Source organism: Tsukamurella sp. 8F (genome assembly GCF_029167375.1).
In the GTDB taxonomy this organism is placed as follows: Bacteria; Actinomycetota; Actinomycetes; order Mycobacteriales; family Mycobacteriaceae; genus Tsukamurella.
Window position 1 is genome coordinate 1 of sequence record NZ_JARFTP010000007.1, and the last position, 57,671, is coordinate 57,671.

Here is a 57,671-nt window from a genome sequence, read left to right on the forward strand (position 1 = left end):
CCCCCCCCCCCCCCTTCGATGAAGCTGTTTCTGTGCTGCGGGGCTCAGGCCTCCACAGCCGCCGGCACGATGTTCACGGTCTTCTTGCCGCGCTTCGTGCCGAACTGCACCGCGCCCGCCTCGAGGGCGAACAAGGTGTCGTCGCCGCCGCGACCCACGCCCACTCCGGGGTGGAAGTGCGTGCCGCGCTGGCGGACGAGGATCTCGCCGGCGTTCACGGCCTGGCCGCCGAAGCGCTTCACACCCAGTCGCTGGGCGTTGGAATCACGACCGTTGCGCGAGCTGGACGCGCCCTTCTTGTGTGCCATCTGTCTCTACTCCTAGGGGATGTGAATTCCAGTGAACCGACGTGAGGTCAGGCGATGGCCGTGACCTTGAGCACGGTCAGCTTCTGCCTGTGCCCCTGGCGCTTGTGGTAACCGGTCTTGTTCTTGAACTTGTGGATGCGGATCTTCGGGCCCTTGACGTGCTCGACGACCTCACCCGTCACGGACACCTTCTGGAGAGCGGCGGCGTCGGTGGTCAGGTTCGCACCGTCGACCACGAGGGCCACGGGGAGCTGCACGGTGGCGCCGGGCTCGCCGTCGATCTTCTCGACCTTGACCAGGTCGCCGACGGCGACCTTGTACTGCTTGCCGCCGGTCTTGACGATCGCGTACGTTGCCATCGCGGGCTTACCTCTTCTTACATCTCGTAGTTCGGCGCGCGCCGGTGGGCGCAGGCCTTGTTTCACGCGGGGTTCCGGCGGTCGCGCCCCGCTGCCGGTCCGTCCCCCGCTCATGCGGCACCCGGACGCGCGGCACGCGCGACTGCATCGCCGAAAAGCGACCGTCCCAGGCTACGGGAACCCCGGGGCCAGGGTCAAACCGACTGCCCGGCCTCGTCGCCGGCCGCCGACTCCGCCCCCGCGGGACCAGCGGGACGGGCCGCTGCACGCCGCCGCGCGCGGCGCTTGGCCGGCTCGACGGCCACCTGCGGTGCGACCGGCGCCGCCTCTGGAGATGCCGGGCTGGCGGTACCCACGGGCACGACGATCGTCTGTGCCGACGCCGACGTGGTGGTCGGCGCCTTGCGCGCCACCCTCCGCCGACGATGCGGCTGTGCTGCCGCCTCCGTCACGTCGTCCTGTTCGGGCGCATCGGTCTTCGCGGTGTCGGTCTTCGCGGTGTCGGTCTTCGCGGTGTCGTCACCCGCTCGTGAGCTCTCCGGCTCCTCGGGTTGCCGAGCGTCGGGTGCCGTCTCAGCCTCAGCCTTCGCGGACTGCGCGCCGACCGACCCCTGTGCACCTGCACCACGGCGTGCCCGCCGACGCTCGCGACGCGGCGGCCCGTCGGACGACTCCTCCTGCGCGGCATCGGATCCTGCGGTGTCGACGCTTGCGGCCTCGTGCTCGGACTTCTCATCGTCCTCGTGGGAACTCGCTGCCATGGCGGCGAACATCGGGTGCGGGCCCTTGTGCGGCGGGGGCGTCGGCTCCTTCGAGCCGCCGCCGTTACCGTTGCCGCCGCCCCCCGCGGTGCCACCGTTGTCCTTGGAGCGCTTGCGCTTCCGCCGGCCACCGTCGGATCCGCCGCCCCGCTGACCGTCGTCTGATCCCCCGGTCTCGACCGGATCCTCGTGGATGATCAGGCCACGCCCCGCGCAGGTGGGGCACGTCGTGCTGAAAGCCTCGACCAGCCCCGTGCCGATCCGCTTGCGCGTCATCTGCACCAGGCCGAGCGACGTCACTTCCGACACCTGATGCCGGGTGCGGTCCCGGCCGAGCGACTCGGTGAGCCGTCGCAGGACCAGATCCCGGTTCGATTCGAGCACCATGTCGATGAAGTCGACGACGATCATGCCGCCGATGTCGCGTAGCCGCATCTGGCGCACGATCTCCTCGGCGGCCTCGAGGTTGTTACGGGTGACCGTCTCCTCGAGGTTTCCGCCGGAGCCCGTGAACTTGCCGGTGTTGACGTCGATGACCGTCATGGCCTCGGTGCGGTCGATCACCAGGGTTCCGCCGGACGGAAGCCAGACCTTGCGATCCAGTGCCTTCGCCAACTGCTCGTCTATGCGGTGCACTGCGAACACGTCGGGCGCGTCGGCATGCGCCTTCTCGAACCGCTCGACGCGCGGCATGAGATCGGATGCGACCCGCGACACGTATTTCTCGACGGTCTGCCAGGCGCGGTCGCCCTCGATGACCAGCTTGGAGAAGTCCTCGTTGAACAGATCGCGGACCACCTTGACCAGGAGGTCGGGCTCCTCGTAGAGGGCCCGCACACCCGAATGGCGGTCCTTCGAGGCCGCCTCGATCTCGGCCCACTGCTGCTGCAACCGGTCGACGTCGCGCGCCAGCTCATCGGCGCTCACGCCCTCGGACGCGGTCCGGATGATGACGCCCGCGTCCGACGGGACGATCTCCTTGAGGATGTCCTTCAGGCGCTTGCGCTCGGTGTCGGGAAGCTTGCGCGAGATGCCCGCCGACCCTCCGCCCGGCACGTACACCAGGAAGCGACCGGCCAGCGAGATCTGCGTGGTCAGCCGCGCGCCCTTGTGCCCGACGGGATCCTTCGACACCTGCACGAGCACCTGGTCGCCGGGCTTGAGCGCCTGCTCGATGCGTCGGGCGTTACCGTCCAGGCCGGCAGCGTCCCAGTTGACCTCACCCGCGTACAGCACGCCGTTCCGGCCGCGGCCGATGTCGACGAACGCCGCCTCCATCGAGGGCAACACGTTCTGCACGCGACCGAGGTAGATGTTGCCGACCATCGACGCCGACCCCGACGAGGTCACGAAGTGCTCGACCAGCACACCGTCCTCCAGCACGGCGACCTGCGTGTACTCGGTCGGGTGGTCGACGGGCTTGCCCTCACCGTCCACGACGACGCGCCCCGCGGAAGTGCGCTCCCGCACGACCATCACGCGGTCGACCGCCTCGCGACGCGCCAGGAACTCGGACTCCGTGAGGATCGGCGGTCGGCGGCGCACGGATTCGCGGCCGTCGCGACGGCGCTGGCGCTTCGCCTCGAGGCGCGTCGATCCGGAGATCCCGCGGACCTCGTCGCGTCGCGGCTTGGGCCGCGGCTCGCGCTCGTGCACGACCGTGTTCGGCGGATCGTCCGACGATCCCTCGCCGTCGCCGGCGCGACGACCCTTCGGTCACGTCCTCGACGTCACCATCGGAACTCGACTCCGAACCGGTGTCGCTCTCGTTCTCCGTCTTGTCGTCGTTCTCGTTCTTGTCGGTCTTGTCGCCCTTGTCGGCCTCAGACGCGGCGACTTCCGGCGACTCGCCCTTGCTGGACGATCCGTCCTCCTTGGACGGGCCGTCCTTCGTCGCCCGCGCGGAGCGATGCTCGCCGCCGGACTCGTCCTTCGAATCGTCGCTGTCGCTCTGCTCGCCTTCTCCGCGTCCGCGACCACGACCGCGGCGCCCGCGCCTTCGACGGCGACCCGAGCCGGCATCGTCGTCGTCCTGCCCCGAAGGCGACCCCTCTTCGCCCTCGCTCGGGGCCGCGGACTTCTCGGCGTCGCCCGCGCCCTTGTCGTCGTCCCGGTCATCGGCCTTCTTGCCGCCGGCCTTCTTCCGATCCTTCTCGGCCTCGGCAGGGCGCTCCTTACGGGGCGCCCGCTCGTCGGGGGACGGAGGCAGGAACAGCGGGGCCGAGGCGGCCGGAGCCGCGTCGGCCCGCGACGCAACGGGAGCGGGCACGTCGAGCGCGGAGAACAACGACGGCGCGGACTCTGCGGCTACGCCGTCCGCCGGCGCGTCCTTGGCGGTGTCGGCGGCGGCCGCCTCTTCCGTCTCGGGCTCCGCGGGCGGTACGTCGCCACCGGAGCGGACGATGTCGCGCACGCGCTCGGCGGCGCTTCGATCGATGCTGGAATGCGCGCTGCGCGCAACGAAGCCGAGCGATTCGAGGTGGGCGAGCACCTCTTTGCTGGTGATACCCAGCAGACGCGCGGCGGCGTGCACTCGCAGCTTCGGCGGGAACTCCTCCTGAGCGGGCTCCGCCTCCGGCTGTGAGCCGGTGCTGCTGTTCAGTTCTTCCTCAGGCGACTGGTTGTCGGCCACTCAAATCTCCTACCGACCCCCGGGCGCGACGTCTCACTCGTCGCGGCCGCGCGGGGGTCGCTTCTCCAGTTATGCGGTGGAACGGTCGCCCGCTCACCCTTGTCAAGGTCTCTCGCCTGACGTCCGCTCGCTGCCTTCTTCAGTGCGCCACTGGGGCGCGCCGGAGGTGGCATCGCGCGTGCGAACACGGCGGTCACCACGGGCCGTGAGTTACCGGCCGCGGGGGTTGCACCGGCGTACGGCGCAACGGGCCCAGTATCCCACACCCGTCCGGCGACGAGGTGCCGTGCCGCACACTCATCGGATCCCCCGCAGGTCCGCACGGTAGAACCGGGCGCGTCGTGGTCGCGAAAAGCGAAGGCCCGCACCAGGCTCGCGACGAGCCGGGCGCGGGCCTCGGGTTGGTTTCAGGGAATCAGACGGAGAGCTCGGGGAACCACAGCGCGATCTCGCGCGCGGCCGACTCGGGCGAGTCCGAGCCGTGTACCAGATTCTCCTGCGTCTCCAGGCCGAAGTCGCCCCGGATGCTCCCCGGCGCGGCCTTCTCGACGGGGTCGGTGCCACCCGCGAGCTGGCGCCAGGCGGCGACTGCTCGCGGCCCCTCGACCACGGCCGCGAGCACCGGCCCGGAGGTGATGAACTCCAGCAGCGAGCCGAAGAACGGCTTCCCCTCGTGCTCCGCATAGTGGCCCTTGGCCAGCTCGACGTCGACGTTCTTCAGCTCGACGGCGACCAGGCCGAGGCCCTTGCCCTCGATGCGCTTGACGATCTCTCCGACCAGGCCGCGGCGCACGCCGTCGGGCTTGATGAGAACCAGTGTCCGCTCAGTCACGCCGTACAGGGTAACCGGTCAGTCCAGCGGTTCCTGCCCCGGCAGGCGACCCGCGTCCATCCGCTTCTGGACGTCCCGGCGCAGATAGAAGAGGTAACCCCACACGACGGCGAACACGACCCCGACCATCCCGATACCGGGGTGGATGAACCAGCCTGCGATGAGCACGAGCTGCAGCAGGCAGAACGCGGTCAGCGCCCACGGCCTCCTGACCACCATGCAGCCCAGGAACAGCACTACCGCGAAGACCAGGACGTAGGCGACCTTGGCCGCCGTCAGGCCGTTCGAGAGCTTGAACACCACCGGAAGGGCGAGGAGGACGACGATGAGTTCGAGGATCAGGGTCGCGGACATGATGCCGCGGAAGCTCTTCCACGGGTCCTTGGCAGGCGGGCTGAACCGCGTCGGCGAGCTCACAGAGGTTCCTTTCCGAACAGGGTCCGTGCTACGCCGGCCGTCACCACCGAACCGGTGATCACGACGCCGGTTCCCGAGGTCGCCGCCGGGTCGCCGGATTCCGCATCCTCGTCCGCGAGGGCGACCGCGGTCTCGACGGCGTCCAGCATCGTCGGCGCTTCGACGACCCGGTCCTCGCCGAAGTACTCGCGTGCAAGATCCGCGAGTGCCTCGACCTCGAGCGCGCGGGGCGACCCGTTCTGGGTGACGACGACCGTGTCCATCACGGGTTCGAGTTCCGCCAGGATCCCGGCCGCATCCTTGTCACCTAGGACCGACAGCACTCCGACGAGGCGACGGAAGTCGAACTCGGACGTCAGCGTCTCGGCCAAGGCGCGCGCGCCGTGCGGATTGTGCGCGGCGTCGAGCAGCACCGTCGGGGCGCTGCGCACCCGTTCGAGGCGACCCGGCGACTCGGTCTTCGCGAAGCCCTCGCGGACGGTGTCCAGGTCGATCCGCCGGTCCGCGCCGGCGCCGAAGAACGCCTCGACCGCGGCCAGCGCCACGGCGGCGTTGTGCGCCTGGTGCGCGCCGTGCAGCGGCAGGAAGACCTCGTCGTACACGCCGCCGAGGCCCTGCAGGGTCAGGAGCTGGCCGCCCACGGCGACCCGCCGGTCGAGCACCGCGAACTCCGCGCCCTCGCGAGCCACAGCGGCGTCGGCCTCGACGGCCTGCCGCAACAAGACGTCCATCGCGGCGGGGTCCTGCTCGGCCAGGACGGCGACCGTGTCCTGTGGCACCAGCCGCTCGCGTGCCGGCTTGATGATCCCGGCCTTCTCCCCCGCGATCGTCGCGATATCCGTGCCGAGCATGTCCGTGTGGTCCAACCCGACCGGCATGACGACGGCGACCTCGCCCGTGATCACGTTGGTCGCGTCCCACCGCCCACCGAGCCCCACCTCGACGACGGCCACGTCGACCGGGGCCTCCGCGAACGCCACATAGGCCATCGCGGTGAGCACCTCGAACTTGCTCATCGCGGGGCCGCCCGCGGCGGCCGACTGCTGGTCCACGAGGTCGACGAACGGTTCGAGTTCGCGGTACGTGTCGATGTACGTGCGCGGGCTGATGGGTTTGCCGTCGATCGCTATCCGCTCGGTCGCAAGCTGCAGATGCGGGCTCGTGATGCGCCCGGTCCGCCGCGAGAACGCGGTGAGCAGCGAGTCGATCATCCGGGTCGTCGATGACTTGCCATTGGTCCCCGCTACGTGGATCGACGGATAGGCATCCTGCGGCGAGCCCAGGAGCTGCATGAGCGCGGAGATGCGCGTGAGCGACGGCTCGATCCTGGTCTCGGGCCAGCGCTCGTCCAGCGCGGCCTCGACGGCCCGCAGCTCGGCGAGATCGTCGGGGTCCGCGGCGTAGGCGGGGACGGCCGTCACCGCGTCGGGGCCGGACGCTCCCGCATCTGCCGAGTCGCTCATCACGCCCCGCCCAGGCCGGCGATACGCCCCGTGATCCGCTCGACCTCTGCCTCTGCGAGCTCGCGGCGTGCGCGGATCTTCGCGACGACGGGCTCCGGCGCCTTGGCGAGGAACGCCTCGTTACCGAGCTTGGCGCCGGTCTGGTCGAGTTCCTTCTGTGCGGCCTTGAGGTCCTTCTCCAGACGCGCTCGCTCCGCCACCAGATCGACCGTGCCGGACGTGTCGATCTCGACGTGGACGGTGCCGCCATCGAGTCGGATCTCCAGCGCCGCGGTCGCGGCGAAGTCGTCTTCGTCGGGGGTGAGGCGCGCGAGGCTGCGGACCGCGCCGGTCAGTGGCTCGAGCCCGGCACCGTCGACGCCCACCAGACGTGCGGCGACCCGCTGGCCCGGCTTGAGCTGCTGGTCGCTGCGGAATCGGCGGATCTCGGTGACGAGCCGCTGGAAGTCGGCGAACCGCGCAGCGACGTCCTCGTCCGACCCGATGCCCGCTGCCCACTCGGCCGACGGCCAGTTCGCCACGACCAGCGATTCGCCGCCGGTGAGTGCCTTCCACAGCACCTCGGTGACGAACGGCATCGCCGGATGCAGCATGCGCAGAACGATGTCGAGGCAATGCCCCAGCACGAGGCGGGTACGGTCGGCCTCGTCGGAACCCGCGTCGGCGAGCTGCAGCTTGGCGACCTCGAGGTACCAGTCGCACAGCTCGTCCCACGCGAAGTGGTACAGGGCCTCGCACGCCTTGCCCAGTTCGTGCGCCTCGAACGCGGCGTCGGCCTCGCCTTGTACCTGCGCCAGGCGACCCAGGATCCAGCGGTCGGCGACGGTGAGCGTCGTCGGGTCCGGCAGGTCGCCGACGCGCGCATTGCTCATCAGCGCGAGCTTCGTCGCGTTGAACAGCTTGGTCGCGAACTTCTTACTGCTCGCGGCGGCGTCCGCGCCCACGTTGAGGTCGGCGCCCGGGATGGTGCCACGAGCCAGGGTGAATCGCAGGGCGTCGGCGCCGTACTCGTCGACCCAATCGAGCGGGTCGATTCCGTTGCCTTTGGACTTGCTCATCTTGCGCCCGAACTCGTCCCGGACCAGACCGTGCAGCAGCAGCTCACGGAACGGCACCTGGCCGGGCGAGTTCTCGCCGCCGGCTACGTACGTGCCGAACATCATCATCCGGGCGACCCAGAAGAAGATGATGTCGTAGCCCGTGATCAGGGTGGTCGTCGGATAGAACGCGTCGAGGTCTTGGGTCTTGTCCGGCCAACCCATCGTCGAGAACGGAAAGAGTCCCGAGCTGAACCATGTGTCCAGGACGTCGGGATCCTGCTCGTAACCGTCCGGCGGCGCTTCGTCGGGGCCGCAGCAGATCATGTCCCGCTCCCCATCGGCACCGGCCGGGCCGTACCAGACGGGGATCCTGTGTCCCCACCACAGCTGACGCGAGATGCACCAGTCGTGCATGTCATCGACCCACGCGAAGTAGCGCGCGTCCATCTGTTCGGGGACGATCCGGGTGTCGCCGGACCGCACGGCCTGCGCGGCGGACTTCGCGATGGAATCGACCTTGACCCACCACTGCATGGACAGCCTCGGCTCGATCGGCTCGCCGCTGCGCTCGCTGTGGCCGACGCTGTGCCGGTAGGGACGGACCTCACTCACGATGCGCCCCTGCTCGGCGAGCGCGTCTCGGATCGCCTTGCGGGCCGCGAAGCGATCCATGCCGTCGAACTGCGTGCCGGTCCCGGCGATGTGGGCGGTCTCGTCCATGATCGTCGGCATGGGCAGGTCGTGCCGCTGGCCGATGGCGAAGTCGTTGGGATCGTGCGCCGGCGTGATCTTCACTGCGCCGGAACCGAATTCGGGATCGACGTAGTCATCGGCCACGACAGGGATGCGGCGCCCTGTGAACGGATGCTCCAGCGTCGTGCCGACCAGGTCGCGGTAGCGCGCGTCGTCGGGGTGCACCGCGATCGCGGTGTCTCCCAGCATCGTTTCCAAACGGGTTGTGGCACAAACGATGTGGGGCTCATCGTCGTTCATCGACCCGTACCGGAAGCTGACCAGCTCGCCGTCGACCTCCTTGTGGTCGACCTCGATGTCGCTGATCGCCGTCTGCAGCACGGGCGACCAGTTGACCAGGCGCTCCGCGCGGTAGATCAGGCCCTCGTCGTACATGCGCTTGAACACGGTCTGCACCGCGCGGGAGAGGCCCTCGTCCATGGTGAACCGCTCGCGAGACCAGTCGACTCCCGCGCCGATGCGCCGCATCTGGCCGGTGATGTTGCCATGCGATGCGTCCTTGAAGGCCCACGCGCGCTTCAGGAACTCTTCGCGCCCGATCTCTTTGCGGGTGGTGCCCTCGGCCGCGAGTTGCTTCTCGACGAGGCTCTGCGTGGCGATCCCGGCGTGGTCGGTGCCGGGCAGCCACAGCACCTCGTAGCCCTGCATCCGCTTGCGGCGGCACAGCGCATCGGAGATGGTCTGGTCCAGCGCGTGCCCGAGGTGCAGGCTGCCGGTCACGTTGGGTGGCGGGAGCACGATGGAGAACGCCGGCTTACTCGACGTGTTGTCCGCAGTGAAGTAGCCCGCATCGACCCAGCCCTGATAGATGGTCGCCTCCACCGCCGCCGGGTCCCAGGACTTGGGCAGGCGATCGGCGGGGCTGTTCGGGGTCGCAGAAGTCACCCGACGATTCTACTGGCCGGTGTCTCGGCGCCCCGTCCCCGGTGACGTCTTACTACGCGACATCCGCGGAGGATGCGGACCAGGTGTTGCACGATGCGACCCGCTGGTCCTTCCCACCGCGCTGCCACCAGCCCTGTGCGTGCGCGGAGGTACCGTGATCGCGGGGCGAACCCGGGTAGTCGCCGCGTTCCTGGTCGTCGTACGCGGTCGTGTAGTCCCCCTGCCCGAACCTGCCGCCGGTACCGACGATCGAGCCCACGAACAGACCCGAGAAGCACTGCGCCTGAAGCTCGGCGCGCCGCGAGAACTCGAGTCCCGCGGCGGTCCTGGCACCTACGGCACGCGCCTTGAGCTTCTCCGCCCGCAGGGTGCCCGTCACGTTCTGGACGTGGTGACCGAACTCGTGCGCGAACACCGCGATGTAGATGATCGGTTTGTCCCCGTAGTGGTCTACGTCGAGCCCCTTGGGCGGCATGTACAGCGTCTCGTTGCCCGAGCAGTAGAAGGCGGCGACGTTGCCCGACGCCAGGTTCTCGACGCCGCAGGGGGTGACCACCAGGTTGCCGGAAGGCACCACGACCTGCGGATCGTGGTAACCGAGGCCCACCGTAGCGAGCACCTCCTTCCACGCCTTGGCGAGACACGGGGTGATGCTGGCGAAGAACTTCTCCCCGGCCGCGGTATCGCTGGGCCAGCCGACCGGATCGCAACGCTGCCTCGGCAGCCCCAGTGTCGGCTGCGAGTACAGCGGATTCGCCGCAAGCGCGGCGTCACCCGTCGGCGTCGCACCGGGCACGGCCGTGGCCGCGGCGGTCGCGCTGCCGGGCCCGGGTAGGGGCGTCGACGGTGCTGAGATGGTCTCCTGACCCGCGCGTCCCAGTGCCACGACGACCGCCGCGACGAGCACGATGGAGATCACCGTCACGGCCGCGATGACGACGATGACCGGCGTCGCCACGCCGGCGCGGCGCGGCGCCGCCCACCCCATCGCGGCCTGCGGCGGCGGGTACGGCGCGATAGTGCGGGGCGCAGGCAGCACATAGCGGCCGTGATAGCCGCGCTGCGCCTGCCAGGCATGGGATTGCGGCTGCGGCACTCGCCACGGGCCCGGGGGTGCCGCGGAGTCGGGAGGTTGCATCTGCCGAGCGGGACCAGGCTGCGGGGCCCGCGACGGCCCGTGCTGCCAGGGCGCCTGCCGGTGGGGCCCCTGTAGCCGGGGCTGCGGCACCTGTCGCGGGCTCTGCCGACCGGGCTGCGGTGCCTGCCACTGCTGCGGGCGCGACTGTCGCGGTACAGGATTCGGCGGCACGGGATTCGACGGCACGGGATTCGACGGTGCGGGCCCCGGCGGCTGGGGATTCGGCGGCTGGCCGACCGGCGCGGAGTCGCGAGGCGCGGGGCGCCGGAAACCCGCGGCGATCCGGTAGCTTCCGGTCTCGCCACGCGCGGGGGCCGGCGCCGCCGCCCGGGGCGGGGGCACGCGGAAACCGCTCCCCTGGTGCCTGCCCTGCGGGCGATCCATCGCTCCCCCTCCCGTGAGCCCCCCGACGTCGAGCCCAGGATACGGACGCCGACCTCGAGCTACTGTACCGATCATGCGGGGTGGGACAGTCGGCCGTAATCATGGCCGCGTGATCGGGCTTCTGGCAGCGCTGACGCTCGTCTCGCTGCTCGCGCCTCCCGCCGCCACGGCCGCCGACGACGGAGTGACCCTCGACGTCGCTATGGAACTGAAGACGGACGGCTCCATGGGCATCACATCGACGATCACGGTCCCCGCAGGCGGCAGCGCAGTCGACGCCCTACCGTTGGATGTCCCGGTCGAAGGCAACCGGACGCAGCACTTCACGGTCGGAGACCTGCACACGCATGGCGGAGCTGAGGCCACCGTCGACGGCCGGACGCTGGCGGTGTCCGCGCCGGCCGGCCGCTCGACGGTGCGGTACAGCGTTCGCGGCAGCGTCGCCGACGGGACCGATCGGCAGCAGCTGACGTGGCCCCTCGTCGCCGGGTGGAACAGGCCCGTCAGCAGGCTGACGGCATCGTTCGCGTCGACGGGCACCCCCGACTCCCCCATCTGCGCGTACGGCCGCGTCGGCGAGCGGCGGTTGTGCACGCTGACGCAGACCAACGCGTCTGGCCAGGTCACTATGCAGAACGGGCGGCTCGACGCGGGCGCCGTCGCGGTCTTCACCACGCTGCTACCGGCCGGCACCGTGACGCCGACCGCCGAGTTCTCCACGGAGGTGCCGCCCGCCGCGCGGCCGGTCGTGCCCGCGTGGATCCTCGCCGCATGCGTCGTCGTCGGGGCGCTGCTCGCATCGACCGCGTACCTACGCCGCCGGGCGGACGAGGCGGTAGCGTCATCGAGTTCCCCGGCCGAGCTCGTGGTCCGGCAGGACGACCAGCTGGTGTTCGCCTCCCCCGACGGGGTACTGCCCGGCCACGTGGGCGTTGTGTCGGGCGGTGCCGTGCGCCCCTCCGACATCGGCGCGACGGTGCTCGACCTCGCTGTCCGCAACCACCTCTGGGTCGCCGAGCTTCCCGGCGACTTCCAGATCTCGCGGCGCGCGCCGCTCAGCGACGTGAGCCGCTATGAGCGGGCCGTCGTCGACGCCCTGCTGCCCGACGGGGCCGAGACGGTGCTCGCCTCCGAACTCGCGGGCGGTGCGCGGTCGATCCCGCTGCACGGCGCTGCCGACGAGATCCGGGCCGACGCCGTGACGCACGGGTGGGTGCGGAAACGGCGGCCTCTCGAACTCGCCGGCGGCGTCCTGGTCGCCTGCGGTCTGGTCGCCGCCGCCGTCCTCGCGCTGGTCGGGCCGCTGGGCGGCGCGTTCTACGCTGCAGCGGTCGCGGCCGTCGGCGCGGGTGTATGGGGCCACGGACGGCTGTTGCCCGCGCGGACGTCATCGGGCTCGCGGCTGGCGTCCGCGCTCACCGGCATGCGCGGGTACCTCGAATCCGGTGGCCTACTGCGCCTCGACGATGCGGACCGCGCGATGCTCATCGGCCGCGCCCTCCCGTACGCGCACGCGTCCGGCATCCTGCGCGGGTGGCTCACTACATGGGCACCCACCCAGCACGCGGTCGACTGGTACCGACCCTTGTCGCCGGAGGCTGGGCTAGCAGGTGTCGCGACGCTCGCGGCGCTACTCGACGGCATCGCAGCCACGACCGTCCGCGCGGACTGAGCAGGCGTGCACGATCGCATGTATCCGCACTCCCACCGAAGAGTCGGCAGCGCGTGACGTTCCCGTCTCCCGACGTGGCGATCCCGCCCACCGTCGCCGCCTGCGCCGGCGGCCGCACGGTGACACCGGTATGGCGAAACGAGCTGGGCGGCACAACATTCCGAATCGGTAACGACGAGTACCTGAAATGGCAGCCGATCCGGGCTCCGGGCGGGGCACAGCCGCACACCGACGCGGACCTACGCACCGAGGCCGAAAAGCTGCGCTGGGCGCGTTCCCACGGAGCCAGCGTGCCAGCGGTAGTGGGCTTCGGATCCACCGCGGACGCGGAGTGGCTACGAACCGCTGCGATTCGTGCCTCGTCCGCGGTGGACCCGCGCTGGGCCGCCGAACCGGTGACGGCTGCGCGATCGATCGGGCTCGGCCTGCGCCTGCTGCACGAGTTGACGCCCGTCGCCGATTGCCCGTTCTCATGGTCCGCCGACGAGCGGCTCGCACGCGCGACATCCCGCGATCTACCTGCTCCGCCTCCGATCGACCGACTCGTGGTGTGCCACGGGGACGCCTGCGCCCCCAACACCCTGCTCAGCGACGACGGCGGGTTCGCGGGCCACGTCGATCTGGGCGCGCTCGGAGTCGGTGACCGCTGGGCGGACATCGCGGTCGCCACGATGTCCCTGGCGTGGAACTATCCGACGGTGCACGAGGAGGCCCTACTCGACGCATACGGAGTCGATCCCGACCCGGAGCGCACAGCCTTCTACCGCGCGCTGTGGAACGCGACGTGAGCAGCAGGCCACGACCCGCCGTGATGCCTCGATTCCGGTCATCGCGGAGATTGCGGGCGAATCCGCGCATTGATACCTGATCCGGGCGATTCGCGCGTGAAATCCCTTACTGGACAATCCTTTACGAGACGCTGAGCTAGTTTGACATCCAGATGTCCTGCGTCGATATCCCTTACCCGGAGGAGCGCCCATGACGGCCGCCCAGAGCCTGTCCCTCATCTTGCTGGTCCTCGTCCTGGTGCTCGCGATCTGGCGGCGGATGAACATCGGCGTCCTCGCGCTGGCCGCAGCTCTACCCGTGCTGGCGGTGTCGGGGCTCGATCCGAAGACGATGTACGGGACGTTCCCCGGAGACATCTTCGTCCTGATCGCGGGCGTGTCCTTGATGTTCGCTCACCTCGAAAGGAGCGGCGCTCTAGCGCTTTTCGTCGACAAGGTGTACGCCGCGGTCGGTGATCGTCACGGGCTACTGCCATGGGCCGGATTCCTCATCGGTGCCGCGCTGTCCACGGCGGGCGCGTTCTCGACGGCGCCTATAGCCTTCCTAGTGCCGATCATCGCGCATGTCGGGGTGCGCTCCCGCCCGACCTTCCTGCTGTGCGAGCTCGCGGTCATCATCGGCGCCAACAGCGCGGGGCTGTCGCCGCTGAACCCGACCGGCGCGGTCGTCCGATCGGCCGCGACGAAGCTGGGGGTCACCTACTCGGGCTGGGGCCTGTGGGCGGTGTCGATGGTGGTCGCGGTCGTCGTGGTGGCCCTGCTCCAGGCCTTCACCGCCATGGCTCGCAGACGCGGCCGCCCGTTCGAGGCGACACCGGCTCCGGCCGCGGCGGAACATCACGACACGGGCGTGAACCCGTGGTACGCGGGCTGTTCGGGAATCGCCCTGCTCGCGTTCCTCCTGCTCGTGGTGCTCGCGAAGACGGACGTCGGCGTGACCTCCATGTGCCTCGCCGCGCTGCTCCAGATCGCGTTCCGCCCCGGCGAGCGCGCATTGCTGTCGCGGATACCGTGGCAGTCGATCCTGCTGCTCTGCGGCCTCCTCACGTACCTCGGGCTGATGCAGAAGATCGGGACCATGGACTCGATCGCCCACATCCTGCGGCACCTCGGCACGGGGGCGCTGCTGATCCTGGTGATCGCCTACCTGACCGCGCTGCTGTGCAACATCGAGAGCTCGACGCTCGGCGTGCTCGGGCTGATCATGCCGATCGCGTTCGGCACCTACGGCCATACCGGCATCGCGTTCTGGGTGGCCGCGGCGGTCGCGGTACCCGCGGCGCTCATGGTGATGAACCCCATCCACGTCGCCGGCACGCTGATCATCGGTAACAGTGCGATACAGGACCAGGACCGGCTCTTCAGGTGGTTGCTCACCCTAGCGGGCTGCCTCGCCCTCGTGACCCCGGGCCTACTCGCATTGGTCCCCATCGTGCTCGAGTAGCCGACGACTCGGTCGGGGCGGTGGCCGCCCGTACACGCCCATTCACACAAGCGAACGGCCCCCGACCCGGTCGGGGTCGGGGGCCGTTCGCCGGTCTCGGAACGGTGCGTATCAGGCGCTCTTCTCGCGGCGCTCATCGCGGGAGCGCTTGCGCGGTACCACCGTGGGGAGCACGTTGTCGCGCACCGTCTCGCCTGTGACGACGACCTTCGCTACGTCGTCGCGTGAGGGGATGTCGAACATGACGGGGTTCAGGACCTCTTCCATGATCGCGCGCAGACCGCGGGCACCGGTGCCGCGCAGAATCGCCTGATCCGCGATCGCCTCGAGCGCATCGTCGGCGAACTCCAGCTCCACGCCGTCCATCTCGAACAGGCGCGAGTACTGCTTGACGAGCGCGTTCTTCGGCTCCGACAGGATGGAGACCAGCGACTCCTTGTCCAGGTTGGACACCGAGGCGATGACGGGCAGGCGGCCGATGAACTCGGGGATCAGGCCGAACTTGATCAGGTCCTCGGGCAGCACCTCGGCGAAGTGATCGATGGTGTCGACCTCCTTCTTGGAGCGCACCTCGGTGCCGAAGCCGATGCCGCGCTTGCCTACGCGGTCGGAGATGATCTTCTCCAGACCGGCGAACGCGCCGGCCACGATGAACAGAACGTTCGTCGTGTCGATCTGGATGAACTCCTGATGCGGGTGCTTGCGGCCACCCTGCGGGGGCACCGAGGCCTGGGTCCCCTCGAGGATCTTCAGCAGCGCCTGCTGCACGCCCTCCCCGGAGACGTCACGCGTGATCGACGGGTTCTCGCTCTTGCGAGCGATCTTGTCGACCTCGTCGATGTAGATGATGCCGGTCTCGGCGCGCTTGACGTCATAGTCCGCGGCCTGGATCAACTTGAGAAGGATGTTCTCGACGTCCTCACCGACGTACCCCGCCTCGGTGAGCGCCGTGGCGTCGGCGATCGCGAACGGCACGTTGAGCATCTTCGCGAGCGTCTGCGCCAAGTACGTCTTGCCGCAACCTGTCGGGCCCAGCATGAGGATGTTGGACTTCGCCAGCTCGACGGTCTCGCCGGTGCGCGCGTCCTTGCGCTCGCCGGCCTGGATCCGCTTGTAGTGGTTGTAGACGGCCACCGCGAGATTGCGCTTCGCGGAATCCTGCCCGATGACGTAGTTCTCCAGGAAGTCCCGGATCTCCATCGGCTTCGGCAACTCGTCGAGCTTGACCTCGCTGGATTCCGCGAGCTCCTCCTCGATGATCTCGTTGCAGAGGTCGATGCACTCGTCGCAGATGTACACGCCAGGACCAGCGATCAGCTTCTTGACCTGCTTCTGGCTCTTGCCGCAGAACGAGCATTTCAGCAGGTCTGCGCCGTCACCGATCCGTGCCATGTCCTGGTGTCCCTACTTCCTAACGTCAGGCGGGCCACGTGGGGATTCGCGGTGCCTGTTTACGACGGTACCCGCCGCTCCCTGCTGCGGCGACCGATATGAATAGCTTGCCGTCGGCCGTGCGGGCCGTCGCGCAACCCGCTCACGCGGCGTGTCGCGACGGCCCCATCGGCGTCAGTTCGTCGAGGCCTTCCGGTACGGGAAGACGGTGTCGACGATGCCGTACTCCTTAGCGGCCTCCGCAGTGAGGATGCGGTCGCGGTCGGTGTCCCGGGTGATCGTCTCCACCGACTGGCCGGTGTGCGAAGCCAGGATCTCGTCGAGTCGCTTACGGGCCCGCTCCATCTCGGCGGCCTGGATCTCGAGGTCGGAGACCTGGCCACGGTAGCTACCGCCCGTGCGCGGCTGGTGGATCAGCACCGTCGAGTTCGGCAGCGCGGCGCGCTTGCCCTTGGTGCCACCTGCCAGCAGGATCGCGGCCGCCGACGCCGCCGTGCCGAGCACGACGGTAGCGACGTCACAGTGGACGTACTGCATCGTGTCGTAGATGCCGAGCGCGTCGTACAGGCTGCCACCGGGCGAGTTGATGTAGATGGTGATGTCGCGGTCCGGATCCTGGGATTCGAGCACCAGGAGCTGGGCCATGACATCGTTCGCGGAGATCTCGTCGATCTGGTTCTTGAGGAAGATGATCCGCTCGTCGAACAGCTTCGCGTACGGGTTGGACACCCGCTCCCCGTTGGGCGTGCGCTCGATGAACTGCGGCAGGTCGTACCGGTTCTGTCCCGGCAGGCGGTCGTATGACTCGAACATGAGGGGTAAGTCCTTTCCTGCCGCTACTTGACGGCGCTCGCGCGACTGATGACGTGGTCCACGAAGCCGTACTCCTGGGCCTCCTCCGCGGTGAACCAGTTGTCGCGATCCGCGTCCTCCTCGATGCGCTCGAGGGGTTGCCCCGTGAACTGGGCGTTGAGCCTGTTCATCTCCTTCTTGGTCTTCGCGAACAGCTCCGCCTGGATCGCGATATCCGACGCCGTGCCGCCGATGCCGGCCGACGGCTGGTGCATCATGATCCGCGCGTGCGGCAGCGCGTAGCGCTTCCCGTTGGCGCCCGCGGCCAGAAGGAACTGCCCCATCGACGCCGCCAGGCCCATCGCGAAGGTCGCGATGTCGCACTCGACGAGCTGCATGGTGTCGAAGATCGCCATGCCCGCCGTGATGCTGCCACCCGGCGAGTTGATGTACATGTGGATGTCCTTGGTGGGATCCTCCGCCGACAACAGCAGGATCTGCGCGCACAGCTGGTTGGCGATATCGTCGTCCACCTGACTGCCGAGGAAGATGATGCGCTCCTGCAGCAGCCGGTTGTATACCGAGTCGTTGAGGTTCAGCCCTGCGGTCGTCGACCGCATCTGGGGGGTGTGCTTGGTCACAGCTTCCTGCCCTTCCTACCTGACAGCTCGTTCACGTCATCGACATTAACGAATGGGGCACGCCGGGAACTCCAGCCGGGCCCGACATCCACTGACAGCAGAAGCGGGCCGGTACCGACAGCACCGGGTGCGGATATGCCCGCGCCCCGCAACCGTCGTTCGGCTGCGGGGCGCGGCGTGCGTACTACTTGGACTCGGCGTCGGCGTCCGACTCGGCGGCGGCGTCCGCCTCGGCGTCGTCCGCCTCATCGCCCTCCGGCTCGAAGATCGCCTTGGTATCGACGGCGTTGCCGTCGGAATCCGTGACCTCGGCCTCGAGGACCACGTTCGCGAGGCCCTTACCGCGGCGGACCTCCTGGAACAGGCTAGGCAACTGGTTGGCCTGTTGGACCTGCTGGATGAACTCGCCCGGGTTCATTCCGTAGCGCTGGGCCTGGAACAGGATGTGCTCCTGCAGCTCGCCCTGATCGACCGACACATCCTCGGCGTCCGCGATCGCGTCGAGCAGTAGCTGTACGCGGACCTGCTTCTCGGCGGACTCGCGGGCCTGCGACTCGAACTCCTCGCGAGTGGTTCCCTGTGCCTCGAGCGCCTTCGCGAGCAGGTCGTCGTCGTGGTTCAGCTGGTGCACCACCTCGTGGATCTGCTCATCGGCCTGTGCCTGGACGACCTTCTCGGGCACGGGGATCTCGGTGAGCTCGAGCAGCTTCTCCAGCACGTTGTCGCGGATCTCCGACGCCTGGTTCATCTTCTTCGACTGCTCGACCCGCTCACGCAGATCGGCCTTCAGCTCGTCGACGGTGTCGAACTCGCTTGCGAGCTGGGCGAACTCGTCGTCGACCTCAGGCAGCTCGCGCTCCTTCACCGAGCCGACGGTTACCGAGACCACCGCCTCCTGGCCGGCGTCGGCGCCGGCCAGGAGGGTGGTGGTGAACTCCTTGGTCTCGCCCGACTTCACCCCGACGAGGGCCTCGTCCAGTCCGTCGATGAGCTGGCCGTTGCCCACCTCGTGCGACAGGCCCGTGGTCTTCGCGTCTTCGACGTCCTCGCCGTTCACCGTCGCCGAGAGGTCGATGGTGACGAAGTCGCCGTTCTCGACTGCGCGCTCGACGCCCTTGAGAGTGCCGAAGCGCTCGCGCAGGCCCTTGAGCTGCTCCTCGACGTCCTCGTCGGTGACCGTCAGCGCATCGACCGTGACCGCCACGTCGCCGTATGCGGGCAGCGCGATCTCAGGGCGCACGTCGACCTCGGCGGTGAACTCGAAGGTCTCACCGTACTCGAGCTTGGTCACATCGATCTCGGGCTGGCCCAGGGCCTTCACGCCGCCCTCGGTCACCGCCTCCGAGTACTTACCCGGCAGGGCGTCGTTGACGACCTGCGACAGCACCGCGTCACGCCCCACGCGAGCCTCGATCAGCTTCGCCGGGGCCTTCCCGCGACGGAAGCCCGGAATGTTGATCTGCTGCGCCAGCTGCTTGTACGCGCGGTCGAAATCCGGCTCGAGCTCGTCGAAGGGAACCTCGACGCTCAGACGGACGCGTGTCGGGCTCAGCTGCTCGACGGTGCTCTTCACTCACAACTCCTCGGGTAGACAGGGTGGATCACATCTGATCTGCGGCGGGATCCATCTGCAGGCACGGGACCGGTAGGCCCACGAGCGTCTGAGCCAGCCTACCGAACCCGGCAACCGCCGAGCCCCGCCGGGTCGGGGGCCGACTCGGCGCTCCGATACTCGGGTCGTTGTACGCCGTCGACGCGGATGTGCGCGTACCCACCGCGTAGTCCGGCTGGCGGCGCGCAGATGTGCGACCGATCGGTGGATTCGCGGACTCGCTGGATTCGCGGGGTCCGGACGGGAGAGGATCGACTGCATGATCGCTGTCGGGCTCGTGTTCGCCGCTGTTGCGGGACTGATCCACTGCTACATCTTCTATCTCGAAGCGCTGGTGTGGACGGCCGCCAAGGCGCGGGCGACGTTCGGCACCACGGAGCAGGAAGCGGACATCACGAGGCCCCTAGCGTTCAACCAGGGCTTCTACAACCTGTTCCTCGCGATCGTGGTCGCGGTAGGGATCGTGCTGGTTGCCGCGGGCCAACGAACGGCCGGGCTGACGGCACTCTTCGTGGCCACCGGCTCGATGGTGGCCGCCGGACTGGTCCTACTGCTGTCGGATCGGAGCAAGACCCGCCCGGCGCTGATCCAGCTGATGCCCCCGCTGGTCGGGCTCGTCGCGCTCGCCTCAGCCGCGTAGTCCGGCGGCTACAGCACCTGCGACAGGAACGTCCGTAGGCGCTCGGACTCGGCCGACTCGAACAGTGCCTCGGGCTTACCCGTCTCGACGACGGCGCCGCGGTCCATGAAGAGGACGTTATCGGACACGGTGCGCGCGAAGCCCATCTCGTGCGTCACGACGACCATCGTCATTCCCTGCGATGCCAGCTCGGTCATGAGCGCGAGCACCCCCTTGACCAGTTCGGGGTCGAGCGCAGACGTCGCCTCGTCGAAGAACATGACCTGCGGACGCATCGCAAGCGCCCGTGCGATCGCGACGCGCTGCTGCTGCCCACCCGACAGACTGCCGGGACGGGCATCGGCCTTGTGCACGAGCCCGACGACCTCGAGCTCCTCCAGGGCCAGGGCGCGCGCGGCATCCTTGTCCAGGCCGCGCAGCTTCTGCGGGCCGAGCGCGATGTTCTCGGCAACGGTCTTGTGCGGGAACAGGTTGAACTGCTGGAACACCATCCCGATGCGACGGCGCAGCTGATCCGGGTTGTCCTTCAACACCGAGCGGCCATCGAGCAGGATGTCGCCCTGGTCCGGCTCGTGCAGACGGTTGAGTACGCGCAGCAGAGTCGACTTGCCCGAACCGGACGGTCCGATCACGGTCGTCGTGGTCCCGGCGTCCACCTGGATGTCGACCCCGCGCAGCACGTGATGGTTGCCGAACGACAGATGCAGGTCGGTGCCCGTGAGCGAGACCGCCTCGCGGGTGTCGGCGATGGGTGCGGACATTGGCGTCATCCCTTCTTCACGCCGACGGCGGCGGCCGCAGGCGGCTCGGCCTCCGGTTCGACGGGACGTCCGGTGCGCAGGCGCCGGTCGATGTAGTTCACGAGGTGTGTCAGCGGGACCGTCAGTATCAGGTAGACGATGCCGGCCGCGACGAGCGGCGACAGGTTACCGGTCTGGGCATTGAGATCGCGGCCGACAGCGAACAGCTCACGCTGCGTGGCCAGCAGGCCCAGGAAGTAGATCAGTGAGCTGTCCTTGATCAGCACGATGAACTGGTTCATCAGGGCGGGCAGCACGCGCCTGACCCCTTGTGGCACAACGACCAACGACATCGACTGCCGGTAGCTGAAGCCGATGGCGCGAGACGCCTCGAGCTGTCCTGCCTCGACACTCTGGATACCCGAGCGGAAGATCTCGCCGATGTAGGCGGCGGCCAGCAGCCCGAGAGCTACCGCACCGAGCCAGTACGGGTTGTTCCCCGTGAGGCCCTTGACGACGGGGCCGACACCCAGGCCGATGATCAGGATCACGACGACGGCGGGCAGTCCACGGAAGATATCGGTGTAGACGCGCGCGGGCCAGCGCAGCCAGCGAGAGCGGGAGATGCCCGCGACGGCCAGCAGCAGCCCCAGGATCGTCCCGATGACCCCGGACACGACCGCGAGGATCAGCGTGTTCGGGAGGCCCGTCGCGAGCAGGTCCGGGAACGCGCGCTTGTAGAGGTCCCAGTTGAAGAACGTATCCGCGAGCTGACCGAGCGTGCCCTTGCGCGCCGTGGGCTCCTCCGTTCCGCCCTGCTGCTGCTTCTTCGCCGCGTTCTCCTTGGCGATAGCCGCGAAGTCGGGCAGCTTCGGCAGCGGCGCCGCTTTGCTGCCGGGCTTCCAGCCGTCGGGCAGCTGCCGCGGCTCCCAATCGGTGTAGAGCTTGGCGTACGTACCATCGGCGATGACCGCGTCGAGGCCCGAGTTCAGGGCCTCGATGAGCTTCGGGTTGTCCTTCGCGACAGCCCAGCCGACGTAGTTGTTCACGCTGAAGGTGTTCTCGGCGATCGTCGTACCGTCGCCCGGCTTCACCGCGCCCTCGGCCTGCGCCGACGGCGCGACCCACGCGTCGATCTGGCCCGACTTCAGATTGGCGTACGCGGTGGCGTAGTCGGGGAACTTCACGGCGTCGAGATGCAGTGTGTTGAGTACGTAGTCGTCCTGCACCGTGCCCTGGACGACGCCGATGCGGGTGCTCTTCGACAGATCCTTGAACGTCTTGACCTTGCCGCCGTCGGGCACGACCAGGGAGAAGTATCCGAAGTCGTAGCCGTTGGTGAAACCGACGGTCTTCCGGCGCTCGTCGGTGGTGGTGATCGACGACGAGCCCACGTCGAAACGGTGCGTCGCGACCTGCGACAGCAGACCGGAGAACTCGGTGCCGGAGAACTCGATCTTCAGGCCGAGCTTCGCAGCGATCGCCTTCAACAGGTCGTTGTCGAAGCCTGTGAACACGCCCTGGCCGTTGACGCAGATGCTGGGGCCGGCATCGGACAGGGTCCCGACGGAGATCACGCCGGGCTCGAGCAGGCCCAGCGCGTTCTTGTCGATCTTCTCCAGCGGAGTCACCGTGGGGGTCGTGTACCTGTCCTCGCCGCCCTGCTCCGCCGCGCCCAGATTCGTGGGCACGGCGGAAGCAGACGCGACGCCGGCGGGCCTGCAGTTGTCGGCGGGTGCGGCGGTGGCTCGCGGAGCGACACCACCCGCTACCGCCAGGAGCCCGAGAAGGGCCGCGGTCACCAACAGCGCGAGGCCGCGGACCGTTCTGAATGGAGTCACGGTGCAGAACAGTAACGACATATGTCCCGGTTTCGCGCAATTGGACTCAGGGCGGAGCGAAACCGGCCCCGCGCATCAACCGGCGATCAACCCGCGGCCTTCGCCGCCGCGGACAGCTGCGGCACGTATCGGTTGAGGAGCCACGGGATGTCGAGGACATTTGGCGAGCTCACCGCGAACACGAGCGCGGGGTCGGTGAGCGGGACGTACGCCTTCCGCTGCACAGGCGCGAGGCCCGCGAACACCGGATTGGTGCTCACCGCGTTGCGGACGCTGTCGCTGTTGAACCAGGTGGTGAGCACGTCGGGCGTGTACTGGGCGAGATTCTCCCAGCTCACCATCGTCGCGAACTTTCCCGGTGACGCGGCCTCCCGAAGCTTGGTGAGCGCTGGCAGCGCCGTGAAGCCGATGCTCGTCAGGAGGCTGACGCGCGGATCCGTGTCGAAGTAGAACGCGAGCGAATCGGGATTGACGGCACCCGTCGCGGCGACGGTCTTTCCCGCGAACTCGGGATGCTCACTCTTCACCTTCGCGAGCTGCGCCTCGGTCTTGTCCACCAGTTCCTTGGCCTTCGCCTCACGTCCGAGGGCCTTTCCCGCGATGGTCGTCTGGTCCTGCCATGACGTCTGCCACGCCTTGCCCGGGAAAGCGACTGTCGGGGCGATCTTTCCGAGTTGCGCGTACTGATCGTCGGTCAGACCCGACTGCACGGCGAGGATCACATCGGGTCGCAGGGCCGCGATCTTCTCGTACGGGATGGATTCACTGGACTCGTCGAGCAGCGTCGGGTGCGCGCCGCCCAGGCCGTCCTTGATCCACGGCACGATGCCGTCCGGAGTCCCGGAGTCGCCCTTCATGTTCCGCATCCCCACGGGCACGACGCCCAGGGCGACCGCGGCCTCGGTACTCCCCCAGCCGAGAGTCACGACGCGCTTGGGCTCGGAGTCGATCTTCACCTTGCCGAGGGACGAATCGATCGTCACCGGAAATGCACCCGACGGCGCCGTCGACTCCGGACCCGCGCCTCCGCCCGACGAGCAACCCGCCACCAGCAACGCCGTCGTCACTCCCGCCGCGAGCACGACCCTGACCTTTCCCAGCACTGTCATGTAGGTGAGGCTACCCACATGACGTAGTCGGTGCGCTACTCGGCTGCGGCTGCGCTCTCCGCCGCGCGCGGTTTGCGGCGAGCGCGCGACGGCGAGGCGCCGGTGCCCGCGCCCGGCCCGTTCGTGTCCGACGGCGCCGGCACGGTCACCACCGGCGGGGTGGGTACGGTCTCGCTGTGCACGGCGGCGGCCCGACGGAGGTTGTCCGCAAGTGCGGTCTCGATCGCCTTCTCGGTGTATACGCGATACCCCAGCTCCGGGTTGTAGCCGTGTACCTCGAGGGTGTCGAGATTCCTTATATACGCGAGGATCTGGCTGCTGAACGCCTGACCGGGGACCAGGACGGGGAAGCCTGGAGGGTACGGCGTGACGAAGGTCGCGGAGACGACATCGCCGCCCGCTTCGAGCCGCTCCTCGACCTGGGCGTCCGTGAGGTATTCGCACGCACTGTCGTCGTAGGAGAGATAGAAGGCACGGCGGACGTCGCCCTCCGCGGTCTGCTCGATCCCCGGCGTGGGGTCGAGGAACGCCCGGTGGAACCCGCTGAAGTCGGGCTGCGTCGTCGTGGGCGAGGTGAGGCGGCGGACGTTCTGCTCGAACCGGGCCCGCTCCGACAAGCTCATCTCGTCGACTTCGGTATCGATCTCGCGCGCCAGCTTCACGAGCACCTCCACGAGGAACGCGACCGAGCTGCGGGTGGTGCCGATGTTCGTCATGAACAGCACGGTGTTGCGCGAGGTCTTGTTGATCTGGACGCCGTACCGGTCCATCAGCAGGTCGCGCTTGAAGGTGTCCCCGTCGTAGCCGGTGTTGCCGATGGACAGTGTCACGCGCGACGGATCGAGCACGAATTCGTCGTTGCCCCAGACCGCGATCATGTTGCGTAGCCCCGAACGGAGCGGCTGGGCGATCCCCGAAGGGCGGTACTCCTCCGGGATCATGTCGGAGGTGCGCAGGCAGCGCATGTACTTCTGCAGCAGGGGGTGGTCGTCGATCGCGTCCCGCAATTGCATCGCGTTCTCGATCTGCCGGACGACGAGTTCGGTGCCCTCGAGCGCCACCTGACGCCGGCCGAGATCCAGCGACGCGAGGATCTGGTAGTTCGGCGACGTAGAGGTGTGCGCCATATACGCCTCGTGGAAGGCCTCCGACGTCTTCTGCCCGAAGTCCTGATCGTAGACGTGGATCATCGAGCCCTGCCGCAGCGCCGTCAGCGTCTTGTGCGTGGACTGGGTCGCGTAGACGCGGACGCGCGCCTTCGCGGGATCGGGCCGTAGGCGACGTTCGAGCAGCTCCGCGTCGCTCGCGGACTGCTCGTCGGCGATCGACGCTTCGTACTCCGTGCGGTACTTCGGATCCTGCAGACGCTCGCGCAGGGCGGCAGCGGCGGCCATGCCCGTGCGGGCCCGGAAGTCCGGATGGAACCTCGCGAACGCGAACCACGCCTCGTCCCAGAGGAATACGAGATCGGGCTTGATCGCGAGACACTCCTCCATGACTCGCAGCGGGTCGTACACCACACCGTCGAACGTGCAGTTGGTGAGCGAGAGCAGCCGCACCCGGTCGAGCTTCCCGGCGCGCTTGAGCGCCAGCAGCTTCGACTTGATCTCGCGGAGCGGCACCGCGCCGTACATGGAGTAGTCGGGCAGCGGGTACGCCTCGAGGTATTGGACCTGCGCGCCCGCGAGCAGCATCCCGTAGTGATGGCTCTGGTGGCAGTTGCGGTCGAGCAGCACGATGTCGCCGGGAGCGACCAGGGACTGGGTGACGATCTTGTTCGCGGTCGACGTGCCGTTGGTGACGAAGTATGTATGCCGCGAGCCGTACGTCTCCGACGCGAGCTTCTGTGCGTCACGTAGCGGCCCGGTCGGCTCCAGCAGCGAGTCGAGACCACCGCACGTCGCAGACGTCTCTGCCATGAACACGTCGAGCCCGTAGAAGCCGACCATGTCCTTGATCCAGTGGGACCCGACGATCGACTTCCCCTGCGAGATGGGTAGGGCATGGAACACACCTGTCGGCCGCTGGCTGTACTGCTTGAGGGCACTGAAGAACGGTGTGCGGTAGCGGTCGGCGATGCCCGCGAGGATGCTCAGGTGCAGTTCCAGCATCCCCTCGCGGGCATGGAAGACGCGGCGGAAGTTCTCGCCGAGCCGACCGGCGATGCTCTCGACGTCGACCTCCGTCATCAGGTACAGGTCGAGCTCGGGCCTCAGTTGAGCGAGCTCGGCAGCGAGCAGCGAGGCGCGCTGGTCCGGCGTCGCGTCGCGATCCAGCTCGACGGACAGCCGTGTATCGATGAAGTCGCCCAGCCCACTGAGATCACGGGTCGAATGACGATGGAAATGACGCCGGACCACCACCGCCTGGATGTTGACGTTGAGGCGCGCGGCGATCAGCGCCTCCTCGGTGCTGCCGACGAACACCAGCTCGTAGACGAAGTCGGCGTCGGCACGTCGCCAGTTGCGGAACTCCCTGCGGAGCGTGCGCTCCTGCTCCTCCGTCAGGGAGTCGACGACGAGCACCTCGAAGTAGAGGCGCTCGGGCGCGGCGGGTGCATCCGGATCGGTTGCGGCGATGTCGCCGCCCAGGCCAGTCGACTCGTCCTGCGTCACATCGTCGACATCGCCACGCCGGTACGAATCAGTGGTCAGAGCACGGTTGATGCGGGCGACCGCTCGTGCGAACTTGCCGTGCTCCCCCGCGTTGAACAACCGAACGACGCGCGCGAACTGTAGGGATCCCGGGAACGCCCAGTACGGCTCGACCGGGTTCAGGTGCCGCACCAACTCACCCACCGCCGCGATCTGACGGTCGCGTTCCGACTGCTCGGCCGGCATCGTCAACCCGAGCGCCGCCTCCTCGAGTCGAGACCAGGTATCCGAACGCATCTGCCATACGGAGTTGTAGGCGTGGGTTCCAGCGACGGTCATCGTGCCTCCTGGTCTCGGAGTCAGGGCGGCCTGCACCTGCGGGGGCCGCGCTCTAACTGCACCGTAGGCCCGCTGACCTGCATCGCACCGCCGAACGCCGACAGTTCCCGCAGAGTTCACCCGCGCGCGGTCATATCCGGCGTTCGGGCCTCTCCGTCCTCGCGACCGCCTCCACGACGAGCGGAGCACGCTTGGGTCGCCACGGTCACTCCGCACCGGCCGACATCGCAGCGCTATTGACAAACCGCCGCGTCTACCCAATATTTGTACAGGTATGGACAGGTATAGATGGGATGGAATGTGAACGCCAAATACCAACGGGTCGCCGCTCTGCTCGAGGAGCGCATCCGGGACGGCGATCTCGCAGACGGCCAGAAGCTGCCAGGTGAGGCGGATATGGCGCGCGATCTCCAGGTGAGCCGGGGGACGGTCCGCCATGCCATCGGTGAACTGCAACGCCGCGCACTCATCCACACACAGGTCGGGGTGGGGTCGTTCGTGACCTTCGACGGCGTCGCGCTCGATACCCCGCACGGTTGGGCGAACGCCCTCACCGTCGGCGGCCACCCGCTGGAGATCGAGATCCTGGACATCGAGCGCCGTCCGGCCTCCGACGTTCCGGACGCCCCCTGCCCCGAGGCGATCCTGGTCCGGAGGGTGCGAAAACTCCCCGGCGACAGGGCCGTGTCCTACGAAAGCGCACTGCTCCCTGCCACCGGTATTCTGCGCGAGCTTCCCGAGACCGGCCTCGTGAACCAGTCATTGACGGCGACGCTCGCAATGGCCGGGCTGCGCGCGGCCCGAGGAGAACAAGACGTGGGTGTCGATCCCCTCCCCGCTGATGCAGCCGACGCGATGTCCCGCCCGACGGGCTCTCTGTTCCTTCGATCGGTCCGAACGTCGTACGCGCGAAGCGGCGAATTCGTCGAGCACGTCGTCTCGTACCTCGACCCGCAACACTTCCGCCTTCACGTCACCTTCGGAGACGCCACATGACTCGGGCCCATAACGCACTGATCGGTCTCGCTGTCGGCGACGCCCTCGGCATGCCTACGCAGAACATGAGCCGACACGCTATCGCAGTCCGGTACGGCCGGATCGACGGCCTGCGCGACGCCGCTCCGGAGCAGCCAATCGCTCCGGGAATGGCCGCCGGAACGGTCACGGACGACACCGAACAAGCGCTGCTACTCGCCGAACTCCTGATCGCCGGCAACGGAACGATCGACGCACTCGACCTGGCGCGCTCGCTCCAGGAATGGGAGAACGACATGCGACGCCGCGGCTCCCTCGATCTCTTGGGCCCGTCCACCAAAGCCGCGTTGGACGCCCTGCTCGTCGGAATCCCAGCCGCCCAGAGCGGGCGGAACGGAACCACCAACGGGGCGGCGATGCGGATCGCCCCTGTCGGTATCGCGATACCCATCACCGACGAGGCCGCCCTGCTCGGCGCCGTCGTCGACGCATGCACCCCGACTCACAACACCGGGCTCGGACTATCGGCAGCGGCCGCCGTCGCTGGGATAGTCAGCGCGGGCATCGACGGTGCGTCCCTACGGGAGGCACTCGACGCTGGGCTCGGACTGGCCGACGCCGCAGCCGATCTCGGACATTGGGCAGCCGGCGCGTCCGTCCCGGCGAAGACACGATGGGCGCTGACCGCGTCGGCGCGACTCGACGACGACGCGACAACCGACTTCGTGGCCGACGTCATCGGCACCTCGGTCAGCAGCCAAGAATCCGTCGTCGCGGCGATCGTTCTCGCGGATCACTTCGTCGGCCGCCCGTTCGATGCCCTCTGCACCGCCGCCTCGATCGGCGGCGACACCGACACTATCGCCGCCATCGCAGGCGCCGTGCTCGGCGCCACGTCCGACAAGCCCCCGGCCCCGGCCGAGGTCCAGTCTCGCGTGGTCGAGGTGTCCCATCTCGACCTCGGGCGGATTGCCGACGCGCTCGTGGCACTGCGTAGCGGACACCCGGCCACCTTCTGACCCGCCCTACGTCACCAAAAGGAACACCTATGTCCCGCGAGACCACGTCGGTCTTCTCAACCTCCGCCGCCTCCGACGTCCTATCGTCGTTCGAGCAGCGTGGAATCGAGCCCGTTCCAGTCGACGAACGTACCGGTACGCCTCGGCAGTTGTTCTGGGTCTGGTTCGCCGCCAACATCTCGATCCTGGGAATCCCGTTGGGCGCGACTCTCGTCGCGCTCGGGTTGAACCTCTGGCAATCGGCTATCGTGGCCGCCGTCGGCGCCGTCGGTTCCTTCGCTGTCGTAGGGGCCGTATCGATCGCGGGACGGATCGGCGGTGCCCCGAGCCTGACCCTGAGCAGAGCCGTGTTCGGAGTTCGTGGCAACGTCCCGCCGACGCTCGTCTCCCTGATCTCGCGATGGGGTTGGGAAACGGTGAACACGACCACCGCAGCGTTCGCCCTCCTGTCCCTCTCGGTTCTCCTTTTCGGTACAGCCGAGGACGCGCACGATGTTCCGGCAGTCGCGATAACTTGCATCCTTGTCTTCGTACTGCTGACGGTCGCCGTCTCCGGCATGGGGCATGCGTTCCTGGTGACCATCCAGAAGTACGCCACCTGGGTGTTCGGAGCACTGAACGTGTTCGTGGCGGCATTCCTCGTAGCCACCATCGACTGGAAGGCCGTCTTCGCGGCGCCCTCGGGACCGGTGTCGGCGATGGTCATCGGCATCGGCATCGTCGCCGGCGGCACCGGGATCGGTTGGGCGAACTCAGGAGCCGACATGTCTCGTTACCAGTCGCCCACGGCCCGCGCCTCGCATCTCGTCATGTCCGCGGCAGTCGGAGCCGGCATACCGCTCGTACTCCTCATCGGACTGGGCAGCCTTCTCTCCGCGGGCGACCCGTCGCTCGCCTCAGCCGCGGACCCGATCGCGGCTATCCGCGGCATGCTGCCCGAATGGGTCGCGGTCCCCTACCTGATCGCCGCGTTCGGTGGGCTGCTGCTGTCCAACCACCTCTCGGTCTACTCGGCTGGCCTGACCCTGATCACCCTCGGAGTACCGATCAAACGTGTCTACGCGGTGTGCGCCGATGTGGTGATCACGACGATCGGATCGATCTACTTCATGTTGTTCGCATCCAGTTTCTACGGACCGTTCATCGCATTCATCTCCCTACTTGCAGTGCCCATCACCGCCTGGGCGGCGGTCTTCCTCGTCGGTCTCGCACTCCGACCCCACTACGATGACCACGACCTCATGAACCTCGGACGCACCTCCGGCTATTGGTACCGCGGAGGCGTCGAATGGCGTGCCGTGAGTGCGTGGTGCATAGCGATCCTGGTTGGATACCTGTTCACTCGCTCCCAGGTGAGCGCGAATGAGGTGTGGTTCACCGGAGCGTTCTTCAACACTTGGATCGGACGGAACGGACTCGGCTGGGTGGTTGCATTCATCCTCGGTGGGTTGCTCTATTTCGCGCTCGGCTCCTTCCCTCGACGCGCCGGCCGAGCAGACGCAGGTCGGCAGTCGTGACCGGGCGAGTCATCCACACCGGCCAGGCGATCGTCGACCTGGTGATGACCGTCCCCGCCCTTCCCCAGCCGGGGACGGATGTGTTCGCTACCTCCCATCAGATCACCGCGGGTGGTGGCTTCAATGTCATGGCCGCCGCCCGCCGAGACGGCGCCGACGTCGTCTACCTCGGCGGGCACGGAACCGGCCGATTCGGCGACATCGTCCGGCAGGCCCTGGCCGACGAACAGATAACCGTGACCCAGAACGCCACTCTCGACCTCGACACCGGGTTCAGCGTCGCAATCGTCGACTCGGATGCCGAACGCACCTTCGTCTCGACGGTGGGAGCGGAAGGACGTCTCACGACGGAGGACCTCAACGCAGCCGGTGTGCGCCCCGGGGACGTGGTCTACGTGAGCGGGTACTCGCTCTACCACCCGAATAACGCGATGGTTATCGCTGACTGGTCGGGGCGGCTACCGAAATCAGTAGCGACGGTACTCGACCCATCGCCCATGGTCAGGCAGATTCCGGACGCAATAATCCGGACAGTCGTAACCCATTCGACGGTCATCACCGCGAACGAATCGGAAGCCCGCGCGCTTGCCGCGCGTTTCATCCCGAAATCCACGGCCACGACGGTCGAGGATCTCACGCACGCGCTGGCCGATGCGCTGACGACGACGGTCATTGTGCGAGCAAATCGCGCCGGGGCATGGCTCGCGGAATCGGGCGGTCCCGCGATCGAGATCCCACCCTTCGATGTCGCACCTATCGACACCAACGGCGCTGGTGACGCGCACACAGGGATTCTATGCGCTGGCCTCGCCGCCGAGCGTGACCTGCTCGAATCGGTGCACCGAGCTAACGCCGGTGCCGCGATCGCCGTCACCCGCCGAGGCCCCGCCACGTCACCGACTGCAAGCGAAATCGACGAAATAGCCTCGGCTCGACCGAGGCGAAACGTTCCCCCGACAGGTCGTCGCAGGTAACGACTCGCGAGCTTTCTCACCGGAGTCACTGAAGTGATGCAGGACCACCTGGTCGACGCGTACGGCTCCCGACACGTCGGACCGCGTTGCAACGCTGTCGGCAACGGCTATGGCGTCAGTTTCCGTTGGATTCCGACCTCCGGCGGACCGGCTGAAGTCTCCTTCTGCTGGTCAGTGGTCGGGATGACAGGATTCGAACCTGCGACCCTCCGCTCCCAAAGCGGATGCGCTACCAAGCTGCGCCACATCCCGGTGGCCGTCGTCCGAGCGTCGACCAGCGTAGATACTACGGTGGCGCGTGGCGACCGAGCCAGCGGGTTCGCTGGGATCACGTTGAACGCAACCCGTGACCCGTATGCACCGCCTGGATACCGTCGCGCCGGTGAGTACTGCCGTCGACCCCAGACCCGCTACAGACGACGCCCCGAACCCCGCCGCGCTGCGGCGGGTCGTAGCCGCCTCGCTGCTCGGGACCACGATCGAGTGGTACGACTTCTTCCTCTATTCGACCGCGGCGTCGATGGTGTTCAACAAGCTGTTCTTCCCCGACACCAGCTCGTTCGTCGGGACGATGCTCAGCTTCGCGACGTTCGCGGTCGGGTTCGTCATGCGCCCGATCGGCGGGCTGGTGTTCGGTCATATCGGCGACCGCATCGGTCGACGACGCACGCTCGCACTGACGATGCTCCTCATGGGCGTCGCGACGGCGCTCATGGGCGCGCTGCCCACGGCGGCGACGGTCGGCGTCGCGGCCCCGCTACTGCTCCTTCTGCTCCGCATCGTGCAGGGCTTCGCGCTCGGCGGCGAGTGGGCGGGCGCCGTGCTACTGGCGGTCGAACACGCGCCCCGCGGCCGGCGCGGCCGCTACGGCGCGGTACCGCAGATCGGACTCGCGCTGGGCCTCGGGCTCGGCACGCTCGCCTTCGCTCTGCTGCAGAGCGTGTTCGACGACCGGCAGTTCCTGCTCTACGGGTGGCGCATCGCGTTCGCCGTCAGCATCGTGCTCGTCGTGATCGGAGTGATCGTCCGCCTCGCCGTCGACGAGACGCCCGCGTTCCTCGCCGCGCAGCGCGCCCTCGATCGCAGCCGAGCGCCGATCCGCACCCTGCTCGCCGACCCGATCACGCGCCGCAACACTCTCCTCGGATGCCTCGCCCGCTGGGCCGAGGGCAGCGCGTTCAACACCTGGGGCGTATTCGCGATCACCTATGCCACAGCGACTCTCGGCCTGCACAAGATCCCCGTCTTGATCGCTGTGACCGTCGCGGCAGCCGTGATGGCAGCGGTGATCCCGTTCTCGGGCGCGCTCACCGACCGATACGGCTCGGCACGGGTCTACGGGATCGGTGTCGGTCTCTACGCAGTGGCCGTGATCCCCGTGTTCGCGCTCTTCGACACCGGTTCGCTGGCGTGGTTCACGGTCGGGCTCGTAGTCGCCTTCGGCCTGATCCACGGCCTGTTCTACGGGGCACAGGGCACGCTCTTCGCGGAGCTCTTCCCCACCGAGGTCCGGTACACCGGCATCTCGGTCGTGTACCAGTTCTCCGGGATCTACGCGTCCGGTCTCACGCCGCTGATCCTCACCGCCCTGATCCATGGGGCGGGCGGACGCCCATGGACGGCGGCCGCGTACCTCGCCGCGACGGGTGTGGTCTCGGTGCTCGCTACGGCCTGGATCGGGCACCTGAAGGCTCGGCAGCCGATCCACTGAGCCCGCGGCGCCTACCCGCCCGGAACATCAGGTACACCGCGATTCCCACCAACAGCGCCCAGAACGCCGATCCGATACCCGCAATCGCTGTTCCGGAGGCGGCGATCACGAACGTCACTGCGGCGGGAACCCGCGCGGACTCGTCCGCCATCGCACCGGCCGCCGACGAGGCGAAGGCTCCGAGCAGTGCCACACCCGCAACGGCCTGCACCACCCCGTCGGGCGCGACGAGCACGACCGCGGTCAGACCCGTCGACATGACACCGAGCACCAGGTGACTGCAGCCGGCGGTGAACGCGGCGACCCACCTGCGTTCGGGATCCGGATCGGCGGCGGGCTCGGCGGCTAGTGCGGCACTGATAGCCGCGAGGTTGATCGCATGGGCGCCGAGGAACGCCCCCGCCGCGGTGAGGATGCCTGTCACCGAGAGGGCCGCGCGCCACGGCACGCGGTATCCGAACGTCCCCATCACCGCGACGCCCGGGATGTTCTGCGACGCCATCGTCACGATGTACAGCGGGATGACGATCCCGGTCATGGCCTGCAGTGTGAACGTCGGCGCGGTGGCCGAGAGGTGCGGTATATACGCCGACGCCGCCGGCGCATGCCCGCCACAGGCAAGCGATACCGCGATCACCGCCAGCGCAGCCACGAACGCGCCCGGCACCGCGACCTTCGGGGCGAACTCGAGCAGGAGCAGCCACACCACCAGAACAGGCGCGATGGCCGCCGGATCGTGTGCCAGACCGGTCACCGGTTCCAGGCACAGCGGTAGGAGCACGCCTGCGAGCATCGCCTGTGCGATCGGCGTCGGTATCCGTGCCACGAGCGCGGAGAGTCGCGGCCACAGTCCGGTCAGCACGAACAAGACGCCCGTGACCGCGAACGCACCCACAGCCGCGGCCCATCCGCCGGCCACCGCGCCCGTCGAGACCAGGAGTGCCGCGCCGGGTGTAGACCACGCCGACGTGATCGGCATCCGGAAGCGCCACGACAGCAGAACGGTCGCTGCACCCATCGCCAGCGAGACAGCGGCCAGTCCGGATGCGGCCTGCCCCGCGTCCGCGCCGACGGCCCGCAGGCCTGCCAGAACCACCGCGAACGACGACGTGAACCCCACGAGCGCGCACACCACGCCCGCGCCGATCGGTACCGCGATCGACACCCGCTCCGCCATCATCCCCCCTGTTCCGAATTCAGAACGTTCCGAGAACAGAACGTATCATGGCGGGATGAGGAGAACCCGGTGAAGGACGTACCCCAGGTCGGCCGGCGCCTGCGGGAGCTACGTGCCGAGCGCGGCATGAGCCTGTCCGAACTCGCTCGCCGGGCTGGGGTGGGCAAGGGGTCTCTGTCCGAGATCGAGTCGGGCGGAAGGAATCCCACGATCGAGACGCTCTACGCCCTGTGCCGCCCGCTCGACGTCCCGATGACCGCACTGATCGGCGAATCCCCGGGCACCGACAGCGCTGCGGCCGGTGGGATGCGCACTGTCCTGTTAGCGGTCCGTCACCTGCCGACCATGACGGTCGAGATCTTCCGGCTCGAGTTCCCGGAGACCGCCGACCACGTCTCGCCCGGCCACGGCCCAGCCGTTCGCGAGCACCTCACCGTCGTCGCGGGTCGCCTGACCGTCGGGCCGGTCGGGGCGGAGACGACGCTGGGAGCGGGCGAATCGGCGACGTGGACCAGCGACGGTCCCCACCGCTTCTCCGCCGTCGACGGTGCCGCGGAGGCCGTCGTCGTCATCACCAGCCCGGTGTCCTGATCACCGGCCGAGAACGGCACCGCCGCAGCCGGTCGGCCACGACACGCCGGTAGACTGGCCGGTCGAACCGACGGCAACAGAAGGACGATCAGTGGCCGCCAAGACCACCACCGGGTTCCGCGCGGACCTCGACGGATTACGCGGCCTCGCGATCGCTCTGGTCGCGTGTTTCCACGTGTGGTTCGGCCGGGTCTCCGGCGGTGTGGACGTCTTCCTCACCCTGTCCGGGTATTTCTTCATCGGGTCGCTGCTGCGGCATGCGCTCGCGAGCCGGGACGCGCGGGTCCCCATGCGCGACGCGGTGAACCCGTGGCCCCGCCTCGCGCGGCTCGCGCGCAGACTCCTGCCCGCACTCGTCGCCGTCCTGGCAGCAGTATCCGCACTGACCGTGCTGATACTCCCCCAGACCCGGTGGCTGACCACGGCACAGCAGGTCGTCGCCAGCCTCCTCTACCGGCAGAACTGGGAGCTCGCCGAGAACTCACTCGATTACACCGCCGCCGACTCGTCCGGCAGCCCCCTGCAACACCTGTGGTCGATGTCGGTGCAGGGGCAGTTCTTCGTGGGGATGCTGCTGGTCGGCCTGGCGTTCGCCGGGGCCGTCAAAGTGTGGGCGCCGCACGCCCGCCCGGCAGTGATCCGCACCGGCTTCGGGGTCGGCATCGCCGTCATCGCGGCCGTGTCGCTGGCCTGGGCGACCTCGCGCGTCGGGGTCGACCAGGGGTGGAACTACTACGACACGCTCGCCCGGGTGTGGGAACCGCTCGCCGGCGGTCTGCTCGCGGTGTGGATGCCGGGCCGCCGCGTGAGGCCGGGCGCCCGGAACGCCGTCGGGGCGGCCGCACTCGGTCTGATAGCGACCTGCGGCTGGTGGCTGGACGGCGCATCGAGCTACCCCGGTCCGTGGGCACTCGTCCCGGTGCTCTCCACGGTGGCCCTCATCTGGGCCGGTGCCGGGACCACGCAGCCCGTCGTCAGCCGCGTCCTGGCGCACCCCTGGGCCGTGTGGCTCGGGTCCATGGCATATGCGCTGTACCTGTGGCACTGGCCGCTGCTCGTCTTCTACCTGGCGCGCCGCGACGTCGATTCCGTTGGTCTCGTCGCAGGCGCCGCGATCCTGGCCGTCTCGCTAATGGCCGCGGTCATGACCAAGCGCTTCGTCGAGGACCCGCTGCGGTCGGGTGCCCCCGCGCGTGGCCGGCACGGCACCGGGGCTGACCGACGCAGCGCGGCGGACCTCCTCGCAACGGCGCGAAGCAGATCCGCACCGCCCGATGCCACGCGCCGCCGACGCCATGCGGCGCCGGCGAGTCGGCCGGCGCTGCCTCGCACGGTCCGGTACAGCACCGCGGTGGCTGCGCTCTTAGCGGTGTGTGCGGTCGCAATGCCGATCGGCGCACGCGTCTGGGAGAACCGCGTAGCCTCGATCTCGGTCGATCCCGCGGGGCTGGACCCGGCGCTGTATCCCGGCGCGGCCGCGATGCTGACGGGTGTCCGGCCGCCACGCGCGAAGATGCAGCCGGGCCTGCTCGAGGCGTCGCGCGATCTGCCCGCCACGTCCGTCAACGGCGACATCAGCAACTTCGAGGACGCGCGAGTGCAGGTCGGCGTATACGGAGATCCCAAGGGCACAAAGACGATCGCACTCGCCGGGGCATCACACTCGGAGTTCTGGATCACGGCGCTCGATCAGATCGGCCGTGAGTCGGGCATCAAGATCACCACATACCTGAAGATGGGCTGCCCGCTGGCGCTCGAACCCAAGCCCTACGTGTTCGGCCGGTACTACCCGGAGTGTGGCGAGTGGGTCGACGAGGTGATCCGGCGCCTGATCGACGAGAAGCCCGACGCGGTGTTCACCACGTCGACGCGGCCACGCGCGACGACGGGTGACTGGACCCCGGAGAGCTACGTCGAGGTGTTCCGCAGACTCGACGCTGCCGGGATCCCGACGCTCGGCATGCGGGACACACCCTGGCCGTCGACGTTCCAGGGCAAGGGCGTACTCAGCTGCCTCGCCGACAAGCCACCGGAGGAGTGCACCACACCCCGCAGCTGGATCCTCTCGCCCGGCGATCCCGCGGCGCCCGCGACAGCCCAGATCCCGCTGCTGAAGTCGCTCCAGGTCACCGACGCCATGTGCGACGCGCAGGTCTGCTACCCGGTCGTCGGCAATGTCGTCGCCTATCACGATCTGCACCATCTCACCAGCACGTTCGTCCGGACGCTCGTGCCGGAGTTGCGCCGGCAGATGCACGACGCCCTACCTGAGTTGATCCCCGCGCCGACCTGACCGATCAGCGCCGGGCGGCGGCGACTGCGCGTGCGATCGCCTCGTAGAGCTCCGCTACGCGCGGTCCCCAACGGGAGGCGACATCGTCGTCGAGGGGTACGACATCGCCGCGCGCGACTGCCTTCAGGTTGCCGAACCCCGGCCGCTTGGCGACGGTGCCCGGCGACTGCCTGCAGCATCGGGTATCGGCCAGGAAGATCAGGTCTGGGTCGGCGTGCAGTAGGTTCTCGGTGTCGAACTGCAGGTAATCGCCGCCCGGCCGGGCCGCACCGTCGGCGACGTTCGCGAGGCCGAACCGTTGGTAGGCACGTCCGATGAACGTCGCCGACGTGGCGGTGTAGAGCTCCGGGCCGAGCTCGTGGAAGTACGTGAGCCCCTGTCCCTTCCGGCCCTGTACGGCGCGATCGATCCGCGCGCGCATATCGGTCACGAGGCGCTCGGCCCCGCCCGTGTGCCCGGTGGCCCTGCCCATGTCCTCGATCTGGTCGTACACGCCGTCGAGGTCCTTCGCCGCCGGCTCCTCGAGCACGGGGATGCCGGCCCGACCCAGCGCCTCGACGATGCTGTTCCGATCGTCCGAGACCACCACGAGATCCGGAGCCATGCCGATCACGGTCTCGGCACTCGGATCGAACGCCGAGACGTCCGTGCGCGGAGCCTGTGCAGGAACGTCGGAGCGGTCGTCGACGGCCATGACCTGAGTACCGGCACCGATCGCGAACAGCGTCTCGGTGTGGGTCGGTGAGAGCGAGACGATGCGGCTCGGCGGCGCTGGGATCCGCACGTCGCCGTTCGCGGCGTGCACGACGACACCCTGCTCACCTCGAACGTCCGGGCCCGTACCGCACGCGACCAGCGTCAGCACCAGGGCCAGCGCAGCAACGGCTTTCGGAGTCCTCATGATCGCTGTGAACGCTAGCAGCCGAGCCGCTAGCCGCGGCGCCGCAGCCCGAAGCGCCAGATCAGCGCTGTCGCGAACCCGACACCGAGCAGCCACAGTCCGGCACCGTCGACCACGGCGGCGCCCGCGTGCAGGACGGTCGCGAACTGCCGGCCGCCGGGCGTGTGGCGGTGGACGATACCCACGCCGGGAAAGACCTCCCGGTTGCTGTCCACGGGGATCAGCACCCAGATCCCCGCCAGCGGAACCGCCTGTCCCACAGCCCACCACGCGTTCTGCCGCCAGTGCCGGCGGCATCGCCACCGCGCGAGCAGGGGCCGGCGCGCAGTCGGGAGGAGGGCGGCCGCGACCGAGCACATACCCATCCAGATCAGCACCTGCAGCGCGACGCCCGCAACCGACATCGGCAGGAGCCGACGCGGCTCCATCGCGAGAGCGACGGCGGCGGTCGCCGCGACCAGCGGCCCGCCGATCAACAGCATCAGACTCAGATTCTTGACGACGACGATCCCCGCGATGGTCCGCAGACGCAGGCGGCCGCGCCGCAGAGGAGCGAGTTCGGAGAACATGTTCGTGGTGGCCGGGTCCGCGAGGATGAACGTCGTGAAGTAGGTCATGATCGTGGACACCTTCGCGTGCCCGCTGAGGTCGAGCGGCTGGATCAGGAGCCACCCGAATGCCAGCGAGACGTTCAGGACCAACCCGCCCCACAACCGCGGCAGGGCTCGCGCCTCGACCACCGTCTGGCTCCAGACGGTGTGCAGCGGGGTCGCTACCGTCGCCGACCCTCGACCGCCCGGCGCAACCCGCCGGGCCCGGTCCGAAGTCACGTCACGATGATATTGAGCGACCTCGAGGAACGCTGTGTGCTCGGGAAAGCCCGTCGGTTTCCACCCTGGGGCGGATGTCCACTCGTCCCCCGAGCGGCATACTGCGCATGTGACCACCACCACGCACGACCACGTCCCGAGCTACGCGGCGGACTGGCCGCCTGTGCCCAAGGGCGGTCTACCGCCCGGGCTCCGGTGGCCGGCACTGGCGCAGAGCGTCGCCCTCATCCGGTTCAGACACTCGTTCGTGCCGTGGCTGCACCGCCGGTACGGAGATGTGTTCACCATCCGGGTCGTGCCCCACGGGCGGCAGATCGTGATGTTCTCGCGGCCCGAGCACATCCGCGAGATATTCGCGGGTGACCCCGAGGTGTTCTACGCCGGGAAGGGTAATGCGTCCCTCGGCACACTCATGGGTGAGCACTCGCTGCTGCTCGTCGACGCAGCCGAGCACAAGCGGGCCCGCAAGCTCCTGATGCCGGCGTTCACCGCCCGTGCGCTGAAGGGTTACGAGGCCATGGTGCACGGGATCGCGTCGGCCGAGGTCGAGAGCTGGAGCACCGGGACGTCGTTCCGCTCGCTGGACCGGATGAACGCGGTGACGCTCGAGATCATCATGCAGGTCGTGTTCGGGCTGACCGACGAGGCGCAGCTGGCGCGCCTCCGGCCGCTGCTGCGCGCCGTGATCGACGTCAGCCCCGCTGTCCTGGTGGGCGTCGGCTACCCGCGGCTGCAACGCTTCGGCATCTGGAAGACGTTCGTGGAGAACCAATCCCGGCTCGACGACGCCCTGTACGAACTCATCGCGGAGCGCCGGGCAGACAGTTCGCTCGAGGGCCGCTCTGACGTCCTTTCCCGGCTGATGCTGGTCGGCGGCCACGAGGGCGAGGTGCCGCTCAACGACGCAGAGCTGCGCGACCAGCTGATCACGCTGTTGCTCGCGGGACACGAGACCACGGCGACGGCGCTCGCCTGGACGCTGTACGAGCTGGGCCGCTCGCGAGCGCAGCTGACGCGCGCACAGCAGGCCGTCGACGACGATGACGACGCATACCTCGAGGCCGTGCTCAAGGAGTCCATGCGGCTGCACCCGGTGATCCCGATGGTCAATCGGCTGCTCATGAAGCCCGCCACCATCGGCGGCATCGACCTGCCGGCGGGCGTCAGCGTTGCACCCTCGATCATCCTCAGTCACCTCGAGAACTTCCCCGATGCCGGCGAGTTCCGACCGACGCGGTTCCTCGACGAGAAGGTCGCCCCCAACTCGTGGATTCCGTTCGGCGGGGGCGTCCGAAGGTGCATCGGGGCGGGATTCTCGTTGATGGAGGGCACGGCGGTACTGCGCGAGGTGCTGCGGCGCTACGACGTGACCGCCGACGGCGACGACGAACCCAAGGTCCGGAACATCACCAGCGTGCCCGGCCGGGGTGCCCGGATCAGCGTGTCGCCGCGCTAGTCGCCGTGCAGCGGTCTGCCGACCGGCTGGTCGCGGCGGATATCGAGGAGTTGCTCGTAGAAGCCTCCGAAGCGGCGATCCCGGTCGAGCAGGTGCACCTCGAGGATCCAATGGGCGGGATTCCCGCCGACGACGTGGTCGTGCAGCCGAGTCTTCGATCCGGGGGCGATATAGGACGCGATCTTGTCGCCGGGGATGCGCTCGTGCGGGAAGTCGCCTACGAGGTGGCCCGCGATCTCGCCGCCGAACAGGTACCCGGCGTCCGCCGCCAAGTCGCAGACGACGTCATAGAGTCCCTCGCCGGTGACATCCGGATCCGCGTCGAACGCGGCCCGGCCCGCGAGCCATACCGTTTCCAACGCGTCGCGGAGAGCCGCCTTCTCGGGATCGTCTCCCAGCACGTAGGTGCGCCCGAAGTCCGCCTCCCACGCCGCGAAGATGGGGCCGAAGTCCAGGAACACGATGTCGTCGTCGCCGAGCGTTCGGTCGGGCGGGTTCTTGCGGAACACTTCTAGCGTGTTGGCGCCGGCGCGCACGATCCGCTTGTGCCAATAGCGTTCGACGCCGTAGCGCTCTGCAGCCAGTTCCTGGATCGCATCGCTCACATCGCGCTCGCTCCGGCCGGGTGCGATCAGCCCGCGAGACACGACCTCGTCGAACAGCGCCTCGGCACGCTCCTCCGCATCGACGAGTGCCGCCACCCTGCTCATGTCGTCCGTCGCCACGATGCTTCCTCCCTGCCCGTATGCATCCGACCTCGCCGCCACGGTAGACGAGATCCCCGCCTGCCTGTTCACGCACGCTGCATCTGAGCCACACCGTTCGTCGCGCCCGGAACCGTGCTCGGGGGGTGCACGGTCGGGTTCCCGGTCGCGGGGAGGGACATCGATCCGTCGGCACGATCGCCATACTCCGCCGGCGACGACGATTCGTTCGGCCGCTACGGCCTGTCGATTCGTCGCCGCGTAGTATTTCGAGGCAAAATTACCAATGTTGCCGAATTCCAATCACGGGGTGGAGACGCCCGCCCCGCAGCCTCGATCGTGATGGAGTAGAGCGTCGACCACCAACGAAACAGCCCCGGCAGTCAACCCGGTCCGCAGTAGCCCGAAGCGAGACCGGGCGCTCACGGCGGACCTGGTCCGCGTCGTGTTGTTCGCGGGTGTGGTGTTCTCGCACTGCGTCACCACGATCAACTTCACGCCAGGTGTACTGCGCTCCGCCGGCCTGATCAGCGTGCTACTCCATATGACCCGCTACGGGTTCGTGGCGGTCACCCTGTTCGTACTGGTCTTGAGCATGCAGGGGCGGCACATGACCGCCGGACAGTTCTGGCGCAGGCGGTTCGGCCTCGTGGTCGCGCCTTACCTGGTGTGGACGGTGACGTACAACGTCACGGACCACCTGCTCCTGGCGAACCACCCGTTCACCGGGATCCGTCAATTCCTCCTGGACGTAGGGCGGACCGCCGTCACGGGTGACGCGAAGTATCAGCTCTACTTTCTGCTGATCTCGATGCAGATCTACCTGTTCTTCCCGTTGCTGTCGCGGTTCATGGCCAGGACGGCGCGCCATCCGTGGCTGGTGCTGTTCTGTGCCCTGCTCGTGCAGGTGGCGGCGTTCGCCGGCTACCAGTACTCGTCCCGCCCTTCGTTCCAGCCCTGGGCCGAGCTGTACGTACACACCTGGAAGTTCCTCCCGATGTACACGCTGTTCGTCGCGATCGGGATGCTCGCCGCTCAGCACCGCGAGGCGGTGACCTCCTGGCTCCGGGCACACGTGCTCTCCGTCGGCGCAGTGTGCGTCCTCGGGTCGGCGCTCAGCATCGCCGCATACCTGCGCGCGACGGCTCCCGGCGTCGTCCCCGTCCTCGCCACGACCGCGTGGAACCCGAAATACCTGCCCTGGTTCGTCGGCGGTTTCGTCCTGCTGTGGACGGTCGCGATGCTGTGGGACGAGCAGCGGGCGAAGGGACGCCCAGTAGGTCGCCGCATCGTGTCGTACGCCACGGTGCGCGCGTTCGGCGCGTTCGCTGTACACCCGTTGATCCTCGACGTCCTGGGCAACTGCGGCTTCTTCGGGAAGCTCTACGAGTGGTTCCCCGACTCGACCACGAAGCGCACTCTGGTGCTCACGGTGACCGTGTTGGCGCTGTCCCTCGTGTTCATCGAGATCGCCCTGCGTACCCCGTTCAGCCGGTGGCTCGTGGCACGCGATCGCATGCCGATGCCGCGGCGGCCGTCCGCCGACCGGCGATGAACGAGATGATGGACCAGATATTGGTGTGAGCGGACGGCGGGTGTGAGCGGATGACGATGCGGATCGGTCTGATAGGTGCGGGCCCCTGGGCGCGCGAGACGCACGTGCCGGCGCTCGCGGCGCACCCCGGCGTCGAGTTCGTGGGCGGCTGGGCACGGGATGCGGCCGCAGCCGCCGAGGTGTTCCCTCACTCGTTCGACTCCCCCACGGCATTGTTCGACGCTGTGGATGCGGTGTCGTTCGCGGTTCCACCGGACGTGCAGGCGCCACTCGCGACCGAGGCAGCCAGGGCCGGGAAGCACCTCGTCCTCGACAAGCCGATCGCCCTGGACCTGGCCGTCGCCGCATCGCTGGCGGAGACTGTGCGATCAGCGGGCGTGCGCTCCATCGTCACCTTCACCCGCCGTTTCGCACCCGAGACCCGTGAGTTCCTCGCGCGTGCAACTCAGCTCGCGCCCGTCGCGGCGGAGGCGCAGTGGCTCTCGGGCGCCGCGCTCGGGGGGCGGTTCGCGGCCTCGCCGTGGCGGCAACGCGAGGGCGCGCTGTTCGACGTCGGACCGCACATCCTGGATCTGGTCGACGCGGCAGCGGGAGCCATAGAATCCGTCACCGCGGCGTGCTACGACCCCGGGAGCGACACCTGGACGGCGCAGCTCGCCCACGCCGGCGGCGCCGCATCCGCAGTCTCGCTGTCGTTGCGCACGCCCGTCGTTCCGACGGTGTTGCGTGTGTCTGCGCACTCGTCATCCGGCGTCGTCGTGCTCGACCGCCGCGACGCACCGGCGGTCGACTGCTTCGCTGTTCTGCTCGACGAGTTCCTGGAGTCCATCGCGACCGGGGTCGACCATCCGCTCAGCGTGCACCGCGGACTGCACATCCAGCGGGTCATCCGTGGCATCCAGGACTGGACCGGAGCCTGACGGCGCGCGGCACGGGATCACATAAGGCCCCGCCCGGAAACTGTGTCCGGCCAGGGCCTTTCGTGTGGAGCGGGCGACGGGAATCGAACCCGCGTAGCCAGTTTGGAAGACTGGGGCTCTACCATTGAGCTACGCCCGCGTGCTTGCGCGGTTCGACTCTACCGGGTCGGGGCGGCCTGACGAAATCCGGGCAGGCCCGTCGCCCGGCCGACGGAAGGAGACGCGGGTGCGCCTTCGCGGATGGCTCCCACCGGCTTTGCTCGTCCTACTGCCCGTGACCCTCGCGGGGTGCTCGCAGACGGTCGACGGGAGCGCGCAGCCCGCACCCGGCGTCACGGTCACGGTCCCCGGTGCGGCGAGGCAGGGAGCGCCCGGTTCGACGAATCCGCAACCGACGTCCCCGCGGCCCACGACTCCGCGCAGCACGACGGCAACGCCCGAGGCGGCTGTGCCGATCCCGCCCAACGGGGACGGCTACACGTTCGTCCAGACCAACTCGGGCAAGGCGCAGTGCCAGGTGAGCACCAGCGCCGTCGGGTGCCAGGTCCTGTTCGATCAGCCCGGCCCCGTCACCGCTGACGGCCTGCAGGCCAACGGCGTCAATGTCACCGCCGGCGGCGCGGTGCAGTACATACAAGGCAACCTCGGCGACCCTCCGTACTTCACGATGGACTATGCCACCTATACGGCCCAGGGCTGGACGATCAAGGCCACCTACGACGGCACGCGATTCACCAACAACGCCACGGGCCACGGCATGTACGTCAATATCTCGGGGGTGCAGTCGTACTGACCGCCGCCCAATCGATCCCGAACCACTCCTCGAGGGCATCCGAGCCCGACGGGGTGACGCGGATAGCACGGTAGAGGGGCAGCCGCTCCGCCCAGCCCGCGCGCAGGAACCGATCGCGGACTGCGCTTCCCGCAGCGCCAGCGAGGTGGTGGCGGGTCTCGGTCCAGTCGATGCAGTACCGGATCTCGGGCCGGCGGGACCCCTCGGGAATCCGAATGTCCATGCGGTGCAGAAACTCCCGCCCCGGCGCGGTGAGCCGGTAGTCCAGCTCGTGTCCCGCGGACGCGGGCCGGTCGCCACCCGCGTGCCCGGCGTTTCCATGCGCGTCGCCGCCGTGGAACAGCCCGTCCCCGCCCACGACATAGCCGTGCTCCAGCAGGGAGCCCATTATCGCGACACCTAGGCGGCCCGCGAAGTGGTCGTAGCAGGTCCGCGCGGTCCGCAGCCGCTCCGCGCGCGTCGCCGACCTGAGCGAACGCGACTCCTCCCGGGGCGCGAACGCCGCCAGTCGCTCCACCAGCTCCCCGACGTGGGGACCGGCCAGCCGGAACCACCGATTGCGTCCCTGCGAACGGACGACGAGCAGGCCACCGTCGACGAGTCGACTCAGGTGCGCACTCGCAGTGGACCGCGAGACGCCGGCCTCGTCGGCCAGCACCCCCGCCGCCAACTCGCGACCGTCCAACAACGACAACAGGATCCGGCTGCGCGTGCGGTCGGCGAAGAGATCTCCGACGCGCGCCAGATCGGCGTCACCCGACATCGCAGGGCACCTCCTCCGGGGGCCGGCTCACCGTCGCGGCGAGGCTGGTACGGATCCCGACCACGAGTATCACCGCAGTGGCGGCGAATACCACCGCAAGGGCGCCTGCATCAGCCCCGCAGGCACTGAAGGCGGCGCCCAGGACGGCTACGCCGAGCGCGCCGCCCGTCTGCCGCGCGCAGTTCAGCACGGCACCTGCGAGGCCGGCGTGCGCCGGCGGCGCCTCGGCGAGGGCGATCGACGTCATCGCCGGCATGGCGAGCGATGCGAGGCCGATCGCCGTCTGTCCCGCGATCACCGCGGCGGGACTGCTCGCGCCGAGCGCCACGCCCGCCGCGCCCGCCGCGGCACACCCGAAGCCGACGACCATCGGGATGCGTGGGCCGAAGCGCGCCGTCAGGAACCCACTGCTCGTGGAACCGAAGGCGACCACGATGGTCATCGGCAGGATGGCCATACCGGTCCCTAGGACCGAGAACCCGTGCACCGACTGCAACCCGAGCCCCACGCACAGCAGTGCGCCGTAGAGCGCGAAGTTGAACACGAAGCCCGTCGCGATCGCGCTGCGGAACCGGCCGGGTGTCAACATGTCTCGCGGAATCATCGGGACGCTCCCCCGCTCGGAAGCGACGAATGCGACGAACACGAGGACCGTGACCGTGGCGAGCGCCGCCGCGAGCACCCAGCGCGCCTGCCCCGCCTCGATGATCGCCGCCGTGCCGAGCGCGAGCGCCGCGGCGGCGAGCGCCGTGCCCCGCACCGCGAGCCGCCCCTCGCGTCTCGCCGAGGAGGGTGCCGTGCGCCCCACCGCCGCTCCGGCCGCGAGTGCGATAGGCACGCCCACCCAGAACACCGACCGCCAGCCGAACGCCGCGGCGAGCGCACCCCCTACCGGCGGGCCGGCCGCGAATCCGGCGCTCGCAACGCCGCCCCACACACCGAGCGCGCGAGCTCGGACGGCGGGTTCCGGGTACACCTCGCCGATCATCGCGAGCGAGCTCGGCAGTATCAGCGCAGCCCCGATGCCTGCGGCCACCCGGCACGAGATCAGTGCCGCCCAGCCAGGCGACAGGGCGCATCCCGCGGTGGCGGCGGCGAAGAGCACGAAGCCGAGAACACACACGTGACGCCGACCGAAACGGTCCGCTGCGGGACCGGCCGCCAGCATCAACGCCGCGAACGGGATGGTGTAGCCGTCTACGGCCCACTGCGCCAGCCCCAGATTCCCGCCGAGATCGCTGCGCATGGTGTCCAGCACGGTGTTGATCACCGTGGCATCGAACTGGATCAGCCCGAACGCGAGCGACAGTGCGACGAGCGCGGTGGCGCGGCGGAGCGGCGTGGTCGGCATGCTCCCACCCTGACGCCGAAACGGTTCGGCGGGCAACGAAATATACGACTGCGGGTCGGTAGGATCCGAGTCGGCCACATCGCGAGCGGAAGGACCGGCGTTGCAGTACCGCGCGTATCTCTTCGACATGCAGGGCACCCTGTTCGACTTCTTCACGCCGGTCGCGGCCGCAGTCTCCACGTACTTCGCCGACCGCGGACTATCGGTGGATTCGGCAGAGTTCACTCGCGCATGGCGCGCAGACTACTTCCGCCGCGTCGGCGCGATCCCTCAGTCGCCGACGTGGACGACCGTGCAGTCCCTGTACGGCGCGGGCTTCGGCGACGTATGCGAGCAGTTGCACCTTCCGAGTCCATCGCCGGCGGATGCGGAGTCGGTCGCGGAGAGCTGGCAACGCCTCGTCCCCTGGCCCGACGTGCGCCCCGGCCTCGACGGGATCCGAAAGGACGCGTTGACCGCCACGCTCTCCAACACCGACATGTCGACGATCGTGACGCTGTGCCGCGACACCGACATCCGATTCGACGCGTACTTCACGGCCGAGCTGTTCGGTCGTTTCAAGCCGGATCCCAGCGTGTATCTCACAGCGCTCCGCTACCTGGGGGTCGAAGCCCACGAGGCCGCACTCGTCGCATCGCATCCGTACGACCTGCGTGCCGCCGACGAGCTGGGGCTGGGCACCGTATATGTGAATCGCCCGCTGGAGTTCGGTGAGGGCGGCTCACCCGATACACCACTCGACGGCGAGTTCGGGCAGACCGTCGACGAGGTCCCGGCGATCCGCTGACCCGGCCTGTGCCACCGGCCCGACGGATCAGTCCGCGCTCCTCAACCCGGCGACGCTGCCCCGAACCTCTTCCTGTTATTGGGTTATGCTCACCTAACCCATGCGTACCGGGGCGAACGAAGAACAGGTGGTGGCCACGTGCCGAGCAGTCGATCCCTCCCGTATCGGGCTCAGAACCCGGGTATGCGTGTCCCACTGCGACGCCAGCGTCTGGTCGCCCTGCTCGTCGCTGGCATGCTGACCGTCACCGCAGCGTGCTCCTCGCGCACGGCCGTCGACACACCGGAGAAGTCGGGACATTCCATCACGATCACCGACCAGCGCGGCAAGAAGATCACCCTGGACGGACCCGCCCGCAAGGTCGCCTTCGCGGTGATCCCGGCCCCGTCGATCTTCGCCGCTGTCGACCGCAGCTACGACAAGATCGTCGGAATCAACCAGTCGACGCTCGTGGCGAACAAGGGCGGGATGTTCGCGAAGATCTTCCCCGCATCGACTCGCTCCGCCGTGATCTCGGGAAGCGACTTCGTGCCGAACGTCGAGACGATCACCCAACTCGATCCCGACGTCGTCATTCAGTGGGGTGACCGGGGCACCGGAGTAACCCAGCCGATCGAGAACGCGGGCTACCCCGTCGTCGGCCTGAAGTACGGCACCCAGGAGGACCTCGAGACGTGGATCCAACTGTTCTCACAGATCGCCGGGAAACCCGATCGCGGCAAGGAACTCGTCGACTGGCAGCACTCCGAGCTGGCGGCCATGCGCAAGACCGTGGCGACGCAGACCGGGCACCGGCCGCGCGCGATGATCCTGTCCAAGACCGGGGATGCCTTCAGCACCACCGCCGGCTCGGGCTATGACGGCTTCCAGTTCGATCTCGTCGGCGCCGACCTGGTCAGCAAGGGGGTCACCTCCGACAGCACGCAGGTCAGTCCCGAGCAGATCATCGCGTGGGATCCAGAGGTCATCATGCTGAGCGGCTTCGATACCAGCACGCCGGCCGATATCTACTCCGACCCGCGATTCGCCAACGTGAGCGCCGTGAAGAACAGGAAGGTGTACAAGACCCCGCTCGGCGCCTACCGATGGCAGGTACCGAGCATGGAGTCTCCGTTGATGTGGCAGTGGATGAACCGCATCCTGTACCCGGGGAAGAAGGACGGCACCCTGCGCGACGACATCCGGAAGGCTTTCGACAACCTCTACGGGTACAAGATCACGGACGCCGAGATCGACCAGGTACTCCGGCTCGACATGAACAAGGACGCAGCGAACTATGGCCAGTTCCTCCGCTGATCTGGCCCCGACCACGACGCCCGACGCGCCGCGGCGGATCCGCCGCGCGTTGGGGGCCGACGCTCTGCTGATCGCGGCATTCACCGCGCTGCTGCTGGTCGTCGCGGTCGCCGCACTCGCAGTGGGCCGGTACACGGTGCCGCCCAACGAGATCGTGCGGATGCTCGCCGGCCAGGTGCTCCCCATCACGCGGACCTGGTATCCGCGAGAGCAGTCCGTGGTGCTGGACGTACGGCTCCCCCGCGTCGTCCTGTCGATCCTGATCGGAGCCGGCCTGTCTCTGACCGGTGCCGTGATGCAGGCTGTGTTCCGCAACCCGCTGGCGAGCGCGCAGATCCTGGGGGTGTCGTCGGGCGCCTCGTTCGGAGGCGTGCTGACGCTCCTGTTCGGCCTGGGCAGCGCCGCCCTGGTAAGCGGAGCATTCCTGGGCGGTGTGCTCGCCCTCGTCCTGGTACTCGCCATCGCCAGGGCCGTGCCCGGCGCGCCGCTACTGATGATCATCCTCGGCGGTACCGTGGTCGGCGCGATGTTCCAGGCCATGGTGTCGTTCATCACCTATATCGCCGACCCGTACAGCCAGCTTCCGTCGATCGTGTTCTGGCTCATGGGATCCCTCGCTTCAGCGAGCTACTCGAAGGTCCTCGTCGCCGCCATACCGATCATCCCCGCTGCCGTGGTGATGCTGGCCCTGCGCTGGCGCGTCAACATCCTGTCGATGGGCGACGAGGACGCGAGCGCCATCGGAGTCCGGCCGCAGCGTCTCCGGATCGCGCTGCTGATGTGCGTCGCACTCGTCACGGCCGGGTCGGTGTCGGTAGCCGGCGTCGTCTCGTGGGTCGGCCTGGTGGTCCCGCATCTCGTGCGCATGATCGTCGGCACCGACAACCGTCGGGTGATGCCGATCAGCGCACTCCTCGGCGCCGCATACCTGACGGCGATCGACACCCTTTCGCGCACCATCAGCTCCGCCGAGATCCCGATCGGCATCCTCACCGCGATCATCGGGGCCCCCTTCTTCGTCGCGCTCCTGGTCCGCAACCGCAACCGCCTGTGGGGGTCCGTGAATGCTTGACGCCGTGGCGATCTCGTTCCGCTACTCGAGCAGACGGCCGTGGATCTTCACGGACCTGTCGGTCCGCGCCGAACAGGGGGAGGTGCTCGCGATCCTCGGCCCGAACGCGCGCGGCAAGACCACGGCCCTCAAGTGCATGGCGGGCCTGCTCCGGCCCGAGACCGGCATCGTGACCTCGTCCGGCGCGGTGGGCTACGTGCCACAGAGCCACTCGGCGGTGTTCTCCTTCAGCGTCCTCGACATCGTGGTGATGGGCCGCGCCCGCAAGGTGCGGATCTATGAGACGCCGAGTAGCTCCGACCGGATGGCCGCTCAGGAGGCACTGGAGCGGGTCGGCGCCGGCCACCTCGCCACGCGGGTCTACACCGGACTCAGCGGCGGCGAGCGTCAGCTCACGCTGATCGCGCGGGCCCTCGTGTCCGAATGCGACACGATCGTCCTCGACGAACCCGCGTCGGCCCTCGACCTTCGCAATCAGGCCCTGGTACTCGGCGTACTGCGGGATCTGGCCGATCAGGGCATGGCCGTGGTGATGACCACCCATCATCCCGACCACGCGCTGCACGTCGCGGAACGGGCAATGCTCATGCTCGGCCCGGACGATCAGCTGGTCGGTGCCACGCATGCGCTTCTCACCGAGGAACGGCTGAGCGAGATGTACGGCATCCCGATCGTGGCGGCAGACGTACAGACACCCAGCGCTCTGCGTAGGCTCACCGTCCCCGACTTCGGACGCGGCGTCTCGTGACGGTGTTGCGCGCCACGATGTCCCCGTCACGCGACCGCACCGCCGACGGGATGCTCGAAGTCGACGTCTACGACCTCCCGAAGGCGATCACCGCCGAGACCACGGGCGTCTACCTCAACGGCGACATCGATCAGATCTTCCTGTTCGAGCGCCGGGACCTCCTGTCCGACTTCGTCTTCCGGGGCGGACGCGTGCTGGTCAACGGACATGCCCAGCGGTCTTTCCTCACCAGGCTCCCCCTGTGGCGGAGACTCGACTACCGCACGCCCGCCGACCTCGTCATCACTCGGGTGACCGACCATCCCGTGTGGAGCGGGATCGCCACCGAGGCGCTGCTGTTCAACACCGGGCGGAAGGGGCGGCTGACACACGAGGAACGCCGCCGTACCGGGGTCGCGGGCTTCTACGGCCGCGGTTGCTACCTGCACCTCCCCCACGAGGCGCGGGTGATCCACACCATCGGCACCACGGCTGCCCCGCTCGACTTCGAATACCCGTTGGGGCGCGGCCACGTCCTCGTGCACGGCGGCAACGACCTGCTGCAGTTCGCCGACGTCGATCGCGACACCGAACGGATGCGCCACCAGATCGTCGAGTGGTTGGAGGGGGCGTGACCGGCTCGCGACCCCCGACAGTGGTCCTGATCCACGGCGGTAGCCACGCCCAGCTGGCGACGCTGGCCGATCCGGCGTTGGCGCCGTACCGGATTCGGCCGCTACACGTCCGCACGAGCGCGGTGACCGAGATCGACGACGCCGAGGTGGTGATCGTCGCCGACCGATTGCGGCCCGATCTGCTCGAGAGGTGGACCGACGCCTTGTTGGCCTGTCTCGGCGACGACCGGACGCTGATCGTGTACGGGGAGAACAACGTGGGTGACTGGATTCCGGGAGTGACGGAACAGCGTCGGCCGACCGATTTCTGGTGGTGGCGCACCGGCGAGGACAGCCGGATCCGGCCCGCGGCACCGGAACATCCGGCCTGGCACTACTTCTCCGAACGCGCAGTGGTGTGGCACTACCACGGCGTCCTCACCTCGCCACCGGGAGCGCTCAGCCTCGTCGACCTGCACACACCGGAAGGTACGGTCGACGGGTCGATCCTGACCCTCGACGACGCGAACCACCATGGCCGGCTGCTGATCACCACGATGGACCCGATCTACCACCATGGATCGGGCTTCATGCCCGGCGCCACGCAGCTGCTGTACTCGTCGCTCCACTGGGCGACCCGATGACGCGGAGAGAACCGTTGCTCACAGTCCATGAGGCCGGTAGCCGGATCGACCTGTCCTTCGACGACCTGATGAAGTACCACGGCACCCGCTTTCCGGGCGGTGTCGCGCACGCCTACCGCGCGCTCGAACAAGCGCTGCTCTCGCTCGGCGAAGTCGAGCGGCGCGAGGTCTTCGTGCGGACCGCGTTTCCCGGCCCTGGTGGCCGCGACGCTATCGAGATGGCCCTACGCGCCGTGACCGACGACCGCTACTTCGTCGATCCCGAACTGGCACAGCCGCAGCGCGGTCCGACGCTGGCGAGGTACGTGTGGGCATTCACCTACCGCGGCCGAACCGTCGCCGTGCAGCTCCGCGATGCCGGATTCGTGGTGCCCGAGTTCATCGACCTCGGCGCGACCGCCCACCGGACGCCGGCACAGGAACAGCGCCTCACCGTCCTCAAGCGCGAGATGACCGATCGCCTCCTCGCCCCCGCTGTCCACAACGTCTACGAGGAGATCGCACCCCCGCCCGTCGGATGAGCACGGACGGCCCCAGGATGCCCGACGGCGGGGCAGACACGTAACGCACCGGTCAGTACCGCGTCTCGTCCGGGAGGGCCGGTGCGAGCGACCACAGAACGCGGGCACCGTCGGGTCCGGCCCGGAACGTGTGGCGACGGCGCGGATCGAACGTGAATCCGTCACCGGCCGACAACTGCACTGTCGCCGCACCGGTGAACGCGATGTCGAGCACACCGTCGAGCACGAAGGCGAAGGCCACGTCTGCGGGCAGTGCGTACGCCTCGTCGCCACTGCCGCCGCCCGGGACGATCTCGCTGAGGATGGTCTGCAACCGCCGCTCGCCGCCGGTGGTGAGCAGGAACTCGCGGACGCCGTCGCCCCCGAATGCGATGGGTGGGTACGCGCCCGAGCGCACCACGTCGCCCACCGACGGCCCTTCGAACAGCGATCCCATCGGGATATCGAGCGCGGCACAGAGTTTCACGAGGGTGGCGACCGAGGCGCTGACGGTGTCGCGCTCGAGCTTGGAGAGGTAGCCCTTGGTGATGTCGACCTCGCGCGCGACATCGGCCAGCGTCCGCCGCCGCGCGAGCCGCGCTGCCTTGAGCACCTCCCCGATCCGCACGTCCCCCATAGCTACCATGGCGCCCCTTCAGGAAACTCGAGTTGACAACGTCGCGAGTGTACACCGATCATGTGATGCGAACCACAACGCTTCCATGTAGGAGGTCCCTTGCCCGACACACCCATCGGCCCCGACAGCCCCATCGGTCCCGTCGACGCCAGCGTCATCCCGCGGTACTGCGGACCTGAGACATTCGCCCGCCTGCCGCGCCTGGACCAGGTGGAGCGGGCTGCGGTCAAGATCCTCGGCATCCCCTTCGACACCGGAGTGAGCTACCGGCCCGGCGCACGGTTCGGCCCGGGCCACATCCGCGCATCGTCGAAGCTGTTGCGCCCGTACAACCCCGCACTCGCGGTGTCGCCGTTCGCGGTGCACCAGGTGGCCGATGCGGGCGACCTGCCGGTCGATCCATTCGACATCCAGGAAGCCCTCACCGCGGTCGACGAGCACGTGAGCGCCTTACGCTCCGACGGGTCGACAGTGCTCACACTCGGCGGCGACCACACGCTGGCCCTGCCGCTGCTCCGGTCGGTCGCGCGCACACACGGCCCGATCGCCGTCCTGCACTTCGACGCGCACCTGGACACGTGGGACACCTACTTCGGGGCCCCCTACACGCACGGCACGCCCTTTCGGCGCGCGAGCGAGGAAGGGCTCATCGATCTCACCCGATCGATGCACATCGGCACGCGCGGCCCGCTGTACAGCGAGCAGGACCTCACCGACGACGGTGTGCTCGGCTTCCAGGTGATTCGATCCGACGACTACGAGAACGACGGCCTAGCCTCTGTCATCGACCGGATGCGACGCCGGCTCGGCACGGGTCCGGTCTACGTATCGGTCGATATCGACGTCCTGGACCCGGCGCACGCACCGGGCACCGGAACCCCGGAGGCCGGTGGCATGACGAGCCGCGAGCTGCTGAACACCCTGCGTGCGCTCGTCGGCCTGAACGTGGTGGGCGCGGACATCGTCGAGGTGTCGCCGCCCTACGATCACGCGGAACTCACCGGCATCGCCGCCGCGCACGTGGCGTACGAGTTGCTGTCCGTCCTCGCCCGCAACGCGGGCGTCGCGGCGGAGTGAGCGGAGGACGACATGTCACAGCCCCTCAGCCGGGGACTCGGCTCCGCGCTCCTCGCTCGGAAATCGGTCGACCGCATCGTCGCCGACAACGCGGCCGTCGACACCCACGATGCCTCACACGGCGCGGGACTCAAGCGCTCGATGGGCGTCGTGCATCTCACGGCGCTGTCGATCGGTGCGTCGCTCGGCACCGGGATCTTCGTCATTCTCGGCGAGGCGACGCCGAAGGCCGGTCCGGCCGTCATCGTCTCGTTCGTGCTCGCAGCCGTCACGGCGCTGTTCTCGGCGCTGTCCTATGCCGAGATGGCAAGCTCTATACCGGTTTCCGGTAGCTCCTACTCATACACCTACGCCACCATCGGTGAGTTCTTCGCGTGGGTGTGCGGGTGGTGCCTGCTGCTCGAGTACGGCGTCTCCATCGCGGCCGTCGCCGTCGGCTGGGGCCAGTACATCAACGAGCTGCTGAACGACATCTTCGGATATCAGCTGCCGGAGACGCTCGCAGCTCCGCCCGGCGACGGCGGCACCGTGAACATCCCGTCGATGGTCATCGTTGCACTCGCCGCGCTGGTGCTGCTCGGCGGCGCCAAGGAGAGCGCCGTGCTCAACACCGTGATGGTGGGTCTGAAACTCGTTGTGCTGGTGTTCTTCTGCGCGGTCGCCTTCACCGCTTTCAAAGCGGGTAACCTGAGCCCGTTCGCGCCGCTCGGCGTCGCCGGCGTGACGGCGGCGGCATCGCAGGTCTTCTTCTCCTATATCGGATTCGACGCGGCGTCGACCGCCGCCAACGAGGCCAAGAACCCACAGCGCGACCTCCCGCGCGCGATCATCTACTCGCTCGGCATCATCACGGTCCTCTACTGCCTCGTCGCGCTCGCCGCCCTGGGCGCGATGCGCTGGGCCGAGTTCGGCGGCAGCGAGGCGTCGCTCGCGAAGGTCCTCGCAAGTGTCACGCACTCGACGTGGCCGGCCGTGATCCTGTCCATCGGCGCTGTAGTCGCTATCGCCAGCGTCGTCCTCGCCGTCCTCTACGGGCAGACCCGCATCCTCTACACGATGAGCAAGGACGGGCTCGTACCACCGGTCTTCGCCCGAGTCAGCCGCCGCAGCCGGGTCCCGGCTGCGAACATCGTGATCGTCGCCGTCCTCGTCGGGCTGCTGGCGGGCCTCGTCCCCCTGGGCGAACTCGCAAACGCCACATCGATCGGCTCGCTCTTCGCTTTCGCCCTGGTGAACATCGCGGTGATCGTGCTGCGGTACAAGCGTCCCGATCTAGAACGCAAGTTCCGTACACCGCTCTTCCCGGTCGTCCCGGTCATCGGCGTCGCACTCTGCGGCTATCTGCTGGAGAAGCTCGAGGCGCCCACATGGATCGCCTTCGGGCTGTGGACCGTCGTAGGCCTGGCCGTCTACTTCGGCTACGGTATCCGTCGTTCGAGACTGCGAGCTCGTGAGGCCGAGCATGCCTGACGCATTGTCCGTCGCCCTACTGCAGGGGCCGCAGTCACACCCCGGGCCCCCGACCGTGGCCCGCAATCTGGCCGCCATCGCCGAGGCCGCGCGCACGGCTCGGGGAGCCGATATCCTGGTCACGCCGGAGATGTCGGTGACCGGATACGACATCGGCGCGGCCGCGGCCGATCTCGCGCAGCCGGTCGACGGCTCCTACCACGAGGCCGTTGCTCGGGTGGCTGCGGACAACGACCTCGCGATCGCCTATGGCTACCCCGAACGGGACTGCGGACGCGTCTACAACACGGTCACCGTCGTCGCCCCGGACGGTCGCGTGCTCGCGAGCTACCGCAAGACCCACCTGTTCGGCGATATCGACCGGTCGCGGTTCGCGCCAGGTGATGAACTTCCGGTCAGGTTCTCCTACAAGGGTTTTCCTTGTGGCCTGCTCACATGCTACGACGTGGAGTTCCCGGAGACGGTCCGCGCGCATGCCGACGCCGGCACCGAGCTGCTGCTGGTACCGACCGGCCTGATGCGGCCCTACGACCTCATCGCCGAGCACGTCGTACCGGCACGGGCGTACGAGTCGCAGCTCTATATCGCCTATGCGAACCGCTGCGGCGCAGAGGATTCACTCGAGTACTGCGGCCTGAGCGTCGCAGTGGCTGCCGACGGCGAGGTACTCGCCCGCGCCGGTCGCGAGCCGGAACTGCTGTCCTTCACCGCTTCCCGGGCCGCGCTCGCCGAGAGCCGTCGCGTCAACACGCATCTCGCCGATCGCCGTCCCGACCTGTACCCGCGAGGAGATGTCCGATGACGCAGCCCGTGAACCACCATCACGCCGATGGAGCCGACGAGCCACCGCTCACGATGTTCGGCCCCGACTTCCCGTTCGCATACGACGATTGGGTCGCGTCACCGGAGGGGCTCGGATCCATCCCGGAGTCGGCGCGCGGCACCGAGGTCGCGATCATCGGCGCCGGCCTGTCCGGCCTGGTCGCGGCCCGCCACCTGGCGCGGTTGGGACTCGAACCCGTCGTGTACGAGGCGGAACGGATCGGCGGGCGCATGCGATCCGAGCGGTTCGACGGCTACGACGACGACATCGTCGCCGAGATGGGCGCCATGCGCTTCCCGCCGTCGTCGACCACCCTGTACCACTACCTGAACGAGCTCGGCCTCGACACCGCGCCCTTCCCCAACCCACTCTCGGAGGCGACTCCGAGTACGGTGGTCGACCTCAAGGGCCAGGCGCACTTCGCGCGCACCGTGAACGACCTGCCGCAGGTGTACCGCGACGTCGCCGCAGCGTGGGACGCGACGCTCGCGGACCACGCCGATGCCGCCGAGCTCACCGATGCGATCCGGCGGCGCGACGCAGCCCGGCTGCGCAACGTGTGGGGACGCCTCGTCGAGCGCCTCGATGACCAGACCTTCTACGGGTTCCTCACGGACAGCGACCACTTCCGGTCCTTCCGGCACCGTGAGGTATTCGGCCAAGTGGGCTTCGGAACAGGCGGCTGGGACACCGACTACCCCAACTCGATGCTGGAGATCCTGCGCGTGACGTGCACCGCCGCGGACGATCACCACCGCGGAATCGTCGGAGGGTCGGACCAGCTGCCGATGCGGCTGTGGGACACACCCTTCGGCGAAGACGGTGTGTCGGTGAAGGACCTCAACGGAGGCGCGCCGCGGCCGGCTGTCACCGCGATCCGCCGGACCAGCAGGGCCGGCGGATACCGCTACACCATCACCGACGCCGCCGGCGAGATCCGCAGCTACGACGCCGCGCTGTTCACCGGACAGGCGTGGATGCTGCTGAACACCATCGACTGCGACGACGACCTCCTGCCCATCGATCACTGGACCGCCGTCGAGCGCACGCACTACATGGGCAGCTCCAAGGTGTTCGCTCTGGTCGACCGCCCGTTCTGGAAGGACGTGGATCCCACGACCGGTCGAGAGGCGATGTCCATGACCCTGACCGACCGGATGAGCCGCGGCACATATCTGCTGGACCACGGCGACGACAGGCCGGGAGTCGTCTGCCTCTCGTACACGTGGTCGGACGACTCTCTGAAACTTCTACCCCTGGACGCGAACGCTCGCATGGATCTCATGCTCAAATCACTGGGCGAGATCTACCCGGACGTCGACATCCGCAGCCACATCATCGCAACACCGAAGACCGTCTCGTGGGAGACGGAGCGGTATTTCATGGGCGCGTTCAAGGCGAACCTGCCCGGCCACTATCGATACCAGGAGCGGCTCTACACGCACTTCATGCAGGACCGCCTCGACGAGCGTCACCGCGGATTCTTCCTTGCGGGAGACGACGTCTCATGGACCGCCGGATGGGCCGAGGGTGCGATCCAGACGGCGCTCAACGCCGTCTGGGGCATCGTCCACCACCTCGGAGGTGCCACCGCACCCGGAAACCCGGGGCCCGGGGACGTCTTCGAGCAGATCGCGCCCATCCGCCTCGGCGATGAACGCGGCACCCGCATCTAGCGCGCAGACCCGACGCCCAGCGCACAGAGCCTAGTGGCGGGCCAGGGCGGTGACGAGGCCGCCGTCGCCGGGGATCATCGTGACGTTCCGGTGCCGAGGCCGCTCGGGTGCGGCGGCCGTAGTGGCGAGGTCGACGCGCCGCAGGATCTCGGTGACGACGACCTTCAGCTCGACCATGGCAAGACCCGAGCCCAGGCAACGGCGGTTGCCGCCGCCGAACGGCATCAGCTGGTGCGGCGAGG

Annotated in this window: 49 protein-coding genes, 2 tRNA genes and 1 pseudogene (1 of these 52 running past the window's edge); 26 read left to right on the plus strand and 26 right to left on the minus strand. The window is 68.5% G+C overall.

Annotation, left to right across the window (positions count from 1 at the left end; genetic code table 11):
- Positions 1–44: 44 nt before the first annotated feature.
- The 8 genes and pseudogenes from rpmA to P0W64_RS07330 form a co-directional block, all read right to left on the minus strand.
- Positions 45–308 carry a 50S ribosomal protein L27 gene (gene rpmA, locus P0W64_RS07295; protein ID WP_275479423.1) on the minus strand — a complete coding sequence of 88 codons (264 nt, stop codon included), beginning with the start codon at positions 306–308 and terminating at the stop codon, positions 45–47.
- A 47-nt stretch (positions 309–355) separates the two neighbouring features.
- Positions 356–667, minus strand: a complete 312-nt coding sequence (gene rplU / locus P0W64_RS07300; RefSeq protein ID WP_275479424.1) for a 50S ribosomal protein L21 — start codon at positions 665–667, stop codon at positions 356–358.
- Between the two features lie 194 nt (positions 668–861).
- A pseudogene (locus P0W64_RS07305) lies at positions 862–4,030 on the minus strand (translation initiation factor IF-2 N-terminal domain-containing protein).
- 445 nt (positions 4,031–4,475) lie between these two features.
- Entirely contained in the window at positions 4,476–4,892 is a 417-nt protein-coding gene (gene ndk, locus P0W64_RS07310) for a nucleoside-diphosphate kinase (protein WP_275479425.1), read from the minus strand.
- Between the two features lie 18 nt (positions 4,893–4,910).
- Positions 4,911–5,309, minus strand: coding sequence for a DUF4233 domain-containing protein (locus P0W64_RS07315; RefSeq protein ID WP_275479426.1), 399 nt, complete (start codon positions 5,307–5,309; stop codon positions 4,911–4,913).
- Positions 5,306–6,772 carry a folylpolyglutamate synthase/dihydrofolate synthase family protein gene (locus tag P0W64_RS07320; protein WP_275479427.1) on the minus strand — a complete coding sequence of 489 codons (1,467 nt, stop codon included), beginning with the start codon at positions 6,770–6,772 and terminating at the stop codon, positions 5,306–5,308. The genes P0W64_RS07315 and P0W64_RS07320 overlap by 4 nt, the downstream gene beginning before the upstream one ends.
- Positions 6,772–9,450, minus strand: coding sequence for a valine--tRNA ligase (locus P0W64_RS07325; protein ID WP_275479428.1), 2,679 nt, complete (start codon positions 9,448–9,450; stop codon positions 6,772–6,774). Before P0W64_RS07325 ends, P0W64_RS07320 begins: the two co-directional genes overlap by 1 nt.
- A 52-nt stretch (positions 9,451–9,502) precedes the next feature.
- Positions 9,503–10,972 (minus strand): neutral zinc metallopeptidase, encoded by a 1,470-nt coding sequence (locus P0W64_RS07330; RefSeq protein WP_275479429.1) that lies wholly within the window; start codon positions 10,970–10,972, stop codon positions 9,503–9,505.
- A 73-nt stretch (positions 10,973–11,045) separates the two neighbouring features.
- Between P0W64_RS07330 and P0W64_RS07335 the strand changes: the two genes are divergently transcribed.
- From P0W64_RS07335 to P0W64_RS07345, 3 genes are all read left to right on the plus strand, one after another.
- Entirely contained in the window at positions 11,046–12,644 is a 1,599-nt protein-coding gene (locus P0W64_RS07335; protein WP_275479430.1) for a DUF2207 domain-containing protein, read from the plus strand.
- 53 nt (positions 12,645–12,697) lie between these two features.
- On the plus strand, positions 12,698–13,432 hold the full coding sequence (locus tag P0W64_RS07340) for an aminoglycoside 3'-phosphotransferase (protein WP_275479431.1): 735 nt from the start codon (positions 12,698–12,700) through the stop codon (positions 13,430–13,432).
- 190 nt (positions 13,433–13,622) lie between these two features.
- On the plus strand, positions 13,623–14,876 hold the full coding sequence (locus tag P0W64_RS07345; protein WP_275479432.1) for an SLC13 family permease: 1,254 nt from the start codon (positions 13,623–13,625) through the stop codon (positions 14,874–14,876).
- 111 nt (positions 14,877–14,987) lie between these two features.
- Here P0W64_RS07345 and clpX read toward each other — a convergent pair whose 3' ends face one another.
- From clpX to tig, 4 genes are all read right to left on the minus strand, one after another.
- Complete coding sequence (gene clpX / locus P0W64_RS07350; protein ID WP_275479433.1) at positions 14,988–16,268, minus strand: ATP-dependent Clp protease ATP-binding subunit ClpX; 1,281 nt, start codon at positions 16,266–16,268, stop codon at positions 14,988–14,990.
- 174 nt (positions 16,269–16,442) lie between these two features.
- Entirely contained in the window at positions 16,443–17,081 is a 639-nt protein-coding gene (locus tag P0W64_RS07355) for an ATP-dependent Clp protease proteolytic subunit (RefSeq protein ID WP_275479434.1), read from the minus strand.
- A 23-nt stretch (positions 17,082–17,104) separates the two neighbouring features.
- Positions 17,105–17,701, minus strand: coding sequence for an ATP-dependent Clp protease proteolytic subunit (locus P0W64_RS07360; RefSeq protein WP_275479435.1), 597 nt, complete (start codon positions 17,699–17,701; stop codon positions 17,105–17,107).
- 184 nt (positions 17,702–17,885) lie between these two features.
- Positions 17,886–19,274 (minus strand): trigger factor, encoded by a 1,389-nt coding sequence (gene tig / locus P0W64_RS07365; protein ID WP_275479436.1) that lies wholly within the window; start codon positions 19,272–19,274, stop codon positions 17,886–17,888.
- 298 nt (positions 19,275–19,572) lie between these two features.
- On the opposite strand from tig, the gene P0W64_RS07370 reads away from it, so the two are divergent.
- On the plus strand, positions 19,573–19,953 hold the full coding sequence (locus P0W64_RS07370; RefSeq protein ID WP_275479437.1) for a DUF1304 domain-containing protein: 381 nt from the start codon (positions 19,573–19,575) through the stop codon (positions 19,951–19,953).
- An 8-nt stretch (positions 19,954–19,961) separates the two neighbouring features.
- Here the strand turns inward: P0W64_RS07370 and P0W64_RS07375 are convergent, their stop codons facing one another.
- The 4 genes from P0W64_RS07375 to P0W64_RS07390 all read right to left on the minus strand — a co-directional run bounded on the left by P0W64_RS07375 (position 19,962) and on the right by P0W64_RS07390 (position 26,576).
- Positions 19,962–20,714 (minus strand): amino acid ABC transporter ATP-binding protein, encoded by a 753-nt coding sequence (locus tag P0W64_RS07375; protein WP_275479438.1) that lies wholly within the window; start codon positions 20,712–20,714, stop codon positions 19,962–19,964.
- Positions 20,715–20,719: 5 nt separating this feature from the next.
- The gene (locus tag P0W64_RS07380; RefSeq protein ID WP_275479439.1) at positions 20,720–22,534 is read right to left on the minus strand and encodes an ABC transporter substrate-binding protein/permease; all 1,815 of its coding nucleotides are present in this window, start codon (positions 22,532–22,534) and stop codon (positions 20,720–20,722) included.
- A gap of 86 nt (positions 22,535–22,620) precedes the next feature.
- Positions 22,621–23,643, minus strand: coding sequence for an iron-siderophore ABC transporter substrate-binding protein (locus P0W64_RS07385; RefSeq protein ID WP_275479440.1), 1,023 nt, complete (start codon positions 23,641–23,643; stop codon positions 22,621–22,623).
- A gap of 35 nt (positions 23,644–23,678) precedes the next feature.
- On the minus strand, positions 23,679–26,576 hold the full coding sequence (locus P0W64_RS07390) for an ornithine decarboxylase (RefSeq protein WP_275479441.1): 2,898 nt from the start codon (positions 26,574–26,576) through the stop codon (positions 23,679–23,681).
- A gap of 288 nt (positions 26,577–26,864) precedes the next feature.
- Between P0W64_RS07390 and P0W64_RS07395 the strand changes: the two genes are divergently transcribed.
- From P0W64_RS07395 to P0W64_RS07410, 4 genes are read left to right on the plus strand one after another with little or no spacing between them, the layout of a single operon-like run.
- Positions 26,865–27,572, plus strand: coding sequence for a GntR family transcriptional regulator (locus tag P0W64_RS07395; RefSeq protein WP_275479442.1), 708 nt, complete (start codon positions 26,865–26,867; stop codon positions 27,570–27,572).
- Positions 27,569–28,570: an ADP-ribosylglycohydrolase family protein gene (locus P0W64_RS07400; RefSeq protein ID WP_275479443.1), complete on the plus strand. Its 1,002-nt coding sequence runs from the start codon at positions 27,569–27,571 to the stop codon at positions 28,568–28,570. The genes P0W64_RS07395 and P0W64_RS07400 overlap by 4 nt, the downstream gene beginning before the upstream one ends.
- A 29-nt stretch (positions 28,571–28,599) precedes the next feature.
- The gene (locus tag P0W64_RS07405) at positions 28,600–30,087 is read left to right on the plus strand and encodes a cytosine permease (protein ID WP_275479444.1); all 1,488 of its coding nucleotides are present in this window, start codon (positions 28,600–28,602) and stop codon (positions 30,085–30,087) included.
- Positions 30,084–31,061 carry a PfkB family carbohydrate kinase gene (locus P0W64_RS07410; RefSeq protein WP_275479445.1) on the plus strand — a complete coding sequence of 326 codons (978 nt, stop codon included), beginning with the start codon at positions 30,084–30,086 and terminating at the stop codon, positions 31,059–31,061. The genes P0W64_RS07405 and P0W64_RS07410 overlap by 4 nt, the downstream gene beginning before the upstream one ends.
- Before the next feature lie 175 nt (positions 31,062–31,236).
- Here P0W64_RS07410 and P0W64_RS07415 read toward each other — a convergent pair.
- Positions 31,237–31,313, minus strand: a tRNA-Pro gene (locus P0W64_RS07415).
- A 130-nt stretch (positions 31,314–31,443) separates the two neighbouring features.
- Here P0W64_RS07415 and P0W64_RS07420 point away from each other — a divergent pair.
- Entirely contained in the window at positions 31,444–32,772 is a 1,329-nt protein-coding gene (locus tag P0W64_RS07420) for an MFS transporter (protein WP_275479446.1), read from the plus strand.
- Here P0W64_RS07420 and P0W64_RS07425 read toward each other — a convergent pair.
- The gene (locus P0W64_RS07425) at positions 32,726–33,949 is read right to left on the minus strand and encodes a benzoate/H(+) symporter BenE family transporter (RefSeq protein ID WP_275479447.1); all 1,224 of its coding nucleotides are present in this window, start codon (positions 33,947–33,949) and stop codon (positions 32,726–32,728) included. The genes P0W64_RS07420 and P0W64_RS07425 overlap by 47 nt on opposite strands.
- A 126-nt stretch (positions 33,950–34,075) precedes the next feature.
- Between P0W64_RS07425 and P0W64_RS07430 the strand changes: the two genes are divergently transcribed.
- Together P0W64_RS07430 and P0W64_RS07435 are read left to right on the plus strand one after the other, a co-directional pair.
- The gene (locus P0W64_RS07430; RefSeq protein WP_275479597.1) at positions 34,076–34,540 is read left to right on the plus strand and encodes an XRE family transcriptional regulator; all 465 of its coding nucleotides are present in this window, start codon (positions 34,076–34,078) and stop codon (positions 34,538–34,540) included.
- A gap of 91 nt (positions 34,541–34,631) precedes the next feature.
- Entirely contained in the window at positions 34,632–36,833 is a 2,202-nt protein-coding gene (locus P0W64_RS07435) for an acyltransferase family protein (RefSeq protein ID WP_275479448.1), read from the plus strand.
- Between the two features lie 4 nt (positions 36,834–36,837).
- Here P0W64_RS07435 and P0W64_RS07440 read toward each other — a convergent pair whose 3' ends face one another.
- A complete protein-coding gene (locus tag P0W64_RS07440; protein ID WP_275479449.1) occupies positions 36,838–37,734 on the minus strand; it encodes an ABC transporter substrate-binding protein in 897 nt (298 codons plus the stop codon).
- A gap of 29 nt (positions 37,735–37,763) precedes the next feature.
- Positions 37,764–38,564 carry a hypothetical protein gene (locus P0W64_RS07445; protein ID WP_275479450.1) on the minus strand — a complete coding sequence of 267 codons (801 nt, stop codon included), beginning with the start codon at positions 38,562–38,564 and terminating at the stop codon, positions 37,764–37,766.
- A gap of 163 nt (positions 38,565–38,727) precedes the next feature.
- Here P0W64_RS07445 and P0W64_RS07450 point away from each other — a divergent pair, with 163 nt between their 5' ends.
- Positions 38,728–40,020, plus strand: a complete 1,293-nt coding sequence (locus P0W64_RS07450) for a cytochrome P450 (protein WP_343232845.1) — start codon at positions 38,728–38,730, stop codon at positions 40,018–40,020.
- Here P0W64_RS07450 and P0W64_RS07455 read toward each other — a convergent pair.
- Positions 40,017–40,730: a M24 family metallopeptidase gene (locus P0W64_RS07455; protein ID WP_275479598.1), complete on the minus strand. Its 714-nt coding sequence runs from the start codon at positions 40,728–40,730 to the stop codon at positions 40,017–40,019. The two genes, P0W64_RS07450 and P0W64_RS07455, sit on opposite strands and share 4 nt — an antisense overlap.
- A gap of 427 nt (positions 40,731–41,157) precedes the next feature.
- Between P0W64_RS07455 and P0W64_RS07460 the strand changes: the two genes are divergently transcribed.
- Complete coding sequence (locus P0W64_RS07460) at positions 41,158–42,279, plus strand: acyltransferase (RefSeq protein ID WP_275479599.1); 1,122 nt, start codon at positions 41,158–41,160, stop codon at positions 42,277–42,279.
- Positions 42,280–42,329: 50 nt separating this feature from the next.
- The gene (locus tag P0W64_RS07465; protein ID WP_275479452.1) at positions 42,330–43,199 is read left to right on the plus strand and encodes a Gfo/Idh/MocA family oxidoreductase; all 870 of its coding nucleotides are present in this window, start codon (positions 42,330–42,332) and stop codon (positions 43,197–43,199) included.
- A 65-nt stretch (positions 43,200–43,264) separates the two neighbouring features.
- On the opposite strand, the gene P0W64_RS07470 is transcribed toward P0W64_RS07465, so the two are convergent.
- A tRNA-Gly gene (locus P0W64_RS07470) sits at positions 43,265–43,338 on the minus strand.
- Between the two features lie 87 nt (positions 43,339–43,425).
- On the opposite strand from P0W64_RS07470, the gene P0W64_RS07475 reads away from it, so the two are divergent.
- A complete protein-coding gene (locus P0W64_RS07475) occupies positions 43,426–43,992 on the plus strand; it encodes a hypothetical protein (RefSeq protein WP_275479453.1) in 567 nt (188 codons plus the stop codon).
- Here P0W64_RS07475 and P0W64_RS07480 read toward each other — a convergent pair.
- Together P0W64_RS07480 and P0W64_RS07485 are read right to left on the minus strand one after the other, a co-directional pair.
- The gene (locus tag P0W64_RS07480; RefSeq protein ID WP_275479454.1) at positions 43,964–44,755 is read right to left on the minus strand and encodes a metalloregulator ArsR/SmtB family transcription factor; all 792 of its coding nucleotides are present in this window, start codon (positions 44,753–44,755) and stop codon (positions 43,964–43,966) included. The genes P0W64_RS07475 and P0W64_RS07480 overlap by 29 nt on opposite strands.
- Positions 44,745–46,106, minus strand: a complete 1,362-nt coding sequence (locus tag P0W64_RS07485) for an MFS transporter (RefSeq protein ID WP_275479455.1) — start codon at positions 46,104–46,106, stop codon at positions 44,745–44,747. Before P0W64_RS07485 ends, P0W64_RS07480 begins: the two co-directional genes overlap by 11 nt.
- Positions 46,107–46,206: 100 nt before the next feature.
- Here P0W64_RS07485 and P0W64_RS07490 point away from each other — a divergent pair, with 100 nt between their 5' ends.
- The 7 genes from P0W64_RS07490 (at position 46,207) to P0W64_RS07520 (ending at position 51,767) form a co-directional block, all read left to right on the plus strand.
- On the plus strand, positions 46,207–46,893 hold the full coding sequence (locus tag P0W64_RS07490; protein ID WP_343232843.1) for a haloacid dehalogenase type II: 687 nt from the start codon (positions 46,207–46,209) through the stop codon (positions 46,891–46,893).
- A gap of 183 nt (positions 46,894–47,076) precedes the next feature.
- The gene (locus tag P0W64_RS07495; RefSeq protein WP_275479456.1) at positions 47,077–48,189 is read left to right on the plus strand and encodes an ABC transporter substrate-binding protein; all 1,113 of its coding nucleotides are present in this window, start codon (positions 47,077–47,079) and stop codon (positions 48,187–48,189) included.
- Entirely contained in the window at positions 48,170–49,261 is a 1,092-nt protein-coding gene (locus tag P0W64_RS07500) for an iron ABC transporter permease (protein ID WP_275479457.1), read from the plus strand. The genes P0W64_RS07495 and P0W64_RS07500 overlap by 20 nt, the downstream gene beginning before the upstream one ends.
- A gap of 4 nt (positions 49,262–49,265) precedes the next feature.
- A complete protein-coding gene (locus P0W64_RS07505; RefSeq protein ID WP_275479458.1) occupies positions 49,266–50,009 on the plus strand; it encodes an ABC transporter ATP-binding protein in 744 nt (247 codons plus the stop codon).
- Entirely contained in the window at positions 50,006–50,623 is a 618-nt protein-coding gene (locus P0W64_RS07510) for a hypothetical protein (protein WP_275479459.1), read from the plus strand. Before P0W64_RS07505 ends, P0W64_RS07510 begins: the two co-directional genes overlap by 4 nt.
- Positions 50,620–51,246 (plus strand): hypothetical protein, encoded by a 627-nt coding sequence (locus tag P0W64_RS07515; RefSeq protein WP_275479460.1) that lies wholly within the window; start codon positions 50,620–50,622, stop codon positions 51,244–51,246. Before P0W64_RS07510 ends, P0W64_RS07515 begins: the two co-directional genes overlap by 4 nt.
- Entirely contained in the window at positions 51,243–51,767 is a 525-nt protein-coding gene (locus P0W64_RS07520; RefSeq protein WP_275479461.1) for a hypothetical protein, read from the plus strand. Before P0W64_RS07515 ends, P0W64_RS07520 begins: the two co-directional genes overlap by 4 nt.
- 52 nt (positions 51,768–51,819) lie before the next feature.
- Here P0W64_RS07520 and P0W64_RS07525 read toward each other — a convergent pair whose 3' ends face one another.
- Positions 51,820–52,392 (minus strand): XRE family transcriptional regulator, encoded by a 573-nt coding sequence (locus P0W64_RS07525; RefSeq protein ID WP_275479462.1) that lies wholly within the window; start codon positions 52,390–52,392, stop codon positions 51,820–51,822.
- Positions 52,393–52,482: 90 nt separating this feature from the next.
- On the opposite strand from P0W64_RS07525, the gene speB reads away from it, so the two are divergent.
- Genes speB through P0W64_RS07545 form a run of 4 tightly spaced genes read left to right on the plus strand, consistent with a single transcriptional unit; the run spans position 52,483 to position 57,429 of the window.
- Positions 52,483–53,460 carry an agmatinase gene (gene speB, locus P0W64_RS07530; RefSeq protein WP_275479463.1) on the plus strand — a complete coding sequence of 326 codons (978 nt, stop codon included), beginning with the start codon at positions 52,483–52,485 and terminating at the stop codon, positions 53,458–53,460.
- Positions 53,461–53,472: 12 nt separating this feature from the next.
- Positions 53,473–54,930, plus strand: a complete 1,458-nt coding sequence (locus P0W64_RS07535) for an amino acid permease (RefSeq protein ID WP_275479464.1) — start codon at positions 53,473–53,475, stop codon at positions 54,928–54,930.
- Entirely contained in the window at positions 54,923–55,732 is an 810-nt protein-coding gene (locus P0W64_RS07540; RefSeq protein WP_275479465.1) for a carbon-nitrogen hydrolase family protein, read from the plus strand. The genes P0W64_RS07535 and P0W64_RS07540 overlap by 8 nt, the downstream gene beginning before the upstream one ends.
- Positions 55,729–57,429 (plus strand): NAD(P)/FAD-dependent oxidoreductase, encoded by a 1,701-nt coding sequence (locus P0W64_RS07545; protein WP_275479466.1) that lies wholly within the window; start codon positions 55,729–55,731, stop codon positions 57,427–57,429. The genes P0W64_RS07540 and P0W64_RS07545 overlap by 4 nt, the downstream gene beginning before the upstream one ends.
- Before the next feature lie 30 nt (positions 57,430–57,459).
- On the opposite strand, the gene P0W64_RS07550 is transcribed toward P0W64_RS07545, so the two are convergent.
- Positions 57,460–57,671, minus strand: the final stretch of a protein-coding gene (locus P0W64_RS07550) for a cytochrome P450 (RefSeq protein WP_275479467.1). 1,348 nt of this gene lie beyond the right edge of the window; only the last 212 of its 1,560 coding nucleotides appear in the window; the start codon falls outside the window, past its right edge — the gene reads right to left on this strand; its stop codon occupies positions 57,460–57,462.

Excerpts from the sequence above, each read along its gene's own strand:
- rpmA (WP_275479423.1), bottom strand. The coding sequence starts at position 308 with ATGGCACACAAGAAGGGCGCGTCCAGCTCGCGCAACGGTCGTGATTCC.
- rplU (WP_275479424.1), bottom strand. The coding sequence starts at position 667 with ATGGCAACGTACGCGATCGTCAAGACCGGCGGCAAGCAGTACAAGGTC.
- P0W64_RS07320 (WP_275479427.1), bottom strand. The coding sequence starts at position 6,772 with ATGAGCGACTCGGCAGATGCGGGAGCGTCCGGCCCCGACGCGGTGACG.
- P0W64_RS07330 (WP_275479429.1), bottom strand. The coding sequence starts at position 10,972 with ATGGATCGCCCGCAGGGCAGGCACCAGGGGAGCGGTTTCCGCGTGCCC.
- P0W64_RS07335 (WP_275479430.1), top strand. The coding sequence starts at position 11,046 with ATGCGGGGTGGGACAGTCGGCCGTAATCATGGCCGCGTGATCGGGCTT.
- P0W64_RS07345 (WP_275479432.1), top strand. The coding sequence starts at position 13,623 with ATGACGGCCGCCCAGAGCCTGTCCCTCATCTTGCTGGTCCTCGTCCTG.
- clpX (WP_275479433.1), bottom strand. The coding sequence starts at position 16,268 with ATGGCACGGATCGGTGACGGCGCAGACCTGCTGAAATGCTCGTTCTGC.
- P0W64_RS07355 (WP_275479434.1), bottom strand. The coding sequence starts at position 17,081 with ATGTTCGAGTCATACGACCGCCTGCCGGGACAGAACCGGTACGACCTG.
- P0W64_RS07370 (WP_275479437.1), top strand. The coding sequence starts at position 19,573 with ATGATCGCTGTCGGGCTCGTGTTCGCCGCTGTTGCGGGACTGATCCAC.
- P0W64_RS07375 (WP_275479438.1), bottom strand. The coding sequence starts at position 20,714 with ATGTCCGCACCCATCGCCGACACCCGCGAGGCGGTCTCGCTCACGGGC.
- P0W64_RS07385 (WP_275479440.1), bottom strand. The coding sequence starts at position 23,643 with ATGACAGTGCTGGGAAAGGTCAGGGTCGTGCTCGCGGCGGGAGTGACG.
- P0W64_RS07390 (WP_275479441.1), bottom strand. The coding sequence starts at position 26,576 with ATGACCGTCGCTGGAACCCACGCCTACAACTCCGTATGGCAGATGCGT.
- P0W64_RS07395 (WP_275479442.1), top strand. The coding sequence starts at position 26,865 with ATGGGATGGAATGTGAACGCCAAATACCAACGGGTCGCCGCTCTGCTC.
- P0W64_RS07400 (WP_275479443.1), top strand. The coding sequence starts at position 27,569 with ATGACTCGGGCCCATAACGCACTGATCGGTCTCGCTGTCGGCGACGCC.
- P0W64_RS07405 (WP_275479444.1), top strand. The coding sequence starts at position 28,600 with ATGTCCCGCGAGACCACGTCGGTCTTCTCAACCTCCGCCGCCTCCGAC.
- P0W64_RS07425 (WP_275479447.1), bottom strand. The coding sequence starts at position 33,949 with ATGGCGGAGCGGGTGTCGATCGCGGTACCGATCGGCGCGGGCGTGGTG.
- P0W64_RS07430 (WP_275479597.1), top strand. The coding sequence starts at position 34,076 with ATGAGCCTGTCCGAACTCGCTCGCCGGGCTGGGGTGGGCAAGGGGTCT.
- P0W64_RS07440 (WP_275479449.1), bottom strand. The coding sequence starts at position 37,734 with ATGAGGACTCCGAAAGCCGTTGCTGCGCTGGCCCTGGTGCTGACGCTG.
- P0W64_RS07455 (WP_275479598.1), bottom strand. The coding sequence starts at position 40,730 with ATGAGCAGGGTGGCGGCACTCGTCGATGCGGAGGAGCGTGCCGAGGCG.
- P0W64_RS07465 (WP_275479452.1), top strand. The coding sequence starts at position 42,330 with ATGACGATGCGGATCGGTCTGATAGGTGCGGGCCCCTGGGCGCGCGAG.
- P0W64_RS07480 (WP_275479454.1), bottom strand. The coding sequence starts at position 44,755 with ATGTCGGGTGACGCCGATCTGGCGCGCGTCGGAGATCTCTTCGCCGAC.
- P0W64_RS07485 (WP_275479455.1), bottom strand. The coding sequence starts at position 46,106 with ATGCCGACCACGCCGCTCCGCCGCGCCACCGCGCTCGTCGCACTGTCG.
- P0W64_RS07495 (WP_275479456.1), top strand. The coding sequence starts at position 47,077 with ATGCGTGTCCCACTGCGACGCCAGCGTCTGGTCGCCCTGCTCGTCGCT.
- P0W64_RS07500 (WP_275479457.1), top strand. The coding sequence starts at position 48,170 with ATGGCCAGTTCCTCCGCTGATCTGGCCCCGACCACGACGCCCGACGCG.
- P0W64_RS07520 (WP_275479461.1), top strand. The coding sequence starts at position 51,243 with ATGACGCGGAGAGAACCGTTGCTCACAGTCCATGAGGCCGGTAGCCGG.
- P0W64_RS07525 (WP_275479462.1), bottom strand. The coding sequence starts at position 52,392 with ATGGTAGCTATGGGGGACGTGCGGATCGGGGAGGTGCTCAAGGCAGCG.
- P0W64_RS07535 (WP_275479464.1), top strand. The coding sequence starts at position 53,473 with ATGTCACAGCCCCTCAGCCGGGGACTCGGCTCCGCGCTCCTCGCTCGG.
- P0W64_RS07540 (WP_275479465.1), top strand. The coding sequence starts at position 54,923 with ATGCCTGACGCATTGTCCGTCGCCCTACTGCAGGGGCCGCAGTCACAC.
- P0W64_RS07545 (WP_275479466.1), top strand. The coding sequence starts at position 55,729 with ATGACGCAGCCCGTGAACCACCATCACGCCGATGGAGCCGACGAGCCA.